Genomic DNA, 57671 nt, shown 5'->3' on the forward strand with positions numbered 1-57671 from the left:
AGCCCCTCCTTTATGTGCTCCGCCTTGCGGAACCCACGAATACCTACGGGCTTTCCGCTACTACAGCGTATGCCGCAGCGAGTAGTCGGTTCCGCCTAAAAGCGCCTATTCCGATCATTACAGATGCCCCTGCAGCACAGGTGGCGCAATAATCGGCTGCTCCTCCACCAGCACGGACAGATCTCCTGGGGACAACAACCGAATTCGGTAGTCAGCCGCCCGCCAGATCATGGCTGCATAGGAAGTAAGGAACGGCCTTTTCCAGCCGTTCCCGATTTGATACAGTTGACTGCCTTCGGCATACAGTACCTCAATCCATTGCTTGCGTTGAGCCGGGGTAAGCGTGGGGAGCATGGATGTGCTCTCCACTTCGGAAGCTGCCAGCACCGGAATGGATTCCTCTGCCGGTACGGCCACAGGTGCTTCCACGCCACCGGAAACCGCGGCCTCCGGCTTCGGTATCCGAGGAAGCGCCAACAGATCAAGCTGGGATATTCTAACGGGGGCCGCGTATTCATCTCCCGCAGCACGGACCCCATCCAGAAGGCGCCTTCCTCCCCGTTCTAACCGAAATACGGCACCGGATGGTCCTTCGACGAGCACTCCGATGGGATAAAAACTTGCCGCTGACACATGTTTTTCCTTGCTGGATAATACCTTTCCGTCCGGCTCCGCTGCAGCGAGCTTCTGACTGGGAAGCAGCTTATTGATGTCCCCCCACTTTTGGACAAAAAAGGATCGGTTCTGGCTGCTCTCCTCCATTGAACCGTTTTTTACGGTCATCTGGGGAAAACGATAAGCCGTATCCCGATCACTTTCTGCGTAGTGGATAAAAGCATCTCCGGCAATTGCCATACGTATCCCCAGCAAGCGAACACGCAGCAGCCAATCTGCAGCGGCTTCCTGACCACTGTGACAGCCCTCGTCCCAGTACCCTGTTTTTTCCAGCGTTTCTCTGCGCAGCAATAAACAAAATCCGGCCAGGCTCTCTGTTTCTCGCCATGCAGCCGGGTTGGAAATATTGTAGGTCAGGGCAAATGGATATGCCTCATTTTCGTTTATATAAGGAACCTCAATCTGCTGCTCTCCGAATGGTCCATTCGTTACAGGCCCGACGACCCCCATTGACGGATCGCTGTACAAGCACTCCAGCATACGATCCAGCCAGCCGGGGGTCACCATGACATGTGGTTCCAGTACCGCAATAGTCTTGCCTTTTGCCATCATCAGTCCCTGATTCAGACTTCCCAGCATATGAGCATCCTTTTTTAGCAGCGCATAACGCACAGCGATGCTCTTACGGAGCAAATAGGTGCGTGTCCCGTCCGCCGAGCCGTAATCCACCACAATAATTTCGTGAGGATGGCTCGTATGCTCCTCAATACGTTGAATACATGCTCGAAGCTGATGAAAGTGATTGCAGGACGGAATGATAATGCTGACACCTTCAAAAACCTTGCCGAACGAAGCCTGGCCCAGCCTGCAGCCCTGCTCCTGGCCTCTTTTATGTCCTGCCCAATAGCCTTTCTTACCGAGCCGCTTGCTGTGTTTCCTTTGTATACTCAGGCGTTTCATGCCGTTCACTCCTCCGGGTGGCATTATGCCTATACTATATGCCTGGCCCGGCCGGATGGTGTTTCACCCGAGATCAGGGCAGAAGCCCCTTCATTTTTACGCCTGCCTCCTGCAGGGAATCAAAGGTTCCTGCATCGCTCCAGTATCTTCGTAAAATGTCATATTCCAGTTTGCCCTCAGCGGCATAACAGTTGTTGACATCCGTGATCTCAAGCTCACCGCGTGCCGAAGGCTTAATTTGTCTGATCTTATCAAATACGGCAGTATCGTACATGTAAATCCCGGTAACACAATATTTGGATTGGGGGTGCTGTGGCTTTTCTTCAATTCTTGAGATGCTCTCCGGCCGCTCGGGATCAAACACCGGCACCCCGTAACGACGGGCATCTGCCACCTTTTTCAACAATACTCTGGCGCTACCCGGTGGCTGCTGCTTGAACCGTTCGATGACAGGCCCCAGGTCCTCCTTGAACAAATTATCCCCTAGCAAAACAGTAAATTTTTCTTCCGACTGCATATAGCTTCTCGCCAGTTCGAGTGCTTCCGCGATACCGCCCGCCTTTTCTTGAATCCGGTACGTCAGTTGAACTCCATAATCGCTGCCGCTGCCCAAGAAATCGGTGTATAGTCCAGCCGATTGTTTGCCAATAATGATGAGCATGTCGGTGATTCCCGCCTGTCGCAGTCTTTCGATACCATATACAATCATGGGATATTTGCCGACCGGAAGCAGATGCTTGTTGAGTAATGAAGTCAACGGATGAAGGCGCGACCCGGTTCCTCCTGCGAGAATAACCCCTTTCATATCTTCCCTCCTCCTTCGACAGCATGTTCAGCACATGACTCCCCAACGTTACCCGTTTCAATGAACATTCTGGGGTCTATGCTCCATTTCTCTATAAACAAACGATAGTTCCGCTCAATCAGCTCTTCGATCCAGGACGTATCCGTGCGTGAGAAGCTTGCATTTCCCTGGTGATAAACAAAACAGTCATTACACATCAGCAGCTTATAGCCATGCACGCGTGCTCGCAGACAGTAATCGTCATCCTCATAATGTCCGGGACTGAACCGTTCATCAAGCAATCCGATGCGTTCCACCAGCTCACGCCGGAACAACATGCAAAATCCGACCAACCGTTTGACCTCTTGCCATCTGGACGGATTACTTATATTATTTTGCTCCGCAAACCGCAGGCAACTGGCCAAATCCCCTGTCAATCCGTGAACCTGCTGAATACCGCTGACATAATTGGTCACTGGACCCACTAGTCCCACCGTGCTTTCGCTCTGCAATGCAGCCAGCATATTGGATAGCCACCCGCGCGTAACCGTCACATCATTGTTCAATATGACGAGCTGATCACCCGTTGCCAGACGAAACCCCATATTACAAGCTGTCGGAAACCCCCGGTTTTCGGGGAGACGTACGCTGATCAGACGCTCGGCTGCACAAAAAGCATCCGTACCGTCATTCGAAGCGTTATCTACTACAATAATTTCATAAGGCACATCCAGCGTATGTGTCCGAATCGCCTCAATACACGGCTTTAGCAGATGCAGGCCGTTATAAGTCGGGATAATAATGCTCGTCACGCTCATCGTGCATTCCTCCCTTTGGCAACGTCTATCCGCGTGGGAACGGGGCCGAACGGGGAAGCACCCGCTACCTGGAATACCGCCGTCAGCGCCTCCGCATGATCACCAACGATCAATTGCTCCATAACGTTTCCCTTGCCTGTATTGAAGGTCCGTTTGCGGTTCGTTTTAAGGACGTCGACAGCATGTACGGCTGTTACCATCATACCGTACAGCACTGCCATGGCATGGGCCTTTGGCGGGACAGCGAGCACGGCCGGACCAAGCAAATCCAGCACGCGCCGTGACAAGGCGTGCGGCACAGCGGTCAATGAGCTTGCTCCAAGATCCGGCCTGCGCAGTATGCGGTTCAGGAACCCTTTGCACCGTGTGACGCTGTCCTGTCGGGCATAGGGCGGTAAATGTTTGCCCAGATCGTTAAGTGCCACATCCGTCCCCTGATCAACCGCTTGGAGAAAAGGCAGCAAGTCAGACGCCGGAATTGGCAAATCTCCGTCCACAAACAGCACGATATCAGCCTGCGTCATACGTGCGCCTACAGCACGCCCGACATCATGCCCAAGCCGATCCGGCAGGTTGACGAGGGTCACGCCAGGATGATGCTTCGCTACGATAGAGCGCGTGCCGTCCGTACAGCCGTTCAAAACGACAATGATGTCCTTAAGCGGAAGTTTCTCCAGCTCGCTCAGTGCCCGGTCAATTGTTGACTCCTCATTACAGGCACTAACCACGGCTGCTGCTGTTCCCTGCAGCAGAATGTCCTTGGGAACTTTTTGTATCTCAGGCAGATTCACTTCGGTCGTTCCTTTTCCCCGAGGTGCGGGCTTCCTTATTCTGCGGCTGTGCATTGAATGAGTTGATCCTTGTCTTCGCTGTACACGTCTACTCCCCCAACTTGGATCGTCACGCTTTCCTCTGCCATACTCTCTGCTCACGGTTTCACCTCATCTCTGATCCGTTTGCGCTTCAAATCCGTAAATCCCACACGGGTTCCCAAATGTGATGTAATCCAGGAAATAGCATCCAGGTGATCCTGTACAATCACATCCACCAGCGGGTCCTTGCCGTTCTGTTTTTTTCGTGTCGCATTCATTCTACCGACAGCTATTCCATATACGGTCACCACTCGCAACCCGGAGACGATGGACATAGCTTGAAATAAAGGAGGCTTCTCCAATGACTTTAGACCTATTTTTTTCAAAGCCCTTTGACTTATGGCATGTGGAATAGCCGTCATGGATGCCCCTCCTAAATCAGCACGGTTCGACAAAATATTCAATACATGCTTTGCATCAACTACAGGATGTACCGACGTATGATTCACGGGTCCATGGTAATCATTCAGCACAATATCCGCTCCTGCGCATATGGCCTGTATGAACGGTCGAAGTCTTTCGCAGGGAATGACGATATCCCCATCCAGAAAAAGCAGTACCTGTCCGGAAGCCGCCTCCGCTCCAATCCGACGGCCCACATCATGTCCCAGCGGTTCCGGGAAGGAAATAACACGCGCCCCCGCCGCTAGTGCCACCTTCGCCGTCCTGTCGCTTGATCCGTTCTCGACCACGATAACCTCAGTATGTGGATGGACACGTCGTGCCTCACGAATAACAGCTCCAATCGTTTTTTGCTCATTCATGGCCGGAATAATGACAGATACGAGCAATTTTCCACTCGCTGACGGTTTGGATGGCCGCTCCTCACCTGTCTGTGCGCCTTTTTCCGCGCCCGCTTCCTCCCCAATGACAGGACTTATCGGGTTCATATTCAGCTTGGGCACTCTTACTGGCAGCCACAACCTTGAGTAGCGATTGGCGCTGGAATGCCGTCTGCGATTGAGCTTATATCCAGCTCTTCTCTGCTTCCTCATGCTCCCGTCTCACCTCCCTTATTGCTGTATAGATGGACAGCGTGATTAGGACAGTTCAACATAACCTATGCGGTCCAAATGCCGTCTGCAACGGCAAGCGTGGAGTCTTTTCGACAAAGCAATTTTCGACTTTATTTTACAAAACTCATTAATCCTATTAAATAAATCAGTTATTAGGGTCCAAAGAATCATTTTGGATAAATTTGTGACATAGATCTTCTCGTCCGTCATTCTCTGTGCTAATATCAGAGCCAGATGATGGGAGTTCAAAAAATCAACATTTGTTTTTTTTGCATAGGACAACTTTTTTCCATTATCCACTATTATTCCACTTCTAATAAACGACAGGAAAGGAGGAGTTTGTCATCTTTTAAGCTATTTCTTCACCTGCAGTACCCTCTTATCACTCACGCTTTATAAAAAACTTCATGAAAAACACACTTCGGTATTTCTCTTCACGTTCCATTTTCTTCATGTTCCAGACGACAACACGACCTACCTCATTGGCGTACTACCTAGTCAATACAGGATGATTCATCCTGACACTAATCGGGGAGAGTGAATGTTAATGAAAAAAGTATGGGTTTCGCTTCTTGGAGGAGCTATGTTATTAGGGTCTGTAGCGTCTGGTGCATCAGCAGCGGAGAGTTCCGTTACGGGGCCAGCTCAGCTTACTCCAACCTTCCACGCCGAGCAATGGAAAGCACCTTCATCGGTATCCGGTGACGACATTGTATGGAGCTATTTAAATCGTCAAAAGAAAACGTTGCTGGGTACGGACAGTTCCAGTGTCCGTGATCAATTCCGTATTGTTGATCGTACAAGCGACAAATCCGGTGTGAGCCATTATCGGCTGAAGCAGTATGTAAACGGGATTCCCGTATATGGAGCTGAACAAACCATTCATGTGGGTAAATCTGGTGAGGTCACCTCTTATCTGGGGGCAGTGATTACTGAGGATCAGCAAGAGGAAGCTACGCAAGGTACAACTCCGAAAATCAGCGCTTCTGAAGCGGTCTATACTGCATATCAGGAGGCAGCTACACGGGTACAAGCCCTCCCTACCTCCGATGATACGATTTCTAAAGATGCCGAGGAGCAAAGCAGTGTTAGCAAAGACACTTACGCCGAAGCAGATAACAACGATAAAACGATCTCCATTGAAAAAGATAAGCTCAGTCTTGAACAAGCGGCTGAACTGAAAGACAGCAAAATCGAAGCGGTAACAGCAGAGCCAAATTCCATTGCCAAAATCGCAAACCTGCAGCCTGAGGTAGATCCTAAAGCAGAGCTGTACTTCTATCCTAAGGGCGACACATTGCAGCTGGTTTATGTGACAGAAGTTAATATTTTGGAGCCTGCGCCGCTGCGTACACGCTACATCATTGACGCCAATGACGGCAAAATCGTATTCCAGTATGACATCATTAAGAAAGCGACAGGCACAGGTAAAGGTGTGCTTGGGGATACCAAATCGTTCACCACTACCGCTTCCGGCAGCAGCTATCAGTTAAAGGATACAACACGCGGTAACGGAATCGTGACTTACACAGCCTCCAACCGTCAAAGCATCCCGGGTACTATCCTGACCGATGCCGATAACGTATGGAATGATCCGGCCGGCGTGGATGCCCATGCTTATGCGGCCAAAACCTATGACTACTATAAGAACAAATTCGGACGCAACAGCATCGACGGTCGTGGCCTGCAACTCCGTTCAACAGTCCATTACGGCAGCCGCTACAACAATGCCTTCTGGAACGGCTCCCAAATGACTTATGGTGACGGGGATGGCTCCACATTTATCGCTTTCAGTGGTGACCCTGATGTGGTTGGTCATGAACTCACACACGGTGTTACAGAGTATACTTCGAATTTGGAATATTACGGTGAATCCGGTGCATTGAACGAGGCCTTCTCAGACATTATCGGCAATGACATCCAGCGTAAAAACTGGCTGGTAGGCGACGATATTTATACACCAAGCATTTCGGGTGATGCTCTGCGCTCCATGTCCAATCCTACCCTGTACGATCAACCAGACCATTATTCCGACTTGTATACAGGTAGCTCGGATAACGGTGGCGTTCATACCAACAGCGGCATTATTAATAAAGCATATTATTTGCTGGCACAAGGTGGTACCTTCCATGGCGTAACTGTAAATGGAATTGGTCGCGACGCAGCGGTCCAAATTTACTATAGTGCCTTTACGAACTATCTGACTTCTTCTTCTGAATTCTCCAACGCACGCGCTGCTGTTATACAAGCTGCAAAAGATCTCTACGGTGCGAACTCGGCACAAGCTACCGCAGCTGCCAAATCTTTTGACGCTGTAGGTGTTAACTAAATCAGATAACGATCCCCTCAATATCCTCGTCCATAGATCTTGGTCGTTGTACAACTGTCAACTGCCTACGCATGCAAAGGACGAATTAGGGGTGCAGTGTACAAGTCTGCACCCCTCCCCCCTTATTTATGGTGGATTGTCAACAGTAAATCAAACAACTTTTTTAAGGGATGCATGACGATAGTGAACTGAGGTCATGAACTCCAGGGTTCCATGGATTCGATGATGGTTATACCAATTCACATAATCAAACAGCTCCAGTTCTAGATGACGAAGGCTCTGAAAATTCATCTGATACACAAACTCTGTCTTCATGACTTTGAACGTAGCTTCTGCTACAGCGTTATCGTAGGGGCAGCCTTTCATACTGAGAGAACGTCCAATGTGAAAGGTTTTCAGCAGTTCATCCATGCTTTGATTTTTAAACTCACTCCCCCGATCTGTGTGAAACCACTGGATGTCGCGTAAATCGCCCTCCACCGTCGCAAAAGCGCGAGCAACCAGAGCAGCGTCCTTCCGAGGACCTGCACTATGACCGATGATCTCTCGATTAAACAGATCCACCAGCACGCAAATATAGTGCCACTGGTTCTGGACTTTCACATAGGTCAGGTCACTGACAACGAAGCGTTTGCTTTCCATTTGGGTGAACTCGCGGTTCAGTGTATTGGCTGTAGCCGCTTCATTACAGGCGGTTTTATAGGGCTTATATTGTGCCACCGTGTAGGTTGAAACGAGTCCATGTTCTTTCATGATTCGACCGATCCGCCGCCTGGAGACGACGAATCCGCGCTCATGGAGCTTGACTTTGATCTTGCGCATGCCATAGGCTTTTCGTTTCTTGTGGAAGATATCCACAACCGCTTCGGTTACATCGTCTTCGGTTGCCTGTTCTTTGGCTTCGTAGTAAAACGTACTTCTTGCGATTTGCAGGACGTCACACATTACTGATACCGAGTATTTATCACGATTGTTCTGGATGATAGATACTTTCGTCCATGATCAGCGCGGCTTGCTTTAAAATGTCGACCTCCATTTTGAGGCGTGGTTTTCTTTACGTAAAGCAATGAGTTCATTCTCTTCCGCAGAGCGATTGTCCTTCTCGGAAAAGGAACCTGTTGTCTGAGCCTGTTTGATCCAGCGATCCAGAGCTGAGGCTGTGAGCCCATATTCCTCCACAAGGGCTGCTCTGGTTTTGCCGTTCTCGTATAACTGAACCATTTGTTTTTTGAACTCTGTTGTAAAGGTACGTCGTTGATTTGGCATTGTAGATAATCCGCTCCTTAGCGTAATAGGTTTATTCTACAAGCCCTCGTTTTTGTTGTCCAACTAAGTGTAGCCGATCCATCCACAACGGGGACCGCAAGGTGGGCTCCCAACTAAGGAAGCAGTTGTCGCAGAGATTCCTCTGTGATGGCTGCTTTTTCTGTTATATTCACAGTTGCAAGCAGCGTAGCACTGGAGTTGGGAAATGACGTAACTATCGATGTATTATCGGCGAAGCTAGAGGTTTTTGCACTCCTTCGTCCGGGTCACGATTGCGGCAGCGGTTAGTGACGTACTTGAGCTTTTTCCTTCCGCTATGCTTAACGTTTCCCATCATGGAGTAGTAGGTGCCGATGGTTTTTCGGCATTCCCCACGTACAATCAAGCCCCTCAGCAGATACGCCCGGGCTAGTGCTTGTTGCCTTCCATCTTCTCCTGCAAGCTGGAACGCTTCCTTCGAAATGAACTCAGGCAGGATTTGCAGCCTTTCTCGGCGAGTTCCGAAAATGTATGCAAATGATAAATACTGGTTATTATAATTATCAAAGTTAATTAAAGATTTGTGAGGTAGCCTATGCCACTCTTTAAAAGGATTTTTCACGGAGCCTTTTGGAAGCAATCGCATAATAACAAACCTATACAGGATTTCTTACCGTCGCAGCAAGCCGATGACTCAATAAAAGAGCATTTGGAAGAAAACGAAATGAATATCAAAGTGATTTTCGCAAATTGTCCGGATGTTATATTCAGAGCCTTTAAAATCAAGGGGGTCCAACAAGCGCTGCTCGTCTACCTCGACGGATTAAGCGATACGGATTTGTTGGATACACATGTATTGTTGCCCTTAATGCAAATGAAAGAGACTGAAGAAACTAGCATTGAACTGCTTCTCGAAGAAAAGCTGTCCATTGCTGATCTTACAATTGTTTCCATGATGCATAAAGCCGTTTCTGAAATTTTATCGGGAAATCCCGTATTATTCTTCGATCATGAACCGCGGGCAGTCGTTTTAGGACTGGCAAAATGGGAGAAACGCTCGATTGAAGAACCGCAATCGGAATCTGTCGTAAGGGGCCCGCGCGAAGGGTTTACAGAAAGCATAAGTGTTAATATGATGCTGCTTCGCCGTCGAATAAAGACTCCGAACCTCAAATTTCAGCCGTTCAAACTGGGGACTGAAACGCAGACTCAAATTTTTTTAGCGTACCATAAAGGAACCGCAGAACCAAACTTGATTGAAGAAGTCACGAATCGGCTTCGTAAAATCAATTTAGACGCTGTATTGGAGAGCTCGTATATTGAGGAATTAATTGAAGATAACCCCTATTCCCCATTTCCGCAAATTCTAGAGACCGAAAGAGCTGATGTTGTTTGCGCCTCCTTACTTGAGGGACGTGTAGCGATTCTTATCGACGGAACGCCTTTTGTTCTGATTGCTCCAATTACCGTATTCTCCTTAATACAATCGGCGGAGGATTATTATTCCCGGTGGTTTGTTGGCTCCATCGTACGTATCTTGCGTTACGTTTTTATAGCGTTATCTCTTTTATTGCCGTCCATATACGTTGCAATCGTCACGTTTCACCCACAAATGCTGCCGCTGTCTTTATTGTTCAGTTTTTCATCATCCCGGGAATTAGTTCCGTTTCCAACCATTGTAGAAGCGTTAATGATGGAAATCGCATTCGAAGCGCTCCGTGAAGCAGGCATTCGATTGCCCAAGCAGATAGGCGCTGCCGTTAGTATTGTCGGGGCGATCGTGATCGGTGATGCGGCGGTTCGGGCCGGCCTCGTCTCTGCACCGATGGTCATCGTGGTTGCCATTACGGGTGTTTCTAGCTTTGTCATTCCCCATTATTCGATCGGGTTGACTCTTCGGGTGCTTCGTTTTCCCATCATGATTCTCGCCGGATTTCTTGGGATCGTCGGAGTCATGCTGGGAATTATGGCGATTCTTCTCCATTTATGCACACTGCGATCGTTTGGCGTACCCTACTTGTCAGGTATCGCGCCGACCATTAGAGAGGATCTTAAAGACCAGTTGATTCGAGCACCTTGGTGGGCCATGAATAAAAGGCCGCACTTGACTGGAGACATCCGTACATTCAGACATGCCTCGCCGAAACCGGGTCCAACTCCACAGGATGATGATTCAAAATAAAAGGGAGGCCATTATGGAAAAAGGAAAAATATCAGCATATCAAATGTCGCTGATCATGTACCCCGCAGTTTTGGCAACAGTGCTTCTTTCGATTCCTGCACTCGTTGGCAAACTAGCGGAACGGGATATGTGGATCTCACCCATTTGGGCATCCGTTCTAGGCTATTTTACCGTTTGGATATCCTTTCGGCTGCATAATCAGTATCCCGGGGCTACATTGATCCAAATGATGGAGCAAATATTCGGGACCTTACTAGGAAAATTTATCGGTCTGCTGTATTTACTCTTTTTAACCTTCAATCTGGGCATCATGATACGGGAGTATACGGAACTTACTGTAGGCAGAGCTCTGTCCCTGACTCCTATGCCCGTAATCATCGGCAGTCTGCTTATCATTTGCGCGTTTACCGTACGCAGCGGATTGGAGGTTATAGGCCGGATGGCGCAAATTTGTGTTATACCTACAATCTTTTTCCTTATATTATTGACACTTATGATCAGTCCAGATTGGGATATTGAGCGTATGTCGCCAATTTTTGCCAATGGGTTACAACCTTCGGTTAATGGGGCATTGATTGTGCAGGGATGGTTTTCAGACTTTATCCTGCTTTTGTTTATGTTACCCTACGTAAAAGACCCGGATAAAGCGAAGAAATGGGCAAATATTTCTGTACTGGCCGTGACTTTAACTATGTGTTTGGTTAATTTGACAACTCTTCTCGTATTCGGAAGCATTACAGGAAAAGTGGTCGATCCTTTGATGTCTACTATAGCGTATATTAGTATTGCAGATTTCTTCCAATCTATGGAGCCCGTTGGTATCGGCATTTTTGTGAGCGGATCTTGTATTAAAATCGCTATATTCGGATATGCTTTGTCTTTAGGTATCGCACAGTGGCTGAAATTGTCCGATTATCGTCCGATTGTGCTTCCACTTTATTTCACGCTCGTATTTCTTGCCCAGTTGGTTGTAAAAAATAGAATTGAATTGAACCATTTTTTAGCTACATTGTTTCCTTATTATTTAACTACATTCCAAACCGCCATCCCTTTGCTTATGTTGATCGTCTCCTTTTTTCTGACAAGAAAACATGCTATGAGAGTGAAACGATGAATTCGATTAGGTACATCATTCTCCTTACGTCGATATTCCTTACCCTCATTTTTCTTACGGGCTGCTGGAATTCCAATGAACTTAATCAATTGGCTATCGTTACGGGGGGAGGTATAGACAAAGCTGACGACAATAGAATTCGATTTACTGTCCAAATCCACGTTCCATCTTCCAAAAAAGATTCAAATGAATCACTCGGCAGCCCGTCCATTCTCTGGGCCGACGGGGTTAACACCGCCGATGCTTTATCCAAGCTTCAAATTAAAAGCCCGAGAAAGCTGTTTTTTGGGCAGATGCACGTATTCATCATCAACGAGAAGTTTGCTAAAGAAAACGGCGTCCGCGATCAGCTCGATTTTCTTGCACGGGTCCCGGACATCCGGCTTCGCAATAAATTGTTTATCAGCGAAGATTCCGTAGATCAAATATTGTCTTCCAAAACCGAGCTAGAAAAGAGCAGCGTGGAGACACTGAGTGGAATTTCTAAAAAGCTGGTTGTGCCGGCCATTGATTTAAATTACTTCTTGCAGATGCAGGAGGATAAGGGACAATCCGCTGTCATACCCAAAATTCGCATGATGGAACCAGATCAGAAAGCAAGTAATTCTATGACCCCCGCAATAGTCGGCACTTCTATTTTAAAAAAAGATCGCATAGTAGGTGAGATTGATGTCGAAACGACTCGCGGTCTTATGTGGTTTCGCAATAAAATCGAAAACCCGATGATAACGATTGTCCTAGACGATGAAAAAGGTTCTGTGTCTTTTAAAACTCTCCATGCCCGGACAGAATTACTGCCTCGGATTGAAAACGGCGAATGGAAGATGACCGTAAAGACATTATCGTCTGTCGATGTGGTTCAAAATGCAACAAATCTGCAAATCCCTAAACCGGATGTCACCGAAATGCTTGAAAAGAAATTGAACGAAGATTTACAAAAACGTCTGGAGCAGGTCGTTCAGCAAGTTCAACAGAAATTTAAAACAGATGTACTCGGATATGCCGAGGCTATCTACAGGAAATATCCAAAACAGTGGTACGCAAAAAAAGATCACTGGGATGAAATTTTCCCCGAGATCGAGACGGAATACGATCTCAACGTAAAAATTCTCAAACCGGGCGAATACGTCCGCCAGCGGCAATGAAAGGGCAGTGATGAAATGAAATGGGTTCAGATTGCCAATGTTACTTGGATTCTCGCTTTAATTGTGCTTTACGAATGGCCTAAAATCGACAAGACCTTGAAAAGGGAAAAAAGAGCGTTTATTATCCTATGCGTGATCGCTTATGGTTTCTCTTTTCTACTTGTGCTTTTCCCTGACCTTTACAGTCCTGTAAAGGTCTTATTGACCCTGCATAAATCGTAGCTTACGAAAAAAATACAGAAAAAAAGGTACAGTCTCCTCAGTTTTCTTGAGCGACTGTACCCTTTGAGCATCAAAGGGACTTTTTCAGTGGTGGATTGTCAACAGTAAATCAGACAGCTTTTTTAAGGGCCTCTTGGCGGTACTGAGCAGGTGTCATGTATCCCAGTGTTCCGTGAATGCGATAATTATTAAACCAGTTGACGTAATCGTATAGTTCGACCTCCAAATGATCAAAGCTCTGAAATTCCATCTGGTTTACGAACTCGGTTTTCATGACCTTGTAGGTGGCTTCCGCTACGGCATTGTCATAGGGACAGCCTTTCATGCTCAGAGAACGACCGATCTCAAAGGTTTCCAGAAGCTCGTCCATCTTTTCATTTTTAAATTCACTGCCACGGTCTGTATGAAACCACTGAATTTGATGCAGATCACCCTGTACTGTGGCAAAGGCGCGAGAAATCAGAGCAGCGTCCTTGTTCGGACCTGCACTATGACCGATAATCTCTCGATTGAACAGGTCAACGAGTACACAAATGTAGTGCCACTGGTGCTGAACCTTCACATAGGTCAGGTCGCTGACGACGAAGCGCCTGGTCTCGGTTTGGTCAAATTCACGATTCAGGATGTTGGCTGTAGCCGCTTCATTACAGGCGGTTTTATAGGGCTTATATTGTGCCACCGTGTAGGTTGAAACGAGTCCATGTTCTTTCATAATCCGGCCAATTCGACGTCTGGACACCACGAATCCGCGCTCATGGAGCTTGATTTTGATCTTGCGCTGCCATAGGCTTTTCGGTTTTTGTGGAAGATATCCACAACCGCTTCGGTTACATCGTCTTCGGTTGCCTGTTCTTTGGCTTCGTAGTAAAACGTACTTCTTGCGATTTGCAGGACGTAGCACATTGCTGATACCGAGTACTTATCACGATTGTTCTGGATGATAGCTACTTTCGTCCCATGATCAGCGCGGCTTGCTTTAAAATATCGACCTCCATCTTCAAACGCTGGTTCTCTTTTCGCAAAGCCAACAGTTCGTTTTCATCTGAAGAACGATTGTCTTTCTCCTTAAAGGAGCCTGACGTCTGAGCTTGCTTGATCCAGCGATCTAAAGCTGAAGCTGTGAGGCCATATTCCTCCACAATCGCTGCCCGAGATTTCCCGTTTTCATAGAGTTGCACCATTTGCTTTTTAAATTCTGAGGTGAAGGTTCGACGTTGTTGTTTTGGCATTGTAGATAATCCGCTCCTTAGTGTAATAGGTTTATTCTACAAGCCCCCATTTTTGTTGTCCAACTAAGTGTAGCCGATTGGACTTAAACAGCTCTTACAAAAGTAATCCTGTATCTCTTGCTTTTTGCACGGCTTCTTCTCGATTATTGACTCCCAGCTTGTCATAGAGAGTGGAAGCGTAATTTCTTACGGTGCCGTTGGATAGGTAAAGTTTCTCAGAAATTGTTTTATAACGGTTTCCTTGAGATAAAAGATTCAAAACTTCTAGTTCGCGTTTCGTTAAGCCATACTCTTCTCCATCTGACCATGGTCCGACTGACTCTTCTTCATCATTTCCGTCCCACATTTTATGGAACAAATCTTGGTTTATTACCGTGCCTCCCCGATAGACGAGGCGAATCGTTTCAGCCAGTTCACGCGACTCTATGGATTTCAGCAAATAGCCATCAGCACCGCTTCGCATGATTTCCTTCGCCCTCTCTGTATCCTGAAACGTTGACAGGATGAGGACACGAATGTCAGGCCATGTTTCCTTAATTATTTGGGTCGCACGAATCCCATCCTGATTGGGCATCTCCAAATCCATTAATATCAAATCTGGATTCAGGCTTCTGCACAATTCCACAGCTTGTTCTCCATCTTCAGCCACCCCCACTACCTGCAAGTCCTCCTGTCCGTCCAAGATTGTATGGAGACTGTCTCGGATAAACGAATGATCATCGACGATACACAAGCGGATTCGTTCATCGGACAATTGTACAAGTCTGGGTAACACACATGAGATGAACGTCCCTTCACCTTTTTCCGAGTATACAGTGACTCTCCCTTGTAACTGTGTCGCACGTTCTTTCATTGTAGTTAATCCGAAGCCATCCTTCCACTCCTCCACTCCGCCGCCATTATCCTGCACATCCAATCTCGTCTGTTGCGGCTCAAAATGCAGTGACACAATGATTTCGGTGGATTGTCCGTGGCGCACGGCATTAGTCAGCGATTCCTGCAAGCTCCGATAAAGAGTCATTTTCGCTTGTTTGGAGACCATGTACTCTTCCCCTATTATTCGAGTGCGTACATTTACTTTTGCATGTTTCTGGAACTCCTCTGCTAATTGTTGCAAAGTAACAGTCAAGGGAAGCGATTCTTGTGGTGAATCTATTTGATGCAAATAGGCTCTCACTTCCTCCATACTGTTACGGGCTAATTGCAATAATGTGTCGATTTTCTGCTCCCCATCTTTTGTTGCTAATTCCGTACGCAATATTTCCAACCCCATAATGATCGAGGTATAGGAATGCCCCATCGTATCATGCAAATCTTTGGAAAGTCTATCGCGCTCCTCTAACAAAGTAATCTGCTCAATCTGAGATAGGTACTGTTCCAGCACAAGCTTCTGATTGCGTATAATTTCATTTTGGCGGTAATTAGAAGCTAGTAAGTGAAAGGAAAATCCCATCGCAAAAGCCAGACCGAGTGGGATAATCGCCCATAGATCTGTTCCTGGGGAAAATATTGCAATGAGCAATGGAAACAAAACAACTGTGATAGAACCCGACCAACGGAATGATTTATGAGCACTATTTGCCGCGATCATGAAAGTTGGCATTAAAAATGCAAGATATGCCGCCGGAAATAATAAGGTTAAGTAGAAGCACACTCCGCCAAACAAAACCATCTCAGTAAGCAGATAGTAGCGATAACTGAACATTAAACAAATCCAAGGTATTGAAAATGCGGCAATTTCCCAAAGAACGATGATCCAAAGGGGCACAGTTAAATGGTCTTGGTGTTGGATAGTAGTTATCATCAATGAAAACCAGATGACAAAACGTATACAAAGCAATAACCAGTCATACCAGAGCCATTGTTTCCAGGTTGTAAACAAATTATCACCTCTTAATAGCTTTAAACATGGAATGCGTGTACATTCCGACTATTTGAACTAAGCTGTTTCCAATGCGAGTATTGATCCAGACGAGAATACACCCAGCGAGCATGACACATATAGCCTTTTCCCATGAATCTACAGCGAATCCCCATAAGTATATATCAAGATGTTGAAAAAGTATCGGTGTAACGATAATTACGAGCGGAGCTATGTACAATATAACGGCACATATAAGGCTAATCACCCCAATAAAAAATTTCTGCATAAGCCAAAAAACGGCCCTCCAATTGCTACTATTAAGAATGGCTTCTCTCGCTTTCATCCATTTATCCCTTCCACTGTTTGTCCTTGTCGGGATTGGCTCTATCGATATATCCGTATAAACCTTCGTCTGAATGCGTTCATATTGGACAAACGTGTGAGTTGTTCGCAACACACACGCCAACAAGGGAATGCCCACGAAGATAACCGTCATCCCCAACGCAAATGTAATGCTGACCAAATAGAAGCAAAAATAAAACAGTCCCGATCCGAAGGTAAACAACAAAAAGTAGAAATCTTGCAACCTTTTGCGAGCTGATTCTTTCGTCATTTGATTCTCTCCTACTCTTTATTTTATTTGCTAATACGTTATGAATTGCCCTTCGAATCTAACTAGTTATCTGTCACATACGGTAGTGTCAAAGTGTCATATTTGTAGGTCATGACTATAAAACAAGCTGTACTAAGCTCTTTTTTATGTCATGCATTAGAAGACGAAAGGTCACTAGCTACTATGACTTGCCGCTTGCTACACTCGGTTCATACACGGGTGAGTCGACATTTCTACCAGCATGATTTCTGCGTGTTCCCAATAATCCTTAGAAGTTGGAGAATTAAAACCATCGACATCCACGGCCAATATTCAAATGACGAAAGCTCCCAATAACGCAAAAGAAGTAGAATCTTTTGCTGATCCGTTGTTCGCGGAAAAAATGAAGAAGTACAATGTGAACGGTTCAAGTTTTGCCGTCGTCCATGATGGAAAAGAATATTTTTAAACCATTAGACATGAAGTCTACCAGTGTGCGCTTTACGTCTGACCTTCTCAAGAGAATGGCTACACATTACGGTCCCACTGGCGATCCTCATCCAACATATGGGCACGCCCCAACTGATGGACCACAAAGAAGCATTTTGTCCATTGGAGAAGACATGTCAAAGTACATGATTATGCAGCTACAGAATGGGAAGTTTGGAGATGAAGAAATCGTAACATGTGGTATTAAAAGGCGGAAACATGCCGGGATATTCTTCGTTGATGGTTTTGGTGCCTGAACAAAAAACCGCATTTTTCATGTCTTACAATAATGATTCCATGATGAGTCTAGATGTGTATGATGCGTTCATGGATCATTATTTTCCTCGAACTATCACTGTGAAGAAACCAACATACCACCAGTTAGAGGAAAAAGAAGCGCAAAAATACGTGGGTCTATATCAAAATACACGTGTATTCGCAATTCGTACCCACTTTTCCTATGAGAATGGGGCGTTGGTCATGGAAGATGAAACAGCTGGAAAATAAACAAAAGCTGTGTATATTTATAATAATGCCTTCACCAATTATCTTACTTCCCTTCTAGCTTCTCCACCGCGATACCGCCTCCGCCCTTATGTATACGGCGTCCAACTATGGGACGCCTTTTTCCATTATGACGTTGATGTGCAACTAACATCCCCGGCTTCCTATGATGTCCCCATCGCAATCCAGAGAATCCACCCCTCACATATCTGACCCGATTGTCTGCGTTCCACTGTAAGCACTGCCGAATACCTCTGTCGCTGTGTAACAGATACCGTCACTCCCGGTACGCTCGCATTAGCGGTGATTGCATATTGTGTGTCTATAAAGGGCTTCTCAAACACAACGTTTACTTCACTTATAACCGCCTGTGCAGGTAGATAAAAAGAAATGCTGCCAAATTGGGGTGAAGTCGCTTTACTGTCCGTAGTCCTGTCATTGGTCGGTGAGCCATCGTGAATGGCATTCCGACCTAATTCTTTTTCATCGTGAAAAGCTAGATCTTGCTCAGGCAATTGCATTCGCTGCTTTGGACGCTGTCTTCCTTCCGCAATATGAATACTGGTTATGGAACAATCCAGCAACGAATCTTGCTCGTTCTGATCTTCCGCCTTCATAGACGTCATGTCATTACCCGTTCCGTATTCGGTATCTGACTCAGGCACAGACAACAGCAGCACAGATGCTCGATTCATCTGCATCGCTTCCTCCAGCGTTTTGGGAAGCTTATGCTTTTTCCATGCTGCTTCCTCTATAGCTTGAACCGGGGGATCCTTCTCTACAGGGACAGCTGCACTTGCCGTTCCACGCTGAGTGGTTCTGTGACTGCCAGCAGGCGAAGCAGGTTTCTCCTTGCTTACACGGGGAGAGGGAACTGTATTGGAAAGGTTACGCCGTGCTATTTTTTTATCCTTATGACCATGGTTCATACGATGGTTCATGGTGACCGCTCCTTTGGCACAGGAGTGAATAAGCGGTCGCTCCGCTTCATTCACCCGGCTGGGAATCATGGCTAATGCCTATAAGCTAGCCTATGCGCATAAGGGCGCCCACGTCACTCAGTTGCACAGTCCAGCATAATTTGCGCCCAGCGATGTGCTGAATGCTGCCATAAAAACCGTCTCCGCACCTCACCAAGCCCGGCTTCTCCCATCCGTCGCCGCAAGTCAGTCTGCCGGAGCAGTCCGATGATGGCCGCGGCCATTTCCCTTTCACCGGGGGATGGATTAACAAGCCAGCCCGTTTCGCCGTGTCGTACAACCTCCGGAATGCCGCCGATACGGGAAGCAACCACGGGCACTTCTGCCGCCATAGCCTCCAGATTGACCAGCCCGAAGGCTTCATCCTCCACTGATGGAACGACAGTCACGTCGGCTAGCTGATATAGCGAGGCCAACGCCGGATGGGGAACATAGTCTAGAAATTGGACGTGTTTTCCCAATCTTAGTTTACGCATCTGCCGATGCAACGAAGCCGTGTACGGCGTGGGGCGGTCGTGACCGTAAAAGGCACTGCCTGCAATGAGCAGCAGCACATCCGGACACGCGCGAGCCACCCGGCGCAGAGCCTTGAGCAGCCGGTGCACGCCTTTCCCCGGCATTAATCTGCCTGCGTATAGCACGATTCGTCGACCTGACCAGCCGAAATCGTCCAATCGCGCCGCTCTGACTGCTTCTCCCACCGGAGTCCGGCGTGGCAGAAAATCATCGGGATGTATCCCCAGCTTATTTACGACGATGCGTTCCCTAACGATAGCAGGACTGTTGGCGGCAACGCTTGCCCCCAAATAGGCGCTATTCACGATAATCCGATCCAGCGGCAGCAGCAGCCTGCCCACGTCCTCCCGTCTAAGATGGGGCTGACGGATAAAAGTGGTCGAATGCAAAGTCAGCACTACTCGGCTATTAGGCAAAGCCTCGCGAATGGCATACGCAGCAGTCGGGCGGTTGTGTACATCTACTACTGCAGGTGACCACCTCTTCAAATCAGCAATCACCTCGGGAATATAACCTGCCCCTTGCGTATAACGCATGCACGGGACTCCGTCCACGTCTCCATGATCCGGTGCCTCTACTCCCCTTATCCCATAGATCTGTGCCTGAAGCTCATGGCTGGCTAATGGTACCATACAGGCAATGACCCGCTCCACAGAACTGCTGCGGGGCGAAGGTATAACAAAAGAGCCCGGTGTAACGACCGCTACCTTGGGCCTCTGCATCCATCCTTCACCTACTTTCGTCTCTTATTCCAACACCCTTCAACACTCATCTAGTATCATATCGCCTCCTTCGCTCAAAGGTGCCTGGCTTCTCACTTTGGGCGCACCGCAAGGCGAGCGTCCATGCCTGGCCGATCTTTCATACATATGATGGACTAGAATCACAGTATGGTCAGTTGGAGTGACTACAAGGAGGCGGACATACTCATGTTGCATGTCGGTGTCATGCTCAACCCGGCAACCTACCGGGGCATTCCCGCCATGAAGACACGATATGAATCTATCGCCAATTACGAAGACGCCGGGTTAAGCTATGGGCTCATCCCCTGCTTTCTTCATCTGGAAGAGATTCATATAGCGACTGGAACATGCCGGGCTTTTGTTAAACACGGCAACGAGTATCGGCAGATGACTCTTCCGTTGCCACCGGTCATTCACAATCGGACTCTTTATCGGCATAATGAAAATGCCAGAGATATCAACAGGCTGGTAAAAAAGGGAATCTATATTTTTAACGAACAAAACCGTTTCCGCAAGGACCATATACATGCGATTTTGCAGGAAGACCCGTTGTTGCGCATCCACCTTCCCAAAACATTGCAAGGTAACCTGTCCTCAATCCATACTCTGATGGAGCAAATCGGAGATGTTGTAATCAAACCCAGCAGTGGAAGTGTTGGCAGAGGAATTATGCGTCTACGTCGTTCCCATGGACACTGGACCCTGCAATGTGCTCATCCCGCTATGCCTGAGCGCTGGTCCACGCTGCGCTTACATGGCGGAGAACTGCCTTTATTTCTGCATAAGCGGCTACTGCATGTGCCTCACATCGTACAGGAAACCATACCGCTTGCTCTGTGCGACGATCGCCCTTTTGATATCCGTGTGACCGTTCAGCGTGGATATGGTGGCGTATGGGGAGTGACAGGCATGTTTGCCAAAATTGCTCCTTCCCACACCTTTGTCTCCAATGTGGCACAGGGTGGTACAGCCCGTTCCTTACTGGAGGTGTTGTCACAAGCACAGGCGGTTCAAACTTCGAATACAGCCCGCCTGATGAATGAGCTGGAGAGACTCTCGTTACAAATCGTTCATCGTCTGGCACAGAACCTTCCCCGTCTCGCCGACGTTGGTTTGGATTTGGGAATTACCCAGGAGGGCAAGGTTTTTTTTATCGAGTGCAATGGTCGCGACCAGCGATACGGCTTCAGCCAGGCAGGTATGAACAATGTCTGGAAAGAAACGTACACTCAGCCAATGGCATACGCCCGCTGGCTTCTTGAGCGGATGCCTTCAGCAGACACCGAACGTTCACCGGGCCGTCCACTGTATTGATTTACGTCACATTCTGTGTCAATATAGTTCAGAGCGGCCGGACAGGTTCCGGCCAAGACGGCTCGGAAATGAACAAGGGGGATCTGTAATGGCAAAACAGTGGCTGCGGCTTATGACGGAGCTATCATCGCGCAAGTGGGTGTGCCGGATTGTGGGCTCCTTCGCGCAAAGCGGTGCAAGCCGACTTTTTATCCCCACCTTTATACGTACGTACCAGATCCAGACGCATGAGGCGGAACAGGATTGGAAAGAATATCGCTCCCTGAATGCCTATTTTACACGCAAATTAAAAGCGGGCATGCGCCCGATTGATACGAACGCCGAGGTGATGACCAGTCCGGTGGATGCACGGATTACTTTCACTGGATCAATTACGTCCGGCACTCTCTTGAATGTCAAAGGACAGGATTATACGCTGGATGAGCTGCTTAACCGCTCGCCGCGTCTTGAGAAGTACACACACGGCTATGCTTTTGTGCTTTATCTCAGCCCGACGGATTATCATCGCATTCATGCGCCAGTATCCGGTACACTGGTGGAGAAGGAGCATCTGCGCGGCAAGGTATATCCCGTAAATGACTTCGGTTTGCAGCATATGAGGGGAGTCCTTAGCCGTAATGAGCGACAAATTACGTACATTGCTCATGAATACGGTGAGGTGGCTATCGTCAAAGTGGGTGCAATGAACGTGAGCAGCATCAAGTATACGGATGATCAAGCCGTTTCATGGAAAAAAGGTGACGATCTCGCGTATTTCGAATTTGGATCAACTGTCGTTCTACTGACTGAAAACGGTACGTTTGAGCCAGATCCCGCGTTGAAGCTGGGCGATGTGGTAAGAATGGGGCAGCGTCTCGGCTGCTTCCGACATGATGCCAAAGTGTAACCGGGTTTACCGCCAGTGCGTGACTGCTACACATACAAAAAGGACCCGGCATTAATGCATTATTGCCTAGGTCCTTTTTGTTGTATCTTTATTGTTATACGTTCATACGGTAGCTCTCAAAACCATAATACTCTCACTTCACTTCTGGCTGATAGCGTCCAATAGGCCTGAATCTGAAACAGCTCGTCCACCATCATAGCTTCACCTGATCTCGGACGGACTTTTCCCTGTATATTGCTTGAATTGACGGCTGAAGAAAAAGATATCTCGGTATCCCAAGGCCTCTGCCACCTCGGTCACATTCATCCCGGCATGCAGCAATAGATGCTGCGCGCGTTCAATCCGCATACTGATTATATGAGATTGCGCGGAAACGCCCAGCAGCTCCTTGAATTTAATTGAAAAATAACGCGGCGACAGCCCTGCCCGTGCCGCTAAATCCTCGACACGATGAGGAAGTCCCGGATGCTGACGCACATAGTTGGCCGTTTCCCGAATGACCTCGGTGAGCTGGTTGCTGGCCTGCTGCTCCTGCGGCTCCTTACGGTCGGCACGCAGCAGATGAATCATCAATTGCTTCAAGATCAGCCTGCCTTCCTCTTCAGCTCCGTAAGCACGCTCCAAGCGCAGACGGACGTATCTGGCAAGCATATGCTCCACCTCAAATGTTTCCTCCAGCATGCGGTAGCTTGCAGGGATAAGCTTCGGCTGCTCAGAAAGATCAAAATGAATATAAGTCAGTATAAGCGGCTTTTGCGGGTTATGTGTGGCCCGGGTATCATCCCCGGGCTTGAATAGGAAGCAGCTGCCCTTGCTCACCGGATAGGCTTCCCCGTTTAATACAACCGTCCCTTCTCCGCTCCATACATAAAATAAATCATAGTTTGGCATCGGCTTTTCGCGCACCTGCCATTTCCAACCCGGCTCGCACACAATTTTGGCAAAGGCGGGCAGCAGGATAAACGATGACGCAGACGTATCCAGCAACATCTGCACCTCCTTTTGCTATTCTTTGGATTTCTCTATCCCGTTAAATAATAATATAAGCGCCGCGCCGCCAATACGCAAAAAATTAGTGTGCGCAACTCCGTTAATGTAGTGGCTGTCCAACTCGGCGTACCGCTCTCGGATTCGGCACAAGGAAGGCTCTCTGACAGTTGGCATGAAGCTGAATCAGCTTGCGAGCACCAGCGATCAATAGCTGTACAAAAGGAACTTGCCGAACTGCGCGAGAGCTTGATAAAATATAGCGGTCGTTAAGTGCTTTTTTAGTGTCCTTGGAACATTCAGGCATTGCGCCGTATGGATCCGTCAAGGGGCTCGCCAGCAACAGCTCAGTGGCTTGTCTTTGACGAGCGGGTTCTTCCCGCATACCACTACTCTCTCCGAATCTTAGGAGGGCTGGCACCGTCTGGAGCAGGATTGCAAAGAACAGCAGCGCAGACAACATTTGTACATCAAAAATCAGGTACTGGTACCTCAAGGAGAGTGTGGTATTCATGTTAGACAAAGACACAATTGATCAACGATTAGCTGTTTTATCAACCATTCAAAACAATTTAGGCATGATCATGTTTGACACCCAAGGACAAGTCACTTGGTCCAATGAACTTTTCGCTAGTACAATGGGATATAAAGTTGATGAAATTGTTGGTATTCATCACAGCCAGCTTTGCTTGCAAGAATTTGTATCCAGTCATGCATATGCTGACTTATGGAGTAATTTGCGTCAAGGAAGAGCCTTTCAAGATAAAATTGTACGAGTTACAAAAGATGGAAGAAAGTTAACACTAGAGGCAACTTATATGCCTATCCTTAAAGAAGATCATGTCCAGGCCGTCATCAAGATAGCAACTGACATCACGAAACGCGAAACCGTTCTCCAGGAAAGTACGGCAGAGCTGATAGCAATGGTGGAGGAAATGACTGCTAACACGGATGAGGTATTGGAAGCTTCGAAGCTGATTGTAGACCATATGGCAAAGTTGAATACGGAATCTGCAGTAGTCAGAGATCAGCTCAAAAGTATCCAATCAGTCACTAGTGTTGTCAAGGATATTGCTTCTCAATCTCATTTGCTAGGTTTGAATGCCGCCATTGAAGCTGCCCGAGCCGGTGAACAGGGACGTGGCTTTGAGGTGGTCGCCAATGAAGTTAGAAAAATGGCGGCCTCCAGCAAACTATCCGCAGAAGACATCTTCATTCAAATAAATGAAATTGCAAAAGCAATGTCGTCGATGATGCAAAAAATTGAAGATATCACGGATCAGATTTCCACCAATTCGGATGCTATGAGTGAATTAAAAAAAGCCTATGATCATATCGCTGCTACTACAGAAAATTTGGCATCCTCAATTTAAGCCGCTTACTTTCAGTTACGTCCCCTTAATGCTTTTGCGTGACGCTTACCGAGTGTAATGCTATAATATGTAATCAAAATGACTTGGAAGGATGAAACGGGAATGAATCCACTGGTAGCCCAGCTAAACCACAACATTCAGTCAGGCAACGAGCATGTATATCAAATGCTTTCCCTTTTAGGTAAAGAAATTTATTTTCCAAAAGAAGGAATTTTGAGCCAATCTGCCGAAGCCGGAAAAATGGCCAAAAAATATAATGCTACGATCGGTATTGCTATTGAAGGCAATGGTCCTATGCATTTGCAGGTTATTCAGGAGAAGCTGTCTGCTTACAGTCCCAAGGATTTATACCCTTATGCTCCCCCTGCAGGCAAACCTGAACTGCGCAGCGTATGGCGCGATAAAATGCTGAAGGAAAATCCTTCGCTGGCTGGAAAAGGCTTCGGCCTTCCCGTAGTTACGAACGCGCTGACCCACGGTTTGAGTATCGTTGCCGACCTGTTTACAGATGAAGGCGATGCTGTTATTTACCCGGACAAAAACTGGGAAAATTATGAGCTGACATTCGGGATTCGCCGTCATGGGCGCTTGGTGAATTACCCGTTGTTCTCGGAGGACCACCGTTTTAATAGCGAGGGGCTGCGTGATGCGCTGCTCGCGCAAAAAGAGTACGGCAAAGCGATCGTTATATTGAACTTCCCTAACAATCCAACTGGCTATACACCGGGCGCCGAAGAGGGGAAAGCGATTGTTGCAGCCATTCAAGAAGCCGCAGAAGCAGGCATCAATGTTGTAGTAGTGACGGACGATGCTTATTTTGGTCTGTTCTTCGAGGACTCCCTGCATGAATCGCTATTTGGTCAGTTAGCCGGACTTCATCCGAGAATTTTACCAGTCAAAGTCGACGGAGCCACCAAAGAAGAATACGTTTGGGGTTTCCGTGTCGGATTTATTACCTTTGCTTCCGAGAATCAGGATGTACTGAACGCACTGGAGCAAAAAGCACTGGGGATTATCCGGGCAACGATTTCGAGTGGCCCTCACCCGTCCCAAACCTTCGTACTGGATGCCCTCAAATCTCCTGATTTTGAGCAGCAAAAGCAAGAAAAGTTCCAAATTATGAAGGGGCGGGCTAATAAGGTCAAAGCACTACTTGATAGCGGGAAATACGGAGATGTATGGAGCTACTACCCTTTCAACTCGGGTTATTTCATGTGTCTCAAGCTGAACGGCTTGTCCGCCGAACGGCTGCGTACACATTTGCTGGAGCAATATGGAGTAGGGACGATTGCGCTGGGTGAGCACGACCTCCGAGTCGCGTTTTCCTGTATCGAGGAAGAATATCTGGAAGACTTGTATGATATTATTTATCGTGGCGTACAGGATTTGTTAAACGCATAACAATAGTGGGTTAAGTGTACAACTTAATAAAGCGGTATGCCAAATGTTGTGGCATACCGCTTTTTTGGTCCGCTGAGTGCTCGTCAAGCACACTTTGGGACAGATTATCCTTCAGCAGCGAGCAAGGATTCCTGTGCCAGCGGCAGCAGGATGGTCACCTCGGTCCCTACTCCCGGCTCACTCTCATAGCGTATACTCCCATCCATTGCTTCAATGATTCGAAAGGAGACGGCCGTTCCCAGACCCGTTCCTACCTCTTTTGTCGAAAAAAACAGAGTGCCCACTCGCTCCAGATGCTCCTGGCTCATGCCTTTGCCATTATCCCTGATATTCAGACACGCCTTCTCTTCCTGAATTGCCAGCGTTATGTATACCCTGCCTCCATCTTCCGCAGCCTCAATTGCATTTCTCGTCACATGTACTAACGCCTGTAACAGCTGGTTACGATCCGTATGTACGTATATTTCATTTCTCAGCTCTGTGTACAGTCTTACCCCTTGCTTGGTTGCCATCGGCTTTAGAAGCAGAACAATCTGTTGCACCATGCCCGACAGATCCATCAACTCTGTTTTGCCAATCTTCGGTCTGGATAAGTTCAGATAGTCGCTAATAATTCTTTCAGCCCGATCTACCTCTGCCAGCGCCAAAGCAATATACCTGCGATTTTTTCCTTCCAGCCCTGACTGAACCATTTGCAGGAACCCTTTAATGACAGTCAACGGATTCCGTACTTCATGGGCCATAGAGGCCGCCAGTTCACCCAATGTGTTGATACGCTCAGCCTGTCGAATCTTTCTCCTCATTTCTTCCCGTTCCAGACTAAACTCCATCCAGAATGAAGAGGCTCCAACACTTAAGAATTGAATCACACCAAACCCGAAAATGATCTTGATCAGTTCTATTTCATCCTTATCCAGCTTGCCATTAGCCCAGGAATGTATCAGAAGAATGATCAGCATAACCATGCTGGCCCATATACTCATCAACATATTAATGCCTACCCGTAAAAACATACCCTTGATCTGCATAAACCTTTTTCTCACCAAGAAAGGACCCAGATAACACAAAATCATGCTGAGAAGCCCCACTTGAATCGACTCAGGACCTACATATATACGAACTAACACCATCACTGTTATATTCAGCAATCCTGCCTTTGGGCCAAAATATAGCACGGACAGAATCAAAGGAACATAGCGGAGATCCCAGTATAAGCCATACCAAATGTACGCAAAAGTAATGCACAGCACAGAAGACACGCCCAGTACCCCTCCCATAAGCAACGGGGCATGTTTCATATGTCGATGATCCGACAAAGCGCTATATACCAGCAACGGTACAAACACAAGAAATATGTTTACGAGCAGCTTATCTACCAGCATCTCGTCTTTCCCACTTTCCAAGTGATAATGATTACATACTTCTTCTATTCTCGCTAATGCGTATCTTTTCCTTTCTATACTCCCGTATCTGATAAAAAATATAAGGCGATTCGGCAACCTATCCGAACATTGGCCCACGCCATCCGGGAAGCCGCCTCATAAGATACGGGTATCCTTTATTACAATGTCGAGAGGAGAATGGGCATGGGAGCAGAAGAAACAAGAGGCGGTTACGGTGGTTACGGCGCATTCACAAGCACAGGAACCATTTTGGTATTGTTCATTTTATTAGTTATTATCAGTAGAACGATCTTCATTTAAAACGGGTATCTGCACCCACGGCTGACGATAGCGCAAACGCACGAAAAAGGCTAATCCGCAGACAGCCCCTGCTGCTTGCGAATTAGCCTCTTCTTTGTTTCATTTGGACCAGATCACACCTCTTCCTCATCTTGTCCGTCCAACCGCCATTTTTTCGCCTGTGTACCCCGGATCAGAAATACCACAAGAGCTCCACCAACCAGCGTCAGCAGCGTAGATAGTAGATCCTCAGTTCCTTTCACCAGGAATGGGAGCCACAGGACTACAGCAGCGGGCAACATCATTCGGACGACAAAGTCCAGAAAAGACGCACGACGATGATGTGCAGGGATCGGATACAGCTGAAGCCATAACGAATCCTTGTGATACTGCCTTAGCGAAGTGATTTGTACGCCAATGAGAAATACAAAAAATAAATACACCGCAATACCGATCCAGCCTGTATGGGTGATATATATAATTAACAGACCCAAAATACCTAACCGAATAACAATACCTGCGGGTTCTGTACGTAAAAACGTCTTAAACAGCAGATAGCGATACGCTCCCTTTCTGTCCCACGGTATATTGCCCCCCAGCCAGGAAAGCCAGCGGCGCGGAGTTACTCTCTGCGTAAGGGCAGGTACATCAACGAACCAGCCTAAAGTACGCAGCACCCGAGCAGCCTGCATGCTTTCTGTCCGGATCAGCTTTTCCCAAGCTACTAACAGCTTGACCGGAAAACGCAGAACGAGCACGTAGACCACGCTGACCAATACGATAAACGGCAAGCTGTGCAGCGGAGGCTGCCACAGCCATGCGGCTACCATTAGCACAGCCAACACCCACCGAAGCAGGCGATAGCCTGCGCTGGCGCCAACCGATACGATGCGAAGCTCCTGCCAGCCGCCATAGCTGAACAGCAGCTTCAACAGCACGAACAGCAGCAGGGTCAGCAGCAACGGCTTAGGTGCGGCATCGCTGCGAATATACAGCGGCCACGCGATAATGGACAGCAGCAGCAGCCCAAATATTTTATACACCACACCCCGGATGCGGCTGGCCTTAAAATAATGCTGCATCGCATATTCCTGCGGACGCAGGAAGACAATATCCGCCGCGTTCAAATACGTGCGAAAGCTCGCATGAGCAATCGGAATAGCTACAATCAGCATGATCCAGCGGATGGGCAAATCCGGTGGAGTATGCATCAGCAGCGACGTGTACCATGCAGCAAAAGCAATCAGCGCAAAGCCGAAGACCACTGCCAGACCGCTCTGAATGACATAGCCCAGATAGGGCAGCACCTGTCCCCAGAACGCAACACGTCTTTCTTTATGCAAACGTTGCAAGTCCATGCTCATTCCCTGCCCTGTACCAGCTCATAAAATGCATCTTCCAGCGGCATGCCCGGCTTACCCGCCTGTGCTGTCACTTCATTCAGCGTACCCTGTGCAATAATGGTACCCTGATGAAGCACAATGAAACGATCACAATAATTTTCAATCGTGGACAAAATATGAGAACTGAGTAAAATGGATGAGCCTGAACGCTTCATTTCCAGCATAAAGTCAAGCAGGGAACGAATACCCAGCGGGTCCAGGCCCAAAAATGGCTCATCAATAACATACAACGGCGGTCCCGCCAAAAATGCGCACATAATCATGACTTTCTGACGCATCCCTTTGGAAAGATGCATAGACATGCTTCCGCTCTTGTCCCGCATACGGAACAGATCCAGCATCTGATTACTACGTGTGCGGAAATCCGCTTCACTGACTCCATAAGCCCTGGCGGTGAACTCCATATGCTCCATCACCGTCATTTCAGGATACAACTCTGGAGATTCGGGTACAAAAGCAATGGCTCCCTGATATTGCTCGGGATTCTCCTCCTGCTTATGTCCCTGCACGCGTATTTCTCCAGCCTGCGGTGTCATCAGACCCAAAATATGCTTCATGGTCGTACTCTTCCCGGCCCCGTTCAGACCAATCAGTCCCACCATTTCGCCTGGCTTTACATCGAGCGAAATCTGATGCAGCACCGGACGCTTGGCACTGTATCCGCCGGTCAGTCCGTTAATTTGCAATACAGGCTGTTGTTCCATGGCTTCCCCTCTTCTCCCTTATCCGTTCGGTCCTTATTCGTTCGGCTTCGACCCTTTTTCCTTCAGCCATCTTGGTGCACCCTTATTTTTACGATCACGCTCGCGCTGCGCTTTTCCTGCTTTGGACAAAGCTGCTCCCTTGCTCTTGCCTGGAGCCGAACCCATTGCGGTAGCCCTGCCGGGACGTCCGTTCTCACTACGAGCAGGCGCCTTGCTGTTTTCCGCCCTGTCAGAAATCGCTCTGGTCTCGGATGGCCTTACAGGCGCACGCTTGGCATCCGCCGGACGCGGCACCACAACACGTCCTCCATATAACGCACGCTCTGTGATGTTAATGTCCAGTTCACGGGAGAATTTGCGCATAATGAACGTTTCGCGTTCGGTAACAACGGACACAACCAGTCCTTTGCGCCCCATACGTCCTGTACGTCCTGCACGGTGAACATAGGCTTGACTGTCCGTTGCCGGATCAAAATGAATGACCATCTCCAGTCCCTCAATGTCCAGACCGCGAGCTGCCACATCGGAAGCGATCAGCACCTTGAGCTTGTCCTCCCGGAATCGGGCCAGCACGTTGCTACGCGTGACTTTATCCGCATCACCATACAGGGATGCTGTAGTCAGTCCCATATGATTGAGCTTGGCTTCAATCTCCCCGATAGCATTTGTTGTATTCACGAATACCAGCGCTTTTCTTGGATTAAAATGACGCACCAGACGACGCAGCATATCCACCTTATCCCGCTCTTCGGTTACAAAGTAATAGTGCTCCAGTCCACTGGCTGTCTTCTGATCGGGATCAATGCCGATTTCCGCGTAATCATTCATCTCACGCTTCGCCAGCGCCTGAATCTCATCATTCAGCGTTGCGGACAAAAATACCAATTGACGGTCACGCTGAGCGGTACCTAATATGTTCTTCACATCACCTGCTCCGCCGAGCTGGAACATCTGGTCCACCTCGTCGATAACAATGGTTGTAATGTTGTGCATTTTCAGTTTTTTCGCAGCAATGAGTTCCCGTACACGTCCTGGTGTGCCAACTACAAGCTGCGGATGATCCTTTAGCTTCTCGATCTGGCGTTTGATGGCTGCTCCGCCAATCAGACCAAGCACACGGATTCCGCGATGCTCTCCATAACGCTGACCCTCGCGAACAATTTGCATCGCCAGTTCCTGACTTGGAGCCAGTATCATCTTTTGTGTAGCCTTTTTCTGTGGGTCAATCGCTTGCAGCAGCGGCAGCAAATAGGCCAGTGTCTTCCCTGTACCCGTCTGCGAACGCGCCAATACATGCCTTCCCTTAATGATTTCGGGTATAGCCTGCGCCTGAACCGGCGAAGGCTGCGTAATTTCATGCTCAGCCAGTTTGGTCAACAGATCTGCCTCAATGCCAAGCGATTCAAAATTCAATGTCATGAAAAGGTCCAACCCCTATACGTAAATTCGTTACTCTCCATTATATGCGAAAATAGCCCCGTTACCAAATCACAAAAATAAAAGATGCCCCTCACCATACCCATGGCTTTTGGGACATCTTTTATTTCTTGTTCATCACACCATGACCCAGCCTGTCGGTCAGTCTGGGAGCAAGCTGATACAGCTTGAGAAAAGGAGATACCCACCGCGGCAGATTAACCTCTTCCCTACGAAGCTCTATTGCCCTTACCATGTCCTGTGCTACCTTATCCGGCTTTAGCATAAACCAGCCTACATTACGAACATATCCGCCTGAAGGATCTGCGAGCTCAAAAAATGGCGTGTCAATCGGCCCGGGGTTTATCGTCGTCACGGTCACGCCGCTCCCGCGCAGCTCTTGCCGCAGCGCATTGCTGAACCCGAGCAAAGCATGCTTCGTCGCTGTGTAGGAAGTCGATTTGGCTGTCCCGATTTTCCCGGCCATAGACGCTACATTGACAATCTGTCCGCTGCGCTGCTCTGTCATTTGCGGCAAAAACGCCTTAATGCAGCGAACAGCTCCCATGTAGTTCACGTCCATCATTCGTTCAAACTCCGTCAGGTCTGTTTCATGAAAATACTCAAATTTTCCGTAACCCGCATTATTGAGCAAAATATCGACCCGCCCGTACTGCTCCAATACTCGGGCAGCGACGGCCTCTACCTGCTCCTGACGGGTGACATCCAGTGGGATCAGTTCATGTCTGCCGCTGATTCCAGCAGACACCTGCTCCAACCGCTCCTGCGAGCGCGCTGTCAATATAGGGATCGCACCCTTGTCGCTCAACAGCCGTGCACAGAGAGCACCAATTCCGCTGGATGCCCCTGTAATGACAACCACCTTATCTTGCAATATACTCACGATCATCCCCCCATATTAAAGAACACCTTCTTCTTTAATATTAAGAGATCATCACCTGAATATCCAGCTCACCGATTCCTTCCACAGTAAGCGGAATAAAAAGGGCACGCTGAGGTACAAAAGTAGTCAAGTTTTCCGAAATCATGACTTGCGGAGGCGTGATGTCTACAACAATTCCCTGACTGGACAAAATCGTACTGGCATTACCGCTAATCATATTGCCCAATTCGGAAATCGCACTTTTTCCCATCTCGTCAATTTCAGTCAAGACAAATCCGCCCATCATCGCTGATACCATACGCAGCGCCACCTGTTCATTCAGGCCGAACACAATATTTCCGCTAAGCTGTCCGGTCATCCCGATCATAATCCAAATATGGTCATCTACCAGCTCGACATTTTTCACACCGAGATTGCCGGGTGAGGGAGAGACTTGGATCAGTTGTTCAATGACCCGTCGCGCCGACTCCAAAAAAGGATTTATCACTTCTGCCTTCACGATCATTGCGCCCCTTTACGATGGGCTTTTAGACATACAACAAAAGTCCCATTTTAATTAGAATTTTTAATTTAATTAAGGTTACAAAACGAATCGACCCTCAACAAAATACTCTCTCTATCACTTATCGACAGCTTCCCGGCAATTTTTTATAGCCAAATCACAAAAAATGTGAATAATGTCCTATATCCCACTTCCCATCAGAATTAAACTGGTTATTTTTGATGTATATCAGGACTTTAGTCTTTGTTTCCCAATATACCATATTTCACGATGCTCTGCTTTGATTCATTGCCCTTCCTGCCCGAATAACCTATAATTTAATGAAATCAAGCATATCAACGGTTTTACATATGAACAGGTGAATTGGCCAACAATACTCAGTCTATACGGCTGCGACAGAATTAAGAAAAAAGAGGAGGAACTTCATGAACATCAGTCAACTTGAAACACTTATCATGATTTCCAAAACTATGAGCTTCCGAAAAGCCGGAGAACTTCTCAATTTGACGCAGCCCGCGGTGTCTGCCCAGATCAAAAGCCTGGAGGACGAATTCAAAACCATTCTGATCGACCGCAACCAGCCCGTCACCCTGACCGACCGGGGGACTGTTTTTTTGGAGCACGCCGAGCGGATACTAGAGGTTGTCGAGGAATTACGGCAGAAATTGTACGATCTAAATGAAACGCCGCAGGGCCATATTGCACTGGGTACGACCACATCCATCGCCATTCAAATTTTACCGCGCGTGCTTTCCTACTTTCAGGATCAGTTCCCGCTCATCAAAACCTCCATTCAATCTATGGCCTCCTCCATGATCTATCAGCAGGTAGAGAACGGATTAATTGATGTGGGTATCGGCTATCTGATCGAACGTAATCCGAATTTGAGCACTTCAATTCTGTATTATGATTCCTTTGAGCTTGTCGTGTCTCCTACTCATCCACTGGCCTCCCAACCGCACGCTACCATTGAAGCCCTTCGGGAAATTCCGCTTATTCTGCTCTCACCAGATACGGTAGGAAGGAAATTCGTGGATGATGTATTTAAAAAACACCAGATTGTGCCTCACGTTGTAATCGAGTTGTCGAGCAGTGAGGAAGTCAAACGAATGGTCGAAATTAATTTGGGTGCTGCCATTATCTCCAGATTGTCGGTCACTTCCGAGCTGCGTGCAGGCTCATTAAAAATGATCCATATTCCCGAGTTGGAGGTTAGTCACCCGGTAGGAGTGATTTATAAATCCGGCCGATATCTAAACTCAGCCATGCAGCAATTTTTAAGTGATCTGAAGGGGATGCCGGAAACGAATTTTACCAGTTCTGAATAACGTAATTCGCTATGAACACCATACGAAATATAAACCTTGATTACGAAAGGAAGACAGGTTATGAAATTTGATCTGCACACCCATCATTTCCGCTGCGGTCATGCAGACGGCAACATTCGGGATTATATCGAAGCTGGCATTCAGTCAGGCTTGCAAGCGATTGGTATTTCGGACCACTCCCCTTTCCTGGGCAGCGAACAGGACCAGGCTTTTCCGAAAATTTATATGGCAAAATCGCAACTGGCCGAGTATGTAGAAGAGGTGCAACAGCTTAAAAGAGAATACGAAGGCCGCATTGACGTCTTGCTTGGATTGGAAACCGATTATTTTCCTGATTATGCGGAGCTGTATCGTTCCACGCTGGCCCCTTATCCGTTTGATTACCTCATTGGGTCGGTCCACAGCGTTGAAGGGGACAGTATTTTTAACCGTAGCCGTTGGAAAAAATTAAGTGACGCTCGCAAAATCGAAGTCAAGAAGGCCTACTATTCACTCATTCAGGAGTCTGCACGAAGCGGAATGTTCCAGATATTGGGTCATATTGACGCGATGAAGGGGAATTTCCCGGCTTTTTCAGATATTCCTGCCGATGGGGCGATTGATGAAACCTTGCGGGTGATTGCAGAATCCGGCGTGGCCATTGAAATTAACACCTCGGGTAAAACCAAGCTGAGTGGCGGGTGGTACCCTTCTTCATCTATTTTAGAAAGAGCGCATCATTTTGGCGTAGAAGTCACTTTTGGTTCAGATGCCCATAAGCCTTCACGGGTAGGCGAGGATTGGGACGAAGTGAAGGCGATGCTGAAGGATATCGGTTTCCGGGAATGGGTTTATTTCAAAGAAAAACGTAAAATTTCGGTGGCACTTTAATGGCGCTTTAAGTTGACCATACGAACGCTGTTGCAACGGGATTCTCTGGATTGTATAAGCCCTTTAAGGGTAGAATCCCATTGCAAAGGCGAACGCCTTTAACTGATAACGTTCTCTGCTAAACTCAAACTTAATCCTTCTTCATCATTGCTGGATGTCACTTGGTTTGCATACTTTTTAACTTCATCAGGCGCATTTCCCATTGCGATGCCCAGCCCTGCAAATTTCAGCATATCAATATCATTGAAATTATCGCCGATTGCCATGATTTCTTCCTTCTTTAGATTATAATGGCTGATGATCTGCTGAATTGCTTTAGATTTGGATGCATCTCCAGACATAATTTCCAGATACGTGTCTTTTGATTTGTAGATGGTTAGAGCAGTGTTGTCTTTCTTTAATACTTCCTCAAGCTGTTCGATTTGTTCAGCCGGACCCATACAGAGAATTTTATGCACTTCAGAATTTGTGTTTATGAAGGTTTTAAGGTTAGCCTGAGTAGGCTGAGCCCCTGTGATATCTTGCTCTTGAACAACCCATTCGTCTTGCGGATTTTCAACAACCCATTGATCATGGCTGTAGATGTTAATTTGAATGTTGGAAAATTTGCTTTTTACAGTCTCATAAATGCCAATAACATTCTCTGGGGGCAAGCTTTTGCTGAGAATAGTTGTGTTACTCCTACAGTCTATTACCAGGGAACCACTGTAGCAAATAATGGGTGAATTGATTTCCAATTCTTTTTGGAGTGGCAAGATTCCACTTGGCATTCTGGCAGAAACAAGGACAAATGGAATACCTAGGTTTGTTGCTTTTTGGACTGCAAGCTTGGTCTTCTCGGTTATAACATGATTTGAATTAATTAAAGTCCCGTCTATGTCACTGAAAACTGCTTTTATCTTTGTCATATTAGCCCCCCTCGAAATAATCTTTGACTGTCTTCCCTTCATTTAATAAGCCTGATCTCAATGTTATTCTCCTCAAAAATCTTTCTAAAGCTATCTGGTGGCTTTTCATTTGTAATGATCATGTCAATATCACTAAAATCAATCCCTTTATAGGAACTGATTTGATTAAATTTCCGTGAATCCGCCAACAGAATAACCTCTTTCGATCGTTTTGCTACTACATCTTTGATGACCGCGTCTTCAAGATTTGAAAAATAGATGCCATCCTTTAAAATACCAGCTGCACCCAGAAAAACTTTATCAAAGTAAATATCATTTAACTGAGATGCCACTTGAACATCGAAAAAAAAGCGATTTTCATGATTAAACTTTCCACCTAACAGGCATATATCGACCTTATTGTTGTTAGATAGAGCTTCTGCATTATCAAGGGAATGCGTATACACTGTAGAGCTTGTATTGAGATGATCACAAAGAAATTTTACTGTCGTTGAGACGTCCAGAAAGCAAAGGTCGCCTTTGTTGATATAAGAGGCAGCTATTTTTCCAATTTCATATTTATCTTCAGAAGAAGCATCAACTCTTTCCTTATATGCTTTTATTTTGTCCTTCAACTGGGGTAGAGCAATACCTCCATGAGTTCGTATCGCGGTACCTTCATCCACTAATTTAATGAAATCCCGCCGCGCAGTGTCTCTGGAAATACCGAGCATATCGCATATTTCCTGATTCGAAATCATTTTTTCTTCCTGAAGCCTTTCAAGAATTTTCACTAACCGTTCTTCTTGATAAATAAGTATCACCTCCATACATCAATTATAAGCATTATTGCACGATTTGTTAAGCGATATTAAGCATTTTTTTTGCAGGTAACATATATTTATTGCCTCATATCCTTTGCAGCCAAGATTTCGTCTTCTCTTTATAATAAAAACAAGCCCATAAGGAGTGATTCAGGAACGGGAAAAATACTGGTACTGACTCCATTCGGTATTGAGCAATCGTGGTACACATGGATACGACCAAAGCACAGTCAGAGGGGTATTCGTTTATATCCCTACATGAATGGCTTCCAGAATTGGTAACCAGCTTGAACCGTTCCTATGAATCATAGGAAGCGCCTCTGATGGCAGGTAGGGCAATAAAAACACAAAAAAAGAGGACCCGAAGCTTCGGGTCCCAGCAACATATATTATTCAAAAGGGGGTCATGTCTGTATTGTACCCGTCCTGTGTTAGAGTTGTTTTGCAGTTATATTTCATCTTTGTAACAAAATATTCCTCTTCCATTTCTACGCATAATCCCCTTGGGTAATCGAGAACACCAATACACTCGGTACCTCTCCTGAAGGATCATAGGAACGAATGCTGCGGAGCAAACGCAGCTTATTTTTGACCAGCACACGCACGGAAGCCTGGTTATCCTCTTGGCAACGACCTTCAATTCGCCTGAGCTTCAAAGATTCGAAACCAAATTTCAGCATCACTTCCACGATCTCTGTAGCCAGTCCCTGTCCCCAAAATGGACGATCTAAAATATAGCCTAGCTTCGCCTCACCCGTACCCTCATTCCACTGCTGAAACGAAGCGATACCGAGCAACTGTGAAGAGGGAAATCCCTTGGCTATCTCGGCATCATCTGATGCATCCACTCCGTTATCTGCGCGTGTATCTCCTCTATGCCATTCCACCGCAAAGTGCAGGGAATCCAGAGAATCCCCAGCTACTTTGATCTGGGCAACCAGACGCCGCATTCGTACGTAGACGGGCTTGCGAATCCGATTTACGTATCGGATTACTAAAGGATCGGACAGCATCCGCTCCAATGCAGGATAATCCTCCGCTCTTAGCTGGCGTAATCGGACACGGTGGGTGTAAAGCTCCGGCAGCCCCAAACGAAGCATTTCTTTAGTCAGCACAATGATCCCTCCTGCGGAGATAGATTGGCTTGTTGGAATGAGCGTTTTTCACACTTAATCCAGATCCTGAATTCCCCGGTAAATGCCTGTGCGCAACTCACGAATATAATACGACAGAGAAGGGACATCTGCTTCCTCCGCTTGTTTTACCGCCAGTTCTATATCGTAAGGTACGCGTACAAACTGAATGGAAAAAGGAGTAGCTTGCTCTTCTCCCAGATTTCCTTCCAGAATACAGTACGAAGCCTGAGTGACATCCAGCGGATTCCCGACGCTTCCGACATTAAATAGCGTCTTCCCCTGAAAATGCTGGATAAAGGCATTGTGTACATCTCCATAACCCACCACATCCGGAGCAAAAGCGTCCTTTTCATTCTCCTCAGCCAACGGATCAAACATAGCTAATCTTTTTTCCGGCTCATCCCAAGGCTGTACGCGGTGATACACACTTTGGGGCGAAGCATGCACCAGACGGATACGATGACCGCTCATCCCGAAATCATAGTGAAACGGTAACTGTGCCAGATACTGTACTCGCTCTTTACCCAAGCGCTCGGCTTGCCAGCTAAAATTGAGATCATCGGTAATGCTGACCAGCTCATCCCAATTCCCCCGCACGACAATTTCACAATGCTGACGGACTGCATCCAGAACCTCGCACGGGCTAGGCCCTTTGCCGATCAGATCCCCCAAACAAAATACACGGCTAATACCTCGGGAAGCAATATCCTCCAGTACCGCCTCACAGGCAGGCCAATTGCCATGAATATCTGAAATGACAGCAATACGCTCCATCTGAATCTCACTCCTTTGTCCGAGACAGCTACATCTTCTACACTACATTCAAACCTTCTTTATGTAGTTCCAGTCTATTGACCAGATTTTAGCGTAATGACACTCAGCTCCGGCCTGCACAGCACACGAATCGGCAGATGTGTCATACCAATCCCCCTGCTGACATAAAGAGGCATCCTGCTTGCTCCTACATGAAATAATCCCTGGATGTACTTGCGTCCACCCGGAGGCGGCATTAGTGCTCCGATGACAGGCAAACGCACCTGTCCTCCATGCGTATGCCCCGACAGTTGAAGATCAAAGGACATTCGGGCCGCCACGTCCGCATAATCCGGCTCATGCATCAGCAACAGCTTGCACATCTCATCAGGAAGTCCATGAACGGCACGCCGCGGATTAGGTTTTCCCATAATGCTATCCTCTAAACCCACCATTGCCACACGCTGTCCAGCGCGTTCCACAATCACATGCTCGTTTCGCAGCAACGTAAATCCAGTCTTCGGGTATAATTCCTGTACTCCGGCTGGTAAGCCTCTATAATCATGATTGCCCAAAATAGCGAATTTGCCAAGAGTGGCGTACATGGAAGCCATAATCGGAACAGCAGCCTTCATGGATATCGCATAATCATCCACAATATCGCCTGTAAAACAGAGCAAATCCGGCTCCAGTCCGGCAATCCGGTCAGCAAGCTCGCGCAGGTCCTGCTCATCCATATGAAAGCCCAAGTGCACATCACTGAAATGTACAACTCTGATACCGTCAAAAGCAGCCGGTAGACGGGGCAGAGACAAGGTGAAGCGTGTAATTTCCAAATGATTAGGCTCCCATAAGGAAGCGTATCCTCCAGCCAAAAGTGCGGTTCCCGCTGTGGCTAAAGCCGCTTTTTTCAAAAAACGGCGGCGCGAAGGATTGGCTGGCTCATTAGAAGTGGAGCGCCGCGAAGAACCGGGAGGGATTGCGGCCTCTTTGCAAGGATCATCCTGACTCTCGCGGCGGGTTTGCGGCGTCTTCTCCATATGCGTGCCCCCTTGCTATCTATTCCTCTAGCTTATTATTGAGAAATTTTCACTCCCTCGGAAGCTTTAACGATTGGTGGACAACCACTGTACCCCATAATCTACCAAATCGCGTTGCCTTGCAAAAAAGCATGAAGCCTCTCCGATGTTGACCCGTGTAAAGCACTTAGGACAATCCCGTTCAAAATCATATCCCAGCTGCTCGAAATCATCGGAGGTAATATTATAATCCTCATAAGTGACCCACACTTTGGCTCCATCCACTATTATGGGGGCTTGATGGGTGATTTTTTCACGTCCGTTGTACGTTGCTCGATATTCCGCCAAATGCAAAGACGTATTGCTGTCATGTCGGCAGCCCAGGAGCAGCACGCAGGCATCTGCCTCGTACAGCTTCGCCAGCGGCGAATGCTCACCCAGTCCATAGTCGAGCTGGTGATCTGCCAGTAATTCCGAAGCTGCAGGTCCACGCGCCGCCAAGGAAACATGCGGATGCCTGCTACGCTCTGTTCCCGGTAGACCGCGGAACGTTTCTACAATGACCCCCATGCCCCCGGTCAGCGTCCAAGTCGGATCATAAGCGGGCATTTCCTCGCGTACAAGTTCCCACCATGACTCATCCAAAGGCGGGTTCATCCAGGTCGACGGATCAGTCAAGTCATGAGACTGTGTCGGCATGACCAGCGTTCCTTCCGGGCCAATCGCTTCCGTCAATGCCGCAAGAATGGCGGAGGCCCCGCCTGGAACAAAGCGTCCGAAGCTGCGCATCGACGAATGAACAAGCAGCGTCATACCGCTGCGAACCCCCAGCTCCTTTAATCCTTTCATTACATCCGACCTGGTAACGGGTCGATTCGTTATCATTTGCACAGTCACCTGTCCAGCCTCCATTTCTCCAAAAACGATACACAATACCATAATTATACCATAAGTGCTATACTACTCTCCTCCCTCATGCTCCCTCCATCTCTTATGAACACAAAAACAGGCTTTCTCCGATGGGAAAAAGCCTGTTTTGATTTGAATGACATATTACTGGTCGGGCTATACAGTCAGCCAACGCTTGAACATATGTTTTGTCGTTTGCTTGTTCATTTCAGCAATGGAGGTTGTCAATGGAATGCCTTTCGGGCAAGAACGTACGCAGTTTTGTGAATTACCACAGCCCTCCAGCCCATCGTCTGTCATCAATGCATCCAGCCGCTCCTCCTGATTCATTTCCCCTGTCGGGTGGCTGTTAAACAGGCGAACCTGAGATATCGCCGCAGGTCCAATGAACGTTGTCTTCTCGTTGACATTTGGGCAAGCCTCCAGGCAAACCCCACAGGTCATGCATTTGGACAGTTCATACGCCCATTGACGCTTTTTCTCCGCCATTCTGGGACCAGGGCCCAGATCGTAGGTGCCGTCAATCGGAATCCATGCTTTGACCTTCTTGAGTGCGTTAAACATCCGGCTGCGGTCGATGATCAAATCCCGCACAACCGGGAATGTGCTCATCGGTGCAATCGTAATCGGCTGCTCCAGCTTATCTACAAGCGCGGCACAGGCCTGACGCGGCTTGCCGTTAATTACCATGGAGCAGGCTCCGCATACTTCCTCCAGACAGTTCGACTCCCAGCATACCGGGGCGGTCTCTTTGCCATGGCTGTCTACCGGGTTGCGCTGAATTTCCATCAGTGCGCTAATCACATTCATGCCCGGGCGATAAGGTAATTCGAATTCTTCCGTATAGGAATTGGAGTTAGGATCATTCTGACGGGTCACAACGAACTTCACTGTTTTATTCGATTTCACTGCTTGCTCCGACATCTAAAATACACTCCCTTCTATTTATTTGTTCTTGGAATAATCCCGAATACGCGGCTTGATCAGTGAGACGTCAACCGGTTCATACGAAATTTGTGGTCCTTCCGGTGTCCATTCCGCAATGGTTGTTTTCAGGAACTCCTCATCGTTACGATCCGGGAAGTCCGGCTTGTAGTGAGCCCCACGGCTTTCGTTGCGCAGCAGCGCCCCCTTGGTCATCGCTTCAGCCAGCTCCATCATATTCCACAGCTGGCGTGTAAAGGCCGCACCCGCATTGTTCCAGCGTGAAGCATCATTGATGTTAATGTTGGCATAACGCTCCTTCAGCTCTTTGATCTTTTGGATTGTAGCTTCCAGCTTGTCGTTATAACGAACCACCGTCATATTGTTCGTCATCCACTCACCCAGCTCTTTATGAAGGACATAGGCATTTTCTTTCCCGTTCATATGCAAAATACGCTCGTACTTCTCCGACTGCTGTTTTACCGCCGCATCGAACACGGAGGAAGCTACATCCTGTGCGGACTTTTTGATGCCCTTAATGTATTCCACAGCCTTCGGTCCAGCCACCATCCCGCCGTAAATAGCTGACAACAACGAATTTGCGCCCAAACGGTTCGCTCCGTGATATTGGAATTCACATTCTCCAGCGGCAAACAGCCCCGGTATATTCGTCATCTGATTGTAATCGACCCACATGCCGCCCATTGAATAATGCACAGCCGGGAAAATTTTCATCGGGATTTTACGCGGATCGTCACCGACGAATTTTTCATAAATTTCAATAATACCGCCCAGCTTCACGTCCAGCTCTTTCGGGTCCTTGTGGGACAAATCGAGATATACCATATTCTCGCCATTAATGCCGAGCCCTTCATCGACGCATACGCTGAATATTTCACGTGTCGCAATATCGCGTGGAACCAGATTTCCATAAGCCGGATACTTTTCCTCGAGGAAATACCACGGCTTGCCGTCTTTGTACGTCCAAATACGGCCACCCTCTCCCCGTGCCGACTCAGACATCAGACGCAGCTTGTCATCGCCCGGTATAGCCGTCGGATGAATCTGGATAAATTCACCATTCGCATAGCGTACACCCTGCTGATACACCGCACCGGCAGCCGTGCCGGTATTAATCACGGAATTCGTGGTTTTGCCGAAAATAATGCCGGGACCACCCGATGCCAAAATAACGGCATCCGCCGCAAAAGTTTTCACTTCCATCGTGCGTAAATCCTGCGCACAAATGCCTCGACAGATCCCTTCATCATCCAGTACCGCCTGTAAAAACTCCCAGTTTTCATATTTGGTCACCAAGCCCTCGGATTCCCAGCGCCGAACTTGCTCATCCAGAGCATACAGAAGCTGCTGGCCGGTCGTTGCTCCAGCAAAGGCTGTCCGATGATGCTGAGTACCGCCAAAGCGACGAAAATCCAGCAATCCTTCCGGTGTCCGGTTAAACATGACACCCATACGGTCCATGAGATGGATAATCCCCGGAGCCGCTTCACACATTGCTTTTACCGGGGGCTGGTTGGCCAGAAAATCCCCGCCATAGACCGAATCATCAAAATGAATCCAGGGTGAGTCTCCCTCGCCCTTGGTATTCACTGCCCCGTTGATGCCGCCTTGAGCACAAACGGAGTGGGATCTTTTTACCGGAACCAAAGAAAATAAATGAACGTGAACTCCTGCCTCTGCCGCCTTGATCGTAGCCATCAGACCCGCCAGACCGCCGCCCACGACAATAATGTTGGATGCTGCCATTTCTGCTCACTCCTTTTTTTCAGGATTTTAGCCAAATCCTCTCTTACGATTGGAAATAGCATCTGCAAACGATGTAATGCAAATGATATATCATGTGAATTCGTTTTTTACAGTAGCTGTTGAATAGCGCTGCATTGCACCAAAGCGGTGGCCGTTTCCTGGAATTCCGCGCTGCGGAATGCCAACAGGGAAGCGATGAAACCGATAGACACCACCACGAACAGGGTCATGCAAATATAGGAGGATACCTTTTGCGCACGCGGTCCCACTGTGATCCCCCAACTGACCATAAATGCCCACAGTCCGTTAGCAAAGTGAAAGGATGCCGACACAACGCTGATTAAATACAAAATAAAATAAACCGGGTTCGTTACAATGCCATGCATTACACCGCCCAGTTCCTCATGTGTTACATTGCCCAGTGCCACCTGGATGCGCGTGTCAAACACGTGCCAGATAATGAACACGAACGTAATAACGCCGGAAATACGCTGGAACAGAAAGCGCCAGTTGCGCGAATAGCCAAAATTTTTGACATTCGGATCAGCCTGGTAAGCGATATACAAGCCATAAATTCCGTGGAATAGCAATGGCAAGTAAATGAATAATGTTTCAAGCACAATCATCAGCGGCAAACCATTCAGGAAGGCCACGCTGCGGTTGAACCCTTCCTTCCCGCTCTCCACTGCAGTGAAGTTCGTCACCAAATGCTCAACAAAAAAAAGAGCCAGCGGAATGACGCCAAGAAGTGAATGCAGCTTTCTGGAATAAAATCCTCTCATCTAGGTAATGCTCCCTTCTCCTAATAATAGCGTTTTCAATAGTAATATAACATATAAAATGACAGATCCCGACAGGAAATGTCCAACAAGGTGCCCCTTAAAAGGAAAAACTAAAGTGTGAACATCTTGTGTCGCTTTTATGTTACTCCTTTTCGGCTTATAATGGAATTGCAATATACGTATTAATTATTATGTCTTTTTTGCATATAGAGAGGAAGTGGATGATATGTTTGAGGATTTGAACGCCTTTGCCGTCATTGTGGAGCAATCCAGCTTGAATAAAGCCTCCAAACTGCTTAATCTCTCCCAGCCTGCCCTGTCCCGTAAAATCGCCAAGCTGGAGGAAGAACTGGGTGTACTGCTCTTTGATCGAAGGGGCAAACGGCTCGAAATTACGTCAACAGGACGGTTTGTATATACCTTCGCGCTGGAGCAGCGGCAACGACAGCTCCGCTTTTTGCAAAAGCTGTCCCGGCACAAGAACGAAGCCCAGAGCATGCTCACCCTGGGTGCAAGTCTCACGACACTCCAAACGACGCTGCCCACCCTCGTTGAAGCTTTCATGAGCAAGCATCCCCAAACCGAGCTGAAGCTGCTCACAGGCAAAACCCATGAAATCGTCGCTTTTGTACGCGACAAAAAAGCAGACGCCGGGGTTGTCGGGTCTGCCATTCATGAGGCCGGGCTGCGTTGCATTCCGCTATTTGATGATCACTTGGAGCTGGTCGTTCCGATCGGACATGAATTAACAGCCAGAGCAGGAACGGTCTCAATGAAAGACCTGCAAGGATTGCCGATGATTATTTTTTCCAAAGGAACCTGGTATCGCAGCTTGACAGATGACTTGTTCCAGCGCAGCGGCATTATGCCCGATATCCGGATGGAAATCGACTCCTTCGAGGCCATTGTACGCTTGCTTCCAACCTGTAAGGCTTCGGCGTTGCTGCCCAAATCCTATTTGCGCAGCGAACTGCTGCGGGATAATGGACTCACTGCGCTGTACTTGCCCGACTTGAAGGAGACACGCCGAACGACCTCTCTCATTTATTCGGAGACGGCAGATCTCAGCTCGACAGCGCGAAGCTGGATTAGTGAGACACGTGCCTCATTTGCAGGCTATCGTATGGTGTAGTAGGGCTAGCCCTCTTCATTGACGTTAACGACCTCATCCTCGAAGCGGGCGATATTGTCATTGGAACCGATGATGACCATAATATCGCCTGCTTTTAGCCGATCCATAGCCGTTGGTGCAATGAGAATACCGTTAGCCGTATGAAGCGCTACAATACTGCAGCCAAAGCGGGTACGGGCATTCAGCTCTGATAACGTTTTACCATTGAGACATCCAGGTACATTGAGCTCCACAATGCTGTATTCTTTGGATAACTCCAAATAGTCGAGCAAATTAGGCGTAACCAGCTGGTGGGCCACTCGTATCCCCATATCCCGTTCAGGATAAATGACGCGATCTACACCGAGCTTTTCCAACGCCCGTCCGTGCAGAATAGATATAGCTTTCGCTACGACTTTTCTCACACCCAGCTCCTTCAGCAATATGGCGGTCAGAATGCTTACCTGAATGTCATCTCCAATAGCAACAATACCGCAATCGAAATTACGGATACCCAGTGACCGCAAAGAATCCTCATCGGTAGCATCGGCTACGACAGTATGCGTCAGCATCTCACTCATACTGTCTACAACGTCCTCGTTCCGGTCGATGCCAAGTACCTCGCACCCCATGTCCACCAATTGCAAAGCCAGGCTTGAGCCAAATCGTCCCAAGCCAATAACTACAAACTGCTGCGTTTTCATATTACTCGAAAACTCCCTTATCCTATAATCATTTTGCCTTCCGGATGCCGGTATAATTCCTTACCCTTTTTGGGGCCCAGTGCATAAGCCAGCGTGAGCGGGCCGAGTCGGCCTGCAAACATCGTCAGGGTAATGATCAGCTTACCGATAACTGTCAAATCAGGTGTAAGCCCCATCGACAGTCCCACCGTTCCAAAGGCAGACACTGTTTCGAACAAAATCATCAGAAAATGATGATCTTCGGTTGCCGATAAAATCATCGTTACCCCGATCACGAACAACAGCCCCAGCAAAGTTATGGTCAAAGCTTTGTAAATTCGTGCTTGTGCAAGCCGATACTTGAACAATACAATATCTTCCCGGCCTCGCAGCATGGAAAACACTGCTCCAATGAGCAGCGCAAACGTTGTCGTCTTAATCCCGCCCCCAGTTGAGCCAGGGGAAGCCCCTATGAACATTAATATAATGATGAAAAATTGCGTAGCCTGCCGCAAGCCTGCGATGTCCAGCGTATTAGCACCAGCGGTACGAGGGGTTACCGACTGGAATAATGATCCCAGTAGCTTGCCTCCCCAATTCAACGAGCCTAATGTTTTCGGATTCGTAAACTCAAAAACAAAGATGACGAGGGTACCGACTATAATCAGTACAGCGGTCATGCTAAGTACGACCTTGGTATGCAAGGACAGTCTCTTGCGTTTGCGATATTCTGCCAGATCCGACATCACCACAAAGCCAATGCCTCCCGAGATAATCAAAAACATAGCTGTAAAATTAACAACGGGATCATATACATAACCTGTCAGGCTGCAAAAGTGACCGAATAAATCAAACCCAGCATTGTTAAACATGGAAATCGCATGCCAGATTCCAAAATAAATCGCCCTGCCTACAGGCATATCAAAAGACCAGCGAACGGCAAATATCGTAGCGCACACGCCCTCAATGACCAGCGAATACAATAAAACTTTACGGATCAAGCCGACGATTCCCTCTACAGAGGTCTGATTCATCGCTTCCTGCAAAATGAGGCGCTCCCGCAAAGAGATGCGACGCTTGAACACCAGCGCGATCAGGGTCGCCATGGTCATAAAACCAAGACCGCCGACCTGAATGAGCGCAACGATCACCACCTGACCAAAGGTCGTAAAAAAGGTCCCCGTGTCCTTAACAACAAGCCCTGTGACACAGGTCGCAGAGGCCGCTGTAAATAAAGCGTCTACAAACGCAAGCGGCTTCCCCGTTGTATTTGAAAAGGGTAGCATTAACAATAAACTGCCTATCAGTATGATAACGGCAAAGCCTGCAACAAATATCTGTGGTGGAGAAAGCCGAAACCATCTTGCATTGGGGTCCATGAAATCATCACTTCTCCTACTTGGTGAATTATGAGCATGGAGATCGCTCCGGGTGCAGATTGTTCCTCCGCTACTGCCAGCTCATAAAATCACCAATCTCTATTCAGTTTCTTTTAGAGAAAACAGAAAAGTATCCGCAAAGCGGGATACTTTTGCCTTTCAATACTCACTACTTCATACCTCACTACCTTATGAAACGTTTGGTGACTTTAAGGCGGGCAGCAGCGCAGCGGTCCATTTGAATCTGGAGAAGCGGTAGCGCTCGCCTTTGCCTCTGAATTTTAACCTTATCAAGGTAAAGAAAATCAAAAAATTCAGGGGCAACAGCGATCGGAAGATCAAATGGAACGCGGAGCGGTCCTTAACTCAGCAAACTTTTACTCACACTTATACACACAAAAAAAGACACCGGAAAACCGAGTGCCTGACTGGGTTCCTGTTCACAGCCTACGAGGTTAGCTGACGGATTCGGGCAGTACAGTATGCCCTATTCACACGTCCGGTGCAAGACCGGCTGTAAAATTCACCCCAGTAACATGGTTCCCCCGTTTTCCTATGGAAATTCGGCTCAAATGTATAGCGTTACCTATTGTTTTATAGGCATTGCCTCAAGATTATAATCCTTCTGTATCCAGATCACAAAACCGATTTCGTCGAAAAAACGTTAATTTGGCTTTATTTTGCGAATAGGTAGCGTTTAATCGCAGTTTATCTTATTTTATTGAAACTTTAGGATGCTTTCACTCCATTTTCATGAATATCACAGCTGTGTTGGCGGGAACCTGTGCAGTATGGTATCTTTAATGGATGCTTACTTATTTACATATTAAGGAGGAAACTCATGAATCCTATCGGGAAACCGGTCGTGCTCTCGGCCAATTTCAAAAGATTAGGCTTGTTGGGCGGGATTGGCCTGGTTTGCTTTTTTATCTTTCAATTGCTTATTCCCGCGCTTAGCAATCCAAGTTCGGAATCATTGATGAACACAGCGACGATCAGCAAACAAGAAGCGGTTATACACGCATTAGAATTCGCCCGCTCCGAGCTGAGCTATACGGAATCACCGTCAGAAAAGCCTGTCGTCACCTATCAGGCAGAAACGGATTTGTACGGTTATTTATCCAGAGAAAAACTGCTTCAACAGTACGACCGTACATGGAAAAAAAGCTACCCTTATGAAACTTTTCGAGTCGATCTTGCTGATCCTTCTACGAAGGGCAAATTGCAAATTCATGTGGATTTATCGACCGGGAAAGTTGTTAGCTTTAAACGAGTGACCTCCAGTACCAATTACACACAAGCCGATATTTCTACGGATAAGCAAGCTCGCAGCAGGCTGATACGTGTGGCTGAGGGCGACATGACGCTTGAAGCAAAAGAGCAAGCGGCGTCCGTATGGGTCAAACGCTTTGGCTTTAAGCCATCGGACTTGAAGCTCGCAACCAGCGAAGGGGAGGGGGGATTAAGCTATACTGTAGTCGGTAAACAAATCGGCTCCTCGGTACTTACACTGGCGTTTACTTTTGAAGACGGGGATGTTCGCTCGTTCACACAGAGCTTTTCTGCTCCATCGTCCTATACCGATTATGTCAACAAGCAAACGTACTGGGCGAACTGGATGACCTATGCGGGTTATGCCTTGTTTAGCTTAGTATTGGGCATACTCGCGATCGTGTACGCATCACTCACACGGCGCCATACTTCCTTCGTACGCGGTATTGTTCTGTCCGTTGTGTATTTTGTTGCTACCATAGCGGGGACGTTGAACATGCTGCCTTTATTACAAGCAGAAGCAGGCAGTAAGGGAATGCTTATATTTCTGATGATTTTCCAGATTGGTGTTTCCCTCGCTATGGCCGTAGCACTCTACTTCTCCCTGGTCGGCGGTGACGGACTCATGCGTCAGGTTGGACTGAATGCATGGCCACGTGCCAAAGAGCCGGGCTACGGGCTGTATGTGCTTCGCAGTATGTATGTCGGCTACTTGTGGGCCTTTATATTGCTCGGAGTACAATCCATTTTGTTCTTTGTGCTGGAACGCACACTCAATACGTTCTCCACAACAGATGCCACGCAATCTCCTTACAACATGGCTTATCCGTGGCTGCTGCCGATTATGGCTTGGATGGCAGGTATTGGAGAGGAGGCCGTATATCGTCTGTTCGGTATTCCAATGGTGAAAAAAATAGTGAGAAACACTTTTGTCGCTTGCCTGATCACCACGCTCATATGGGCACTGGGACATACACTGTATCCAATCTATCCGGTGATTTCCAGACCGATTGAGCTGACCTTCATCGGATTGTTGTTCAGCTTTGTGTTCCTGCGTTACGGCTTTATCGCCGCCATGTTCAGCCACGTTATTTTTGACAGCATTCTCATGGGCTTTAGTGTGATGAGTTTGGGAGATACCGTGAACCTGAGCGCAGGTTTGTTCTGGATCTTACTTCCAGCCATTGTGGGTTACGTTATTTACTGGTTTAGTCCAAAAAAGCCTAATCGAATCATGTTTGAGCCTGTGAAAAAAGAGGAGCCGTATTCTACGACTCCTCCTCCCGAAGGGCAGCTATAATTTGACGCGCAAGCTTATCACCAATAGAGAGAGGCCGGAAGTCTTCGACGCTGGCCTCTCTTATTTTTTTAAGGGACCCAAAATGCTTCAGCAGCAGCTTGCGCCGCTTCTCGCCAATGCCCGGAATGGAGTCCAGACGGGACGTTACCATTGATTTGCCACGTTGCTCCCGGTGGAATGTAATCGCAAAACGGTGAACCTCGTCCTGAATCCGTTGCAGCAGATAAAATTCTTCGCTATTACGTGCTAATTTCACAGCCTCATTGGATTCTCCCACCAGTAGCTGGGAAGTTCTATGCTTAGCATCCTTCACGAGACCACACACCGGAATGAATAAACCCAGCTCATTTTCCAGCACATCGGTCGCTGCCTTAATTTGCCCACGTCCACCATCGACAACAATCAGATCGGGACGCTCCAGATTCTCCTTCAGCACACGTTCATATCGGCGCCGAATAACCTCACGCATCGTTTCATAGTCATCTGGCCCCTGCACAGAACGGATTTTATATTTCCGATACTCTTTTTTGGCAGGCTTGCCGTCAATAAACACAATCATGGCCGATACAGGGTCAGAGCCTTGTATGTTGGAGTTATCAAATGCCTCCACCCGGTGCAAGCGATCCAGTCCAATCGCACGTCCCAGATTGCTTGCAGCCTTGGTTGTCCGCTCCTCGTCGCGTTCAATCAGCTTGAACTTCTCATCCAAAGCGACACGTGCATTTTCCGTTGCCATCTCCGTCATTTGTTTCTTTAGCCCACGCTGTGGTACATACACCTTTACATCCAGCCATTCAGCCAGAGCAAGAGCCGCCGTAGCCGGTTCCTCGAGTCCACCGGAAAGTTGGGCTTCTATTTCTGGATGTGCTGCCTCCGCATAAGAAGCTCGTTCTTCAGCCACCAGCAATGTGTCGGCAGAATTCTCTGCATTCTGTGCAGCCTGTTCCGTCTGCCTTACCAGCTTGGGTGTATCCGGCAGCAAAATTTCCTGTGGTACTGCGGGATTATCACTGTAATATTGCGTCACATAGGACATAAAATCGCTGTAAGCCTCGCCGTAGAAAGGAAAAGTCGACATATGCCGTTCGATCATTTTACCCTTGCGAACATATAGAATCTGCACACACATCCAGCCCTTGTCTACCGAAAACCCAAACACATCGCGATCCTTGGCATCAGAGGTTGTAATTTTCTGCTTTTCCATCATGGCGTCAATACTGATAATTTGATCCCGCAGCTCCTTGGCACGCTCAAAGTACAGCTCCTCTGCGGCCTCCTGCATTTTACGCTGAAGATCTTTTTTAATTTCCTCATGTCCCCCGCTCAAAAAGGAACCGATCTCCTGACCAATCTGGTCATACGTTTCCTTATCGACCTCTTTCACACAAGGTCCCAAGCATTGATGCATGTGATAATACAGGCATACTTCCTTGGGCATCACACCGCACTTGCGTAAAGGATACATGCGATCCAGCAGCTTCTTCGTCTGATGTGCCGCGTAGGAGTTGGGATAAGGTCCAAAATACTTTGCTTTATCTTTCAGAACGCGTCGGGTCACCTCCAGCTTGGGGTGGGCCTCGTTCGTAATTTTCAAATACGGAAAGGTTTTATCATCCTTCAGCAGCACGTTATAGCGTGGCTGATACTTTTTAATCAGGTTGCACTCCAGAATGAGCGCCTCCATATTACTGGCTGTTACGATATATTCAAAATCACGGATGTCGGCAACCAGTCGCTGCGTCTTGCCGTTATGGCTACCTGTAAAATAGGAACGGACCCGGTTTTTCAGCACTTTGGCCTTGCCGACATAAATGATGGTGCCTTCGCCGTTCTTCATCAGATAACACCCCGATGCATCCGGCAGTAATGCTAATTTATGCCGTATGTTCTCCAGCGCCTTCTCCTGATCGTGCAAGTCCTCCGCATAAGATTTCATCTGCCCGGTTCCTCCTTCCATTCTTAAATGACTTCTAACTACGTTATAATTATACAGGAATAATACACAAAAACGCCCCCGGTATATTCAACCGGAGGCATTGACCATTCATGCCGCTCCCAGACCCCCGCAGGAGCATGGGTCACGTGCAATGATTATTGGTGTTTGGTAAGCATGTTTTTCAGCGCTTCTTTTGAGTTCAGACCTACAACTTTATCAACAGGCTGTCCGTCTTTGAAGACGATCAGGGTAGGAATGCTCATAACACCGAAACGGGAAGCAGACTCTGGATTTTCATCCACGTTCACTTTCGCGATTTTGACGCTATCGCCAACCTCTGTGGACAGATCCTCCAGAATAGGAGCGATCATTTTGCAAGGACCGCACCATGGCGCCCAAAAATCAACCAAAACGGTTCCTGTGCCTTCGACTTCTGCGTTGAAGGATTGATCGGACACGTTAACAATTGCCATTGTATGTTCCTCCTTTATAGAAAAGTCAAGATTATTATAACCTGTAATGTCTTTTTCGACACCTTTTAAGTATATCACAATAGTTTTTTAATTGTAAGATATCAAAATAGCGGACAGATGTCCCCTTACCCGCGCTGGTTTTTCCCCTTCACAGCAATGACATCTACAAAAGGACGAATCCGGTCCATTAAACGTTGTCCCTTGTACATTTCCTCTCCATCCTTGCTCGTAAAGCTGAGATGCTTCTCCAGTCCTTCCAACGTATAATTGGAGGTATAGAAAGTAGGCTTGCGGTTCATTCGGTAATTCAAAATAGAGCCCATTACATGATCCCGTACCCAAGGGCTTAAATTTTCCGCTCCAATATCGTCAAATACGAGCAGGTCACAATTTTTTAGCATTTCAGTCGTTTCCTTCAATCTCTGCCCATCCTGAAACATGGACTTTAAGTCCTCTACAAAATCAGGCATATACACGATCACACCGTTCAGCCCGAGCAAAGCCAGCTCGTGCAATAAGTATCCCATTAAGAAGGTTTTTCCCGTACCAAACGTACCTTCGAGATATAGTCCTTTTTTTAATAAACCCTGACTCTTGGTTTCTTCAATATAACGGAATACCTGATTAACAGCAGGCACTCGTTGCAAATCCTTGCGCGCAATTTCAACAGCATTATATCCTTCCAACAGTGCGCGCTCGTCCACATAAAAGCTTTTAATTCGCTGACGCACCCGTTGTTCATGCTGGGAAGCAACCAGCTTGGCGCACGGGGTGCGAATGTCCACGATTTCCGCTGTTCCATTCGGATATTCTACACCCAGCTTGCAAAAGTGACCCTGAAAATCGTTAGGACACCGTTCCAGCCCCGGGCAATTGTCACAATTTCGACGATCCCGGGCATACTGAAAGAGCATGCTCATATTGAGTCGCAATTGCGCTTCATCCACATCAGGATGCGCATTGCAAAATTCCCGCACCAGTGGATCATTGAGTACCTGATCGGCCACATTGCGCGTGCGCTGGCGGAACGAAGGGTTCTGCATCTGCTGTAACAAATCGCCCAGTGATTCCAAGAACACTCCTCCTTTCTAAAATGTGCGGAGTTATGGAGGGGGAGACGCTTCGCGTGCAGATTGTTCTTCCGATTGCTGTTATCCCCGGATTTTTCCTATTGAAATAGGGATTTAAAGGTTAAAATCCGGGGATAAAGGCAAACGCTTCGCTTCTTCAGAACAATTCTGCCCGCTCCGCTGCCGACCGCCATAAAGTCGACACATATTTGAATTGGCTTCGCTTAATAAGTTAAGGACTAAAAACTTAACACCTTAAAATCCACTACACCTTCTTCTGTTTACCCGATTGCATACGTTCGGCCAGCCGCAGCAGTTCATCCAGTTCTTCCTCGGATACGGATTCCTCGGAAGGCTGATCCTGTACGATCGGAATGGATGGCTTGGCAGAGCCATTATTTTTGCCATATGAGCGGGTGCGGCCGCCGGAAGTAGAAGCAGCGGACTGTTTTCCCTTTACCTTGGCTTGATCCCGTATATATTGAACGGCTTTTTCATAAGTATTTACCTGCTTTAGCAGCATGTTGGATGCAACGGCCTCGACAAAATTACGGTTGATCCGCTGATCACTCCCCGACACGAGCAGGGACATCAAGTAATGAATAAGTACGTTGATGACTTCACCGGGCAGCTTATAGCTGATATCAATTTTTTCGAATATATCCAGCAGGTTGCCGGGAACTGTGCCGGGAAAAAAGGTTTGCAGCAAACGGCGATAAGGCTCGTTGCGCAACATCATATTATATTGATGAATGTCACACTTGGCTGTGAACTGTGGTGGCACCTCCACATAAAACTCCATTTCAACCGCCTGCTCTGCGGGCGGCTCTTCAGGTATAGAAGCTTCCCTCTGACGTAAAGCAACCACCTTGGCAGCCTGCACCTGCTGTTCCTCCTGCCGCTTCCGATCCTGTCTGGATTGTTGGCTAGCCCGAAGCTGAAGCTCGTCCAGCAGTAAATCGCCAGCTTCGGTAAAAATACCGTCCTCATCCAGCAAGCGGCTGATGTCCTGTACCGATAGACCAAATTTGCGGACAACGTAATTCACCATGCCTAACTGCTCATGCTCAAAACGCAGACGCTCCACGTGCTTGCGATTGACAGACTCACGCGGAAAGCGAAGAATGATGTCTGCATAGTTCAGCGCTTCTTCCGTTTCTGACATCAATGCCCCAGTCTGACGGCCTGTCGACACTTCAGACAGCGCCTGCTCCAGCTCATAATCTATAACATGGGTGTTTAGTTCAAACAGCTCATAAAACGGAACCGAAATATTCTCTTTATTATAGGAAGATTGCGACCACTCGCTAGATTCTCTGCTCCATAACGACTCTCTCAGAGAAAGCACCGCAAACTTACCGATTTTGTCTCTCAACAAAAGGGTAAGATGCTGCGTTCTGAAAAATTCGGCAGGTGCAAGCGGCGGCTGCATCTCATATTCATACATATAGTCGTCCGTTTCCGGTGCATACAGCCTAGACGTCTGTAGCAGACCGACAGCCTCCAGCTTGGAGGTCTGTTCAATCAAATACTTGCGTCCCTTCTCACTCGGCTCCAGTCCCAGTGTCAAAAAAAGACGACGCTGCTGCTCCAGCGGCGAATAACCGATCTGTCCGGCTGGCACATGCTGGAACAACAGTCGATATAGACTGACCGCAAATGCACCTACCATCGGCTGATAGACGCTTCCCAGCATCAATTCATCCAGTGCGCTCAAGCCAAATTCCCGATAAACGCAGTAGCGGTGGTTCTCAGTATAGTGCAGCAGGTTTTTCATCCGCATCCCAATATTCTTCCTTTCCTGACATAACGGTCTCCAAGATGTTTTTCTATTCTATCATACTTGCCCTCTACTGGGACCAACAAAATAAGGGCAATTGTTCTCCATTTTGGCAGCCGTATTCGTCTGTGTTCTCCTTTTTTCGTGAATACTAACTATTTTATGACTTTGTGACCTGCATCACGGCAAAAATAAAATTCTTCACACTTCTTTCATTGGTGAAAAGCTTTGCTTTGAGCTACAATAGAATGGTTAAGCATTACCGATTTGGATACCAACAAAATAGATTGAAGCACACATCTTTCGGCTGTGCCGATTATCATTTACAGATTGCAAAGGAGTGTAGATCGTGAATCAACATCAACCTCAACAAACCCCGGCAACACCTAACGAAGTAACCTCCACACTGGAAGGCTGGTATGCGCTTCACGATTTCCGGTCCATCAACTGGACGGAATGGAAAACGGCAGACGATGAGGAACGCGCTGGAGCGTTGGACGAGCTTCAAGAATTTATGAATGAATGGAACGTGACCGAAGAAGCGGGTCTGGGTAGCTCTGCTGTCTATACGATCGTTGGACAAAAAGCGGATTTCGTTATGATGCATCTGCGTGAAACGCTGGAAGACCTCAATAAGCTGGAAAACGATTTTAATAAAACAACCTTCGCCAAATATACAACTAAAACCTACTCATATGTGAGCGTAGTAGAACTGAGCAACTATTTGAGCAAGGATGAAGATCCAATGCAAAATCCGCAAATCGTCGCTCGCTTGAAGCCTGTTTTGAACAAGGCCCGTTATATTTGTTTCTATCCGATGAACAAAAAACGTGATCTGAACGACAACTGGTACATGCTTTCAATGGACGAGCGCCGCACCCTGATGCGCAGCCACGGTTTGATCGGACGCAGTTATGCTGGCAAGGTGAAGCAAATCATTTCCGGTTCCGTTGGCTTTGACGATTGGGAATGGGGGGTAACGCTGTTCTCCGACGACGCCCTTCAATTCAAAAAGCTAATCTACGAAATGCGTTTTGACGAAGTTAGTGCCCGTTACGGGGAATTTGGCTCCTTCTATGTAGGCAGTGTGTTGAACGAAGAAACATTCGAAGACATGCTGAAGCTGTAAAGCATAAACGTCGAAACCATTTTGCAACACCCAATCAAGGATTTCGTGAATTCCCGCTTTCGGGACACGGAATCCTTTTTTATCAACCTCAAAGCCATGAAAGAAGAGAATAGGCCCCCTCACGGGCGCCTCAAAATTTATATTTGTATTATTAACAAGATAGCAACCCAAGTGATTATAGCTGTGATTATTATAGCACAGGCTCCACCACTGCAGATGTATCCTCGCTTTTTGCCAGCTTTCTTTTCTCCAGAGCGATCTGAATAAAAATAACAAGCAACAGACCACTTAACAAGATCAAAAAGCCGCCAAGCTGAGGAATAAAATATTTCAGGCTTCCCCCTTTAAATCCCAGTCCTCTCAAAAACTTGAAATGCCAGGTCAATGGGAGAATATTACTAACATATTGCAGCGATGTAGGCAGCATAGCTACTGGCAATTGAGCACCGCTGAGCAAGAACGAAGGCATTAAAATCAGTATGAGACGCGAAGAGGCTTTTCCCGGATTCGCTGCACTCCACCCCAAAGCCATCGCAAACAAGCTCAGACTAATCGTGTACAGTAGAAACGGAATACTGATCTGCCATACATTCGCTTCAAACCGAAGTCCGCCAATCTGCTTGAGCAAACCAATGGACAAGTAAAAGGACACACATGCTACTAACGCATATGGTAGCACCCTTAGAATCAAACCGGATGAATGCTGTAGCTCTTCTTTTAATCTGCCTTGCTCCCGTAAACGCGGGACAATGGTCAGTGCAGCAGCACCCATCAGTGAAATCATGACCGTATTCATGAATCCTATAACCGAAGTCATCAATGTAGCATTGGTGGGATTATACAGCAGACGCTGCTGGAGTAGCATGTTGGAAGTAAGACCTGTTACCTGGCTGTCACTCATCCCCATGCCCTTCAAACCACCACCAGCCAGTGTTGCATTCTCCGTGGCAATGATCTCTGTGACCGCCGAACGCAGATTCCCTGTGGCCTGACCTACTGTGTTATCTACATAAAAGCCGATGTTGCTCTGAACCCCTTTAATCCTGTTTTCCTCTAGCCCTGCCGGAAGATAAATCACTGCAAGAAACCTCTCATTATATAGAAGTAAATTCGGATCGATTTCATTCTCTTGCACATAGCGTACGTCAATATACTGGGATGCATCCAATTTATTAATAAGCTGTCGGCTATAATTGCTATGATCTAAATCGACTACGGCGACAGGGGCATCATTCAGCTGATTGTTTTTAAAAACATACCCAAGGGATCCCGCTACCAGAATTGGGACGAGCAGCATAACGAATACCAGCTTGCCGCTGATCAATAGCTTCCATTCTTCTATAAACGCCTTCATTTCGTCACAACCTCTACCGTCATTCCAGGTAACAATTCAGATGTTCGAGGGACATCAACCCGCACTTGGAAGGAGCTAATATCCGACAAGCCTTTATCCCGGCTCATTCTCATGTTGGTATACTGCGGAGCAGAGGTAATGTATCTCACCTTGCCTTGAATATCTTTATTTAAAGCTACGACGTGCGAAGTCAC

At 47.5% G+C, this 57671-nt stretch carries 49 protein-coding genes, 3 pseudogenes and 1 riboswitch (1 of these 53 cut by a window edge); of the genes and pseudogenes, 16 read left to right on the forward strand and 36 right to left on the reverse strand.

Annotated elements, in window-relative coordinates; all coding sequences use genetic code 11:
- Nucleotides 1–117 precede the first annotated feature (117 nt).
- From GCU48_RS05190 to GCU48_RS05210, 5 genes are all read right to left on the reverse strand, one after another.
- On the reverse strand, nt 118–1575 hold the full coding sequence (locus GCU48_RS05190) for a glycosyltransferase family 2 protein (RefSeq protein WP_152379298.1): 1458 nt from the start codon (nt 1573–1575) through the stop codon (nt 118–120).
- 73 nt (nt 1576–1648) lie between these two features.
- Nucleotides 1649–2380, reverse strand: a complete 732-nt coding sequence (locus GCU48_RS05195) for a sugar phosphate nucleotidyltransferase (protein ID WP_152379299.1) — start codon at nt 2378–2380, stop codon at nt 1649–1651.
- On the reverse strand, nt 2377–3177 hold the full coding sequence (locus GCU48_RS05200) for a glycosyltransferase family 2 protein (protein ID WP_152379300.1): 801 nt from the start codon (nt 3175–3177) through the stop codon (nt 2377–2379). Before GCU48_RS05200 ends, GCU48_RS05195 begins: the two co-directional genes overlap by 4 nt.
- Nucleotides 3174–4022: a glycosyltransferase family 2 protein gene (locus GCU48_RS05205; protein WP_341874663.1), complete on the reverse strand. Its 849-nt coding sequence runs from the start codon at nt 4020–4022 to the stop codon at nt 3174–3176. The genes GCU48_RS05200 and GCU48_RS05205 overlap by 4 nt, the downstream gene beginning before the upstream one ends.
- An 83-nt stretch (nt 4023–4105) precedes the next feature.
- Nucleotides 4106–5044, reverse strand: coding sequence for a glycosyltransferase family 2 protein (locus GCU48_RS05210; protein ID WP_152379302.1), 939 nt, complete (start codon nt 5042–5044; stop codon nt 4106–4108).
- Between the two features lie 568 nt (nt 5045–5612).
- On the opposite strand from GCU48_RS05210, the gene GCU48_RS05215 reads away from it, so the two are divergent.
- The gene (locus GCU48_RS05215) at nt 5613–7394 is read left to right on the forward strand and encodes a M4 family metallopeptidase (RefSeq protein ID WP_152379303.1); all 1782 of its coding nucleotides are present in this window, start codon (nt 5613–5615) and stop codon (nt 7392–7394) included.
- 150 nt (nt 7395–7544) lie between these two features.
- Here GCU48_RS05215 and GCU48_RS05220 read toward each other — a convergent pair.
- A pseudogene (locus GCU48_RS05220) lies at nt 7545–8660 on the reverse strand (IS3 family transposase).
- Between the two features lie 574 nt (nt 8661–9234).
- Here GCU48_RS05220 and GCU48_RS05225 point away from each other — a divergent pair.
- The 3 genes from GCU48_RS05225 to GCU48_RS05235 are packed head-to-tail and all read left to right on the forward strand — an operon-like array spanning nt 9235 to nt 13080.
- Nucleotides 9235–10821 (forward strand): spore germination protein, encoded by a 1587-nt coding sequence (locus GCU48_RS05225; RefSeq protein ID WP_152379304.1) that lies wholly within the window; start codon nt 9235–9237, stop codon nt 10819–10821.
- A 13-nt stretch (nt 10822–10834) separates the two neighbouring features.
- Nucleotides 10835–11935, forward strand: a complete 1101-nt coding sequence (locus GCU48_RS05230; protein ID WP_167518648.1) for a GerAB/ArcD/ProY family transporter — start codon at nt 10835–10837, stop codon at nt 11933–11935.
- Entirely contained in the window at nt 11932–13080 is a 1149-nt protein-coding gene (locus tag GCU48_RS05235; protein WP_152379306.1) for a Ger(x)C family spore germination protein, read from the forward strand. Before GCU48_RS05230 ends, GCU48_RS05235 begins: the two co-directional genes overlap by 4 nt.
- Nucleotides 13081–13411: 331 nt before the next feature.
- Here GCU48_RS05235 and GCU48_RS05240 read toward each other — a convergent pair.
- From GCU48_RS05240 to GCU48_RS05250, 3 genes and pseudogenes are all read right to left on the reverse strand, one after another.
- Nucleotides 13412–14531, reverse strand: a pseudogene (locus GCU48_RS05240) (IS3 family transposase).
- Nucleotides 14532–14625: 94 nt separating this feature from the next.
- The gene (locus GCU48_RS05245) at nt 14626–16413 is read right to left on the reverse strand and encodes a helix-turn-helix transcriptional regulator (protein ID WP_152379307.1); all 1788 of its coding nucleotides are present in this window, start codon (nt 16411–16413) and stop codon (nt 14626–14628) included.
- Between the two features lie 4 nt (nt 16414–16417).
- Nucleotides 16418–17008: a sensor domain-containing protein gene (locus tag GCU48_RS05250; RefSeq protein WP_152379308.1), complete on the reverse strand. Its 591-nt coding sequence runs from the start codon at nt 17006–17008 to the stop codon at nt 16418–16420.
- Between the two features lie 241 nt (nt 17009–17249).
- Between GCU48_RS05250 and GCU48_RS05255 the strand changes: the two are divergent.
- Nucleotides 17250–17980, forward strand: a pseudogene (locus GCU48_RS05255) (serine hydrolase domain-containing protein); the annotation flags it as partial.
- A gap of 164 nt (nt 17981–18144) precedes the next feature.
- On the opposite strand, the gene GCU48_RS05260 reads toward GCU48_RS05255, so the two are convergent.
- Entirely contained in the window at nt 18145–18921 is a 777-nt protein-coding gene (locus GCU48_RS05260) for a WIAG-tail domain (RefSeq protein WP_244316092.1), read from the reverse strand.
- A gap of 113 nt (nt 18922–19034) precedes the next feature.
- A complete protein-coding gene (locus GCU48_RS05265; protein WP_152379310.1) occupies nt 19035–20198 on the reverse strand; it encodes a glycosyltransferase family 4 protein in 1164 nt (387 codons plus the stop codon).
- A 207-nt stretch (nt 20199–20405) separates the two neighbouring features.
- Between GCU48_RS05265 and GCU48_RS05270 the strand changes: the two genes are divergently transcribed.
- Entirely contained in the window at nt 20406–21533 is a 1128-nt protein-coding gene (locus GCU48_RS05270) for a YheC/YheD family endospore coat-associated protein (protein ID WP_152379311.1), read from the forward strand.
- Nucleotides 21534–21621: 88 nt separating this feature from the next.
- Entirely contained in the window at nt 21622–22419 is a 798-nt protein-coding gene (gene asd / locus GCU48_RS05275) for an archaetidylserine decarboxylase (protein ID WP_152379312.1), read from the forward strand.
- Nucleotides 22420–22620: 201 nt separating this feature from the next.
- Here asd and GCU48_RS05280 read toward each other — a convergent pair whose 3' ends face one another.
- The gene (locus tag GCU48_RS05280) at nt 22621–23406 is read right to left on the reverse strand and encodes a helix-turn-helix domain-containing protein (RefSeq protein WP_025717471.1); all 786 of its coding nucleotides are present in this window, start codon (nt 23404–23406) and stop codon (nt 22621–22623) included.
- A gap of 103 nt (nt 23407–23509) precedes the next feature.
- A complete protein-coding gene (locus GCU48_RS05285) occupies nt 23510–23791 on the reverse strand; it encodes a hypothetical protein (protein WP_152379313.1) in 282 nt (93 codons plus the stop codon).
- 127 nt (nt 23792–23918) lie between these two features.
- Between GCU48_RS05285 and GCU48_RS05290 the strand changes: the two genes are divergently transcribed.
- On the forward strand, nt 23919–24779 hold the full coding sequence (locus tag GCU48_RS05290) for a methyl-accepting chemotaxis protein (protein ID WP_152379314.1): 861 nt from the start codon (nt 23919–23921) through the stop codon (nt 24777–24779).
- A gap of 102 nt (nt 24780–24881) precedes the next feature.
- On the forward strand, nt 24882–26180 hold the full coding sequence (locus GCU48_RS05295; RefSeq protein ID WP_152379315.1) for an aminotransferase class I/II-fold pyridoxal phosphate-dependent enzyme: 1299 nt from the start codon (nt 24882–24884) through the stop codon (nt 26178–26180).
- A 104-nt stretch (nt 26181–26284) separates the two neighbouring features.
- On the opposite strand, the gene GCU48_RS05300 is transcribed toward GCU48_RS05295, so the two are convergent.
- Nucleotides 26285–27562, reverse strand: coding sequence for an ATP-binding protein (locus GCU48_RS05300; protein ID WP_152379316.1), 1278 nt, complete (start codon nt 27560–27562; stop codon nt 26285–26287).
- Between the two features lie 204 nt (nt 27563–27766).
- Between GCU48_RS05300 and GCU48_RS27295 the strand changes: the two genes are divergently transcribed.
- Nucleotides 27767–27883, forward strand: coding sequence for a YjcZ family sporulation protein (locus tag GCU48_RS27295; protein ID WP_208811956.1), 117 nt, complete (start codon nt 27767–27769; stop codon nt 27881–27883).
- A gap of 113 nt (nt 27884–27996) precedes the next feature.
- Here the strand turns inward: GCU48_RS27295 and GCU48_RS05305 are convergent, their stop codons facing one another.
- From GCU48_RS05305 to GCU48_RS05325, 5 genes are all read right to left on the reverse strand, one after another.
- Complete coding sequence (locus GCU48_RS05305; protein WP_152379317.1) at nt 27997–29220, reverse strand: ABC transporter permease; 1224 nt, start codon at nt 29218–29220, stop codon at nt 27997–27999.
- A gap of 2 nt (nt 29221–29222) precedes the next feature.
- Entirely contained in the window at nt 29223–29969 is a 747-nt protein-coding gene (locus tag GCU48_RS05310; RefSeq protein WP_025717465.1) for an ABC transporter ATP-binding protein, read from the reverse strand.
- 33 nt (nt 29970–30002) lie between these two features.
- Nucleotides 30003–31388, reverse strand: coding sequence for a DEAD/DEAH box helicase (locus GCU48_RS05315; RefSeq protein WP_152379318.1), 1386 nt, complete (start codon nt 31386–31388; stop codon nt 30003–30005).
- Nucleotides 31389–31509: 121 nt separating this feature from the next.
- Entirely contained in the window at nt 31510–32289 is a 780-nt protein-coding gene (locus GCU48_RS05320) for an SDR family NAD(P)-dependent oxidoreductase (RefSeq protein WP_152379319.1), read from the reverse strand.
- A 40-nt stretch (nt 32290–32329) separates the two neighbouring features.
- Entirely contained in the window at nt 32330–32788 is a 459-nt protein-coding gene (locus tag GCU48_RS05325) for a chemotaxis protein CheX (protein WP_152379320.1), read from the reverse strand.
- Nucleotides 32789–33216: 428 nt separating this feature from the next.
- Between GCU48_RS05325 and GCU48_RS05330 the strand changes: the two genes are divergently transcribed.
- Both GCU48_RS05330 and GCU48_RS05335 read left to right on the forward strand, forming a co-directional pair.
- Entirely contained in the window at nt 33217–34119 is a 903-nt protein-coding gene (locus GCU48_RS05330; RefSeq protein WP_025717461.1) for a LysR family transcriptional regulator, read from the forward strand.
- A gap of 60 nt (nt 34120–34179) precedes the next feature.
- Nucleotides 34180–34989 (forward strand): histidinol-phosphatase, encoded by an 810-nt coding sequence (locus GCU48_RS05335; protein WP_152379321.1) that lies wholly within the window; start codon nt 34180–34182, stop codon nt 34987–34989.
- Nucleotides 34990–35087: 98 nt separating this feature from the next.
- On the opposite strand, the gene GCU48_RS05340 is transcribed toward GCU48_RS05335, so the two are convergent.
- From GCU48_RS05340 to GCU48_RS05385, 9 genes are all read right to left on the reverse strand, one after another.
- On the reverse strand, nt 35088–35897 hold the full coding sequence (locus GCU48_RS05340) for a Cof-type HAD-IIB family hydrolase (protein ID WP_152379322.1): 810 nt from the start codon (nt 35895–35897) through the stop codon (nt 35088–35090).
- A gap of 38 nt (nt 35898–35935) precedes the next feature.
- Complete coding sequence (locus tag GCU48_RS05345) at nt 35936–36670, reverse strand: DeoR/GlpR family DNA-binding transcription regulator (protein WP_152379323.1); 735 nt, start codon at nt 36668–36670, stop codon at nt 35936–35938.
- Nucleotides 36671–37188: 518 nt separating this feature from the next.
- The gene (locus tag GCU48_RS05355) at nt 37189–37815 is read right to left on the reverse strand and encodes a GNAT family N-acetyltransferase (RefSeq protein ID WP_152379324.1); all 627 of its coding nucleotides are present in this window, start codon (nt 37813–37815) and stop codon (nt 37189–37191) included.
- Nucleotides 37816–37869: 54 nt separating this feature from the next.
- Entirely contained in the window at nt 37870–38610 is a 741-nt protein-coding gene (locus GCU48_RS05360; protein ID WP_025717455.1) for a metallophosphoesterase family protein, read from the reverse strand.
- Nucleotides 38611–38684: 74 nt separating this feature from the next.
- Nucleotides 38685–39629, reverse strand: coding sequence for a metallophosphoesterase (locus GCU48_RS05365; protein ID WP_152379325.1), 945 nt, complete (start codon nt 39627–39629; stop codon nt 38685–38687).
- 66 nt (nt 39630–39695) lie between these two features.
- On the reverse strand, nt 39696–40505 hold the full coding sequence (locus GCU48_RS05370) for an AAC(3) family N-acetyltransferase (RefSeq protein WP_152379326.1): 810 nt from the start codon (nt 40503–40505) through the stop codon (nt 39696–39698).
- Between the two features lie 168 nt (nt 40506–40673).
- Nucleotides 40674–41441: a succinate dehydrogenase iron-sulfur subunit gene (gene sdhB / locus GCU48_RS05375; RefSeq protein WP_152379327.1), complete on the reverse strand. Its 768-nt coding sequence runs from the start codon at nt 41439–41441 to the stop codon at nt 40674–40676.
- Nucleotides 41442–41462: 21 nt separating this feature from the next.
- A complete protein-coding gene (sdhA, locus tag GCU48_RS05380; protein ID WP_152379328.1) occupies nt 41463–43208 on the reverse strand; it encodes a succinate dehydrogenase flavoprotein subunit in 1746 nt (581 codons plus the stop codon).
- Nucleotides 43209–43315: 107 nt separating this feature from the next.
- Entirely contained in the window at nt 43316–43990 is a 675-nt protein-coding gene (locus GCU48_RS05385) for a succinate dehydrogenase cytochrome b558 subunit (RefSeq protein WP_152379329.1), read from the reverse strand.
- A 226-nt stretch (nt 43991–44216) separates the two neighbouring features.
- On the opposite strand from GCU48_RS05385, the gene GCU48_RS05390 reads away from it, so the two are divergent.
- Nucleotides 44217–45122 (forward strand): LysR family transcriptional regulator, encoded by a 906-nt coding sequence (locus GCU48_RS05390; protein WP_025717449.1) that lies wholly within the window; start codon nt 44217–44219, stop codon nt 45120–45122.
- A 5-nt stretch (nt 45123–45127) separates the two neighbouring features.
- Here the strand turns inward: GCU48_RS05390 and GCU48_RS05395 are convergent, their stop codons facing one another.
- Nucleotides 45128–45805 carry a potassium channel family protein gene (locus GCU48_RS05395; RefSeq protein WP_152379330.1) on the reverse strand — a complete coding sequence of 226 codons (678 nt, stop codon included), beginning with the start codon at nt 45803–45805 and terminating at the stop codon, nt 45128–45130.
- 17 nt (nt 45806–45822) lie between these two features.
- A complete protein-coding gene (locus GCU48_RS05400; protein WP_152379331.1) occupies nt 45823–47163 on the reverse strand; it encodes a TrkH family potassium uptake protein in 1341 nt (446 codons plus the stop codon).
- A 52-nt stretch (nt 47164–47215) separates the two neighbouring features.
- Between GCU48_RS05400 and GCU48_RS05405 the strand changes: the two genes are divergently transcribed.
- Nucleotides 47216–47422 (forward strand): hypothetical protein, encoded by a 207-nt coding sequence (locus GCU48_RS05405; RefSeq protein ID WP_152379332.1) that lies wholly within the window; start codon nt 47216–47218, stop codon nt 47420–47422.
- Between the two features lie 170 nt (nt 47423–47592).
- A riboswitch (cyclic di-AMP (ydaO/yuaA leader) is annotated at nt 47593–47742 on the reverse strand.
- A gap of 262 nt (nt 47743–48004) precedes the next feature.
- Nucleotides 48005–49735 carry a CPBP family intramembrane glutamic endopeptidase gene (locus GCU48_RS05415; RefSeq protein ID WP_152379333.1) on the forward strand — a complete coding sequence of 577 codons (1731 nt, stop codon included), beginning with the start codon at nt 48005–48007 and terminating at the stop codon, nt 49733–49735.
- Here GCU48_RS05415 and uvrC read toward each other — a convergent pair.
- The 4 genes from uvrC to GCU48_RS05435 form a co-directional block, all read right to left on the reverse strand.
- Entirely contained in the window at nt 49704–51671 is a 1968-nt protein-coding gene (uvrC, locus tag GCU48_RS05420) for an excinuclease ABC subunit UvrC (protein ID WP_152379334.1), read from the reverse strand. The two genes, GCU48_RS05415 and uvrC, sit on opposite strands and share 32 nt — an antisense overlap.
- A gap of 155 nt (nt 51672–51826) precedes the next feature.
- Complete coding sequence (trxA, locus tag GCU48_RS05425) at nt 51827–52144, reverse strand: thioredoxin (RefSeq protein ID WP_007431909.1); 318 nt, start codon at nt 52142–52144, stop codon at nt 51827–51829.
- Nucleotides 52145–52269: 125 nt separating this feature from the next.
- A complete protein-coding gene (gene dnaI / locus GCU48_RS05430) occupies nt 52270–53217 on the reverse strand; it encodes a primosomal protein DnaI (RefSeq protein WP_152379335.1) in 948 nt (315 codons plus the stop codon).
- Between the two features lie 262 nt (nt 53218–53479).
- Complete coding sequence (locus tag GCU48_RS05435) at nt 53480–54997, reverse strand: replication initiation and membrane attachment family protein (RefSeq protein ID WP_152379336.1); 1518 nt, start codon at nt 54995–54997, stop codon at nt 53480–53482.
- Nucleotides 54998–55343: 346 nt separating this feature from the next.
- Between GCU48_RS05435 and hemQ the strand changes: the two genes are divergently transcribed.
- Nucleotides 55344–56123 carry a hydrogen peroxide-dependent heme synthase gene (hemQ, locus tag GCU48_RS05440; RefSeq protein WP_152379337.1) on the forward strand — a complete coding sequence of 260 codons (780 nt, stop codon included), beginning with the start codon at nt 55344–55346 and terminating at the stop codon, nt 56121–56123.
- Nucleotides 56124–56313: 190 nt separating this feature from the next.
- Here hemQ and GCU48_RS05445 read toward each other — a convergent pair whose 3' ends face one another.
- Entirely contained in the window at nt 56314–57477 is a 1164-nt protein-coding gene (locus GCU48_RS05445) for an ABC transporter permease (protein ID WP_152379338.1), read from the reverse strand.
- A protein-coding gene (locus GCU48_RS05450) for an HlyD family secretion protein (RefSeq protein WP_152379339.1) crosses the window boundary here: on the reverse strand, nt 57474–57671 show its end. It continues 1140 nt past the right edge of the window; only the last 198 of its 1338 coding nucleotides appear in the window; the start codon falls outside the window, past its right edge; its stop codon occupies nt 57474–57476. Before GCU48_RS05450 ends, GCU48_RS05445 begins: the two co-directional genes overlap by 4 nt.

Origin of the sequence: Paenibacillus brasilensis (genome assembly GCF_009363115.1) — a bacterium.
Lineage (GTDB): Bacteria > Bacillota > Bacilli > Paenibacillales > Paenibacillaceae > Paenibacillus > Paenibacillus brasilensis.

Excerpts from the sequence above, each read along its gene's own strand:
- asd (WP_152379312.1), top strand. The coding sequence starts at position 21,622 with ATGGCAAAACAGTGGCTGCGGCTTATGACGGAGCTATCATCGCGCAAG.
- GCU48_RS05210 (WP_152379302.1), bottom strand. The coding sequence starts at position 5,044 with ATGAGGAAGCAGAGAAGAGCTGGATATAAGCTCAATCGCAGACGGCAT.
- GCU48_RS05300 (WP_152379316.1), bottom strand. The coding sequence starts at position 27,562 with ATGCTGGTAGATAAGCTGCTCGTAAACATATTTCTTGTGTTTGTACCG.
- GCU48_RS05290 (WP_152379314.1), top strand. The coding sequence starts at position 23,919 with ATGTTAGACAAAGACACAATTGATCAACGATTAGCTGTTTTATCAACC.
- GCU48_RS05365 (WP_152379325.1), bottom strand. The coding sequence starts at position 39,629 with ATGGAGAAGACGCCGCAAACCCGCCGCGAGAGTCAGGATGATCCTTGC.
- GCU48_RS05395 (WP_152379330.1), bottom strand. The coding sequence starts at position 45,805 with ATGAAAACGCAGCAGTTTGTAGTTATTGGCTTGGGACGATTTGGCTCA.
- GCU48_RS05285 (WP_152379313.1), bottom strand. The coding sequence starts at position 23,791 with ATGCGGGAAGAACCCGCTCGTCAAAGACAAGCCACTGAGCTGTTGCTG.
- GCU48_RS05330 (WP_025717461.1), top strand. The coding sequence starts at position 33,217 with ATGAACATCAGTCAACTTGAAACACTTATCATGATTTCCAAAACTATG.
- GCU48_RS05225 (WP_152379304.1), top strand. The coding sequence starts at position 9,235 with ATGCCACTCTTTAAAAGGATTTTTCACGGAGCCTTTTGGAAGCAATCG.
- GCU48_RS05435 (WP_152379336.1), bottom strand. The coding sequence starts at position 54,997 with ATGCGGATGAAAAACCTGCTGCACTATACTGAGAACCACCGCTACTGC.
- GCU48_RS05445 (WP_152379338.1), bottom strand. The coding sequence starts at position 57,477 with ATGAAGGCGTTTATAGAAGAATGGAAGCTATTGATCAGCGGCAAGCTG.
- GCU48_RS05360 (WP_025717455.1), bottom strand. The coding sequence starts at position 38,610 with ATGGAGCGTATTGCTGTCATTTCAGATATTCATGGCAATTGGCCTGCC.
- trxA (WP_007431909.1), bottom strand. The coding sequence starts at position 52,144 with ATGGCAATTGTTAACGTGTCCGATCAATCCTTCAACGCAGAAGTCGAA.
- GCU48_RS05390 (WP_025717449.1), top strand. The coding sequence starts at position 44,217 with ATGTTTGAGGATTTGAACGCCTTTGCCGTCATTGTGGAGCAATCCAGC.
- GCU48_RS05205 (WP_341874663.1), bottom strand. The coding sequence starts at position 4,022 with ATGCACAGCCGCAGAATAAGGAAGCCCGCACCTCGGGGAAAAGGAACG.
- GCU48_RS05400 (WP_152379331.1), bottom strand. The coding sequence starts at position 47,163 with ATGGACCCCAATGCAAGATGGTTTCGGCTTTCTCCACCACAGATATTT.
- GCU48_RS05340 (WP_152379322.1), bottom strand. The coding sequence starts at position 35,897 with ATGACAAAGATAAAAGCAGTTTTCAGTGACATAGACGGGACTTTAATT.
- GCU48_RS05295 (WP_152379315.1), top strand. The coding sequence starts at position 24,882 with ATGAATCCACTGGTAGCCCAGCTAAACCACAACATTCAGTCAGGCAAC.
- GCU48_RS05315 (WP_152379318.1), bottom strand. The coding sequence starts at position 31,388 with ATGACATTGAATTTTGAATCGCTTGGCATTGAGGCAGATCTGTTGACC.
- GCU48_RS05190 (WP_152379298.1), bottom strand. The coding sequence starts at position 1,575 with ATGAAACGCCTGAGTATACAAAGGAAACACAGCAAGCGGCTCGGTAAG.
- GCU48_RS05335 (WP_152379321.1), top strand. The coding sequence starts at position 34,180 with ATGAAATTTGATCTGCACACCCATCATTTCCGCTGCGGTCATGCAGAC.
- GCU48_RS05310 (WP_025717465.1), bottom strand. The coding sequence starts at position 29,969 with ATGGAACAACAGCCTGTATTGCAAATTAACGGACTGACCGGCGGATAC.
- GCU48_RS05200 (WP_152379300.1), bottom strand. The coding sequence starts at position 3,177 with ATGAGCGTGACGAGCATTATTATCCCGACTTATAACGGCCTGCATCTG.
- GCU48_RS05250 (WP_152379308.1), bottom strand. The coding sequence starts at position 17,008 with ATGACGAAAGAATCAGCTCGCAAAAGGTTGCAAGATTTCTACTTTTTG.
- sdhB (WP_152379327.1), bottom strand. The coding sequence starts at position 41,441 with ATGTCGGAGCAAGCAGTGAAATCGAATAAAACAGTGAAGTTCGTTGTG.
- GCU48_RS05305 (WP_152379317.1), bottom strand. The coding sequence starts at position 29,220 with ATGGACTTGCAACGTTTGCATAAAGAAAGACGTGTTGCGTTCTGGGGA.
- GCU48_RS05215 (WP_152379303.1), top strand. The coding sequence starts at position 5,613 with ATGAAAAAAGTATGGGTTTCGCTTCTTGGAGGAGCTATGTTATTAGGG.
- GCU48_RS05230 (WP_167518648.1), top strand. The coding sequence starts at position 10,835 with ATGGAAAAAGGAAAAATATCAGCATATCAAATGTCGCTGATCATGTAC.
- GCU48_RS05415 (WP_152379333.1), top strand. The coding sequence starts at position 48,005 with ATGAATCCTATCGGGAAACCGGTCGTGCTCTCGGCCAATTTCAAAAGA.
- GCU48_RS05265 (WP_152379310.1), bottom strand. The coding sequence starts at position 20,198 with ATGCAGAGGCCCAAGGTAGCGGTCGTTACACCGGGCTCTTTTGTTATA.
- GCU48_RS05195 (WP_152379299.1), bottom strand. The coding sequence starts at position 2,380 with ATGAAAGGGGTTATTCTCGCAGGAGGAACCGGGTCGCGCCTTCATCCG.
- GCU48_RS05235 (WP_152379306.1), top strand. The coding sequence starts at position 11,932 with ATGAATTCGATTAGGTACATCATTCTCCTTACGTCGATATTCCTTACC.
- sdhA (WP_152379328.1), bottom strand. The coding sequence starts at position 43,208 with ATGGCAGCATCCAACATTATTGTCGTGGGCGGCGGTCTGGCGGGTCTG.
- uvrC (WP_152379334.1), bottom strand. The coding sequence starts at position 51,671 with ATGAAATCTTATGCGGAGGACTTGCACGATCAGGAGAAGGCGCTGGAG.
- GCU48_RS27295 (WP_208811956.1), top strand. The coding sequence starts at position 27,767 with ATGGGAGCAGAAGAAACAAGAGGCGGTTACGGTGGTTACGGCGCATTC.
- GCU48_RS05385 (WP_152379329.1), bottom strand. The coding sequence starts at position 43,990 with ATGAGAGGATTTTATTCCAGAAAGCTGCATTCACTTCTTGGCGTCATT.
- GCU48_RS05260 (WP_244316092.1), bottom strand. The coding sequence starts at position 18,921 with ATGAACCATCGTATGAACCATGGTCATAAGGATAAAAAAATAGCACGG.
- GCU48_RS05270 (WP_152379311.1), top strand. The coding sequence starts at position 20,406 with ATGTTGCATGTCGGTGTCATGCTCAACCCGGCAACCTACCGGGGCATT.